Raw genomic sequence first — 57671 nt, forward strand, 5'->3', positions numbered from 1 at the left:
GCATGCTTCAAACAAGGCGATTCGGTGGTGACGCCGGTGCCCAGCTTCCTCCCTGTGCAGCCTGTCGAACCGAGGGTTACCACCTATCTGAGGGCGGGGGTTTTTGCATCGAAACCGAGATCACCCCATGCTGCACCCCGGCATGATCAGGGACATTTCTTCCCCGCCAAAACGGCAGGCCAGGTCATAGATCCGTACGCGCTGGCGCAGCAGCTCACCGAGCGCGCGCAGGATGACGTCGCCGGCATCGTGGCCGTGATGGTCATTGAAGTACTTGAAGTGGTCCACGTCGATCATGGCCAGTGCCAGGCGCTGGCCTTCACGTTCGCAACGTTTGATCTCCACCGGCAGGCGGTCGTTCATGAAGCGGCGGTTGTACAGGCCGGTGAGCGCATCGTGGGTGGCCTGTTCTCGCAGGCCGGCTCTCAGCCGCAGGTTGGACAGTGCCAGCTTGAGTGTTTCACCCAGCCGGTTGGCCCGCTGCGCCAGCGGCACCATCTGCTCCCGGCTCAGGTTCTTGGAGGCCATCAGATGCAGTGAGCCCACCGATTCGCCGTTGGCGGACATCGGAATGCACAGGTAAGGGCGTGGCTGCTCGCCCATCGCGGAGTGCACGTGGCGGCAGCGCAGGCTGACACGTTCATCGACGAAATGGTGCGCACGCCCACGGCGCAGCGCCCAGCAATCGCCGGATGAAAACTCGGTGTTGAACTCGGCTGCCTCACCCCAGCGCCCCACCAGTTTGAGGCGGTCATTCTCCTGGGCGCTGGCCAGTGCGCCGCTCCACGCAGGGAAGATGGCGTAGGCAGCACGGCTGATGATGTTGAAGGCCTCATCCAGTGATTCGGCGGTGTTCAGGAACTCGCTGCTTTCGCGCAGGATGACGGTTTCGTCCTTGGCCCGGCGCAACTCCTCGATCAGCTCTTCGAGCTGGCGGGCCTGCTCCTGCGAGCGTTGCTCCACGCGCTTGAAGGAGTCGATGTCCACGATGAAGCCGCTGATGCTGCCGCCATCGTCATCCGCCTCGATGCGGGCGAACAGCGAGTGCCACAACAGCCGCCCATCCTTGAGCTTGACGCGGAACTCGTGCGAGATTTCGGAGATCCCTGTGTTGAGCGCATCTTGCACCTTGCGGCCGATGTCCGAGATGTCGCTGTCTTCGATGATGCTCTGCCAGTTGGCGAAGTTGTGCATCTCTTCGAGGTCATAGCCCCAGAGCTTTTCGATGTTGGGCGAGATGAAGTCCAGCGCCTTGATCTGGATGGAGCGGGTATCGAAGCGCCAGCGGATCATCACGATGGGGCCTTCGGAGAACAGGCGGCTGTCGCGGTCCAGCGCGGCCTGCAGCTCCCCGTGCTCGGTCACGTCGATGTGTGTGCCGACGATGTAGGTGGGCTGGCCGGTGGCATCCCGGCGCACCACGCTGGCCCGGGCAATGACCCAGCGCCACGTGTCCTCGTCGGCTCGAGCGCGGATGCGGTGCAGACAGTCGAAGCCCCCCTTGGCAGCCAGTTGGGCGGTCACATCACGGTGGATGCCATCCGCTTCTTCAGGGGGCAGGTGTGCGGCGAACCACTCGTCGGTGTCGATCACCAGGTCGGTGTCTGACAGCGGTGCATTAAGCGATTGTTCGCCCCGGAACTGGAATTGCTTGTCGGCAACGTCGAAGCCCCAGAAGCGCACCGAGGAGTGTCGCAGCACGCGGTCGTACAGCGCATCTCGGCGCTTGCGGTCTTCCACCATGTCACGGGCCAGGGTTTCGGCCTGTGCTTCCACCTCGCTCACGCTGGGGGTCACGACGGGCAGGGGACGGGCTGCCAGACGCTCTTTGAAGCGCCTTAGCCAGGCGACTCCCAGCAGCGAGGTTGCGGCCACCAGGCCGGCATCTGCCAACGGCTGGGCCAGCCAGTTCAGCGTGAGCGCCTCGGGGCTGCCGATGTAGTAAACGGCCTTTGGCCAGGTCGTCAGTTGCAGGCACAGCACCATCACCAGCCCGTAGAAGAGACCGGAGGTGATGCCGCCGCGCCAGCGGTTCTCGATCTGCCGATAGCTTATGGCCGAGGCCGACAGCGTGAGGATGGTCAGCCCCACATAGCCCGTCGTGCTGAGATGGCCGCTTGGAGCCAGGTGCAGTTGGGCGATCATGTAGAGCATGCTGAACGCGGTGCCGCTGGTGGACAGCATGGCCAGCAGCACGGCCACGACTTGCCGCTTCTTGGTTTCTCGGGGCATGAACGGCGCCACGCCGAAGACGAGGGCGTGCAGGCCGACCACCAGCAGCAGGCTTTTGATCAGACTGCCCGGTGGGAGCACCAGCGGAACCCCGTGCATGTCGAAGCTGCCCAGCGTGGCCACCATGGCGGCCCACAGGCCGAAACCCAGCACGGGGGCGCAGGCCAGCATCCAGCCCCAGGACACTACTTCGCTGCGCTGGATGCGCAGGTAGATGTGCTGCCAGGTAGCGCGCAGGGTGACACCCCACAGCACGGACAGCAGCATGGCCGGCACCAGCAGCCAAGGGTCCATCGGTGTCAGAGAGCCCATCAGTGCATCTCCTCCGGCGGAGGGGTTATGTCGTCCTGCACCACCAGGCGGTTGCGGCCCTGGCGCTTGGCGCGGTAGAGCGCCTCATCGGCTTGGCGCAGCAGGGCCTCTGCGCTGCCGCCATGTGTTTCAGCCAGCCCGATCGAGATGGTCACGGGGGGCAGCATGTAGCCCTGGTAGCTGATCTGCAGCGAGGCCACGTCGATGCGGATGGCTTCGAGCTTGACGATCGCATCCTCGATCTGGCAGCCCGGCATCAGCAGGATGAGTTCTTCCCCGCCATAGCGGCAGGCCAGGTCATAGACGCGCACACGGTCCATCAGCAGTTCGCTGATCGACTTGAGCACCAGGTCGCCGGCATCGTGGCCGTAGTCGTCGTTGAAGCGCTTGAAGTGATCTACATCGATCATGGCCAGCGACACGGGCAGGCGATCACGGTGGCTGCGCTTGATCTCCACGGGCAGGCGTTCGTCCAGCAGGCGACGGTTGTACAGGCCGGTGAGCCCGTCGCGGGTGGCCTGGTCGCGCAGCCAGGCGCGCAGACGCAGGTTGGACATGGCCAGCTTGAGCGTTTCGGCAAAACGCTCGGCACGCACCTCGATTTCGCCAATCTGCTCGGACGTGACCATGCTGTTGGCGAACAGGTGCAGGGCCCCCACGGTTTCACCGTTGGCCGACATGGGCACGCACACATAGGGCAGCAGTTGGCCTTCCACATCAGGGTGGATGTGGTTGCAGCGCAGTTGGCGGTCTTCATTGAGGTAGCCGTGCGGCTTGCCGCGGCGCAGGCCCCAGCAATCCTTGAGCTGGAATTCCGCATCCTGCCAGGGCGGTGCGCCCCACTGGCCAACCAGGCTCAGCCCCCCGTGCTGCATGATGGCCGACAGCGATCCGCTCCAGCCCGGGAACACCGCATCGGCCGCGCGGCGCACGATCTCGAAGGCTTCGTCCACATCCTCGGCCGAGTTGAGCAGGTCCGAGGTCTCCTGCAGTACCACACTGTCGGCCTGGGCCATGTGCAACTGCTCCACCAGGGCTTCTAGCGCCTGGTTGTGGCTGGCGGCCAGCTCTTCCACCGTCTTGCGCTCCTGCACGTCGAGCATGTAGCCGCGGGCAAAGGGTTGGCCATGCTCCATCTCGAAGATCAGGCGCATGCTCTGCCAGTGGTAGGTGCCGTCGCCCCGCAGCAGCCGCAACTGCGCATCCACGGCGGGCTTGCTGGTGGCAAAGGCATCGTTGATGGCGGCCCGCACGGCGGGCAGGTCATCGGGGTGCACCAGTGCGCTGGTGGGTTTGCCGACGGCGGTCCAGTCCGGATCCGTGTAACGCCAGAGGCGCGGTGCATTGCGGCTGATGAAGTCGATGATGCGGTCACCCATCAGGGCGAACCGGAAGATCACCACGGGGCCCGCATTGAACAGGGCGCGTTCCTGGGCGTGGGCGATCTGAGCCAGCTTGCGCTGGTGGATGTCGGTGTGGGTGCCGGCCGCCACCAGGGTGCGGCCGCGTTCGTCTTCCTGGATCACCAGCCCGCGGGAGATGATCCAGCGCCAGCCGCCTCGGTCGTCCGGCACGCGGTATTCCATCTCGAAGGTATGGATGCGCCGCTTGATGAACTCCTTGAAGCGGTACTCCACCAACTCCGTGTCATGCGGGTGCAGGCGCAGGTACCACTCACGGCCATGGTAGATCCGCGTGTCAGGCAGGAAGTCTTTCAGCCCCGTGTGGATGCCTTCGAAAATGATCTGATTGCTGGGGATGTCGGCCACCCAGATGCTGATCTGCGCCGCCCGGATGGCCCGGGCGCGGTAATCCAGGCCCTGGTTCTTGCCTTCGACGATGGCCAGTGCACGCTCGTGCGCCTCCTTGCCCAGGGCGTCTTCCCGCTCCTGCCGGCGTTGGTGCACTACGGTGTTGCGTTCTGCGACCCAGGTGCGCAGGGTTTGCCACTCGTGCCAAAGCACATTGCTACCGATACCAATCGCCACGGCGGGAAGCGCATACCATATCAACTGCAAGTGGTGGTCATGGCCGGGGGCCGTTTCGTGCTCAATCGCAACAACTACCAGCACCAGGCCGACCATGAACAGGCCCAGGCTGATGGACTGCCTTGTGATGCCTGTGAAGGAGGTGCTGCCTGAGTTCATCGGGGATGCGCCCCTGGTGGAACGGTTGTCTGTTTATCGGGTGCCGCTGGCGGCAACTTGAGAAAGGGGACAACTGCCAGGCAAATGGCTTACCCGTCGGGGGGCTGGGGCGGTGGCGCGCTGGCGTGTCGCAGCAGCAACTCCAGCGGGATCACGTCCAGGGCCTGCTCGTGCGTGGCCTCGAGCACCACGGGCGGGGCGACGCCCGCATCGCAGGCGTCGAGCCAGCGCTGTGCGCACAGGCACCAGCGGTCCCCGGGGGCCAGCCCGGCGAAGCGCCACTCGGGCCGTGGGGTGAGCAGATCATTGCCGCGCGCCGTCGAGAAGGCCAGGAAATCGGGCGTCATGCGGGCGCAGACCACGTGCAGGCCAGGGTCGTCCTTGCGGGTGCGGCAGCAGCCATCCCGGAAAAAGCCGGTCAGCGGGGCGTAGGAGCAGGCCCGCAGGGGCCCACCCAGTACATTGCGCGCGCTGGTCAGCTCGATGGAGGACATGGCCGGCTTGAGGTGGCTGTGGTGTTGTGTTGTGGCCGTCAGGCGTTGGGCCGTGGCGGCTGTGCGTTCTTGATCAGGGCCATGGACGTGGCGATCAGCGAGGACACCTCGCTCATGTTGCCGGGCACGATCATGGTGTTGTTCTTCTGGGCCAGTTGGGCGTAGGCATCCACCGCCCGCTCGGCCACCTTCAGGTTCACGGCCTCCTGGCCTCCGGGCGACTGGATGGCCTCGGCGATCTTGCGGATGGCATCGGCCGTGGCGTCGGCCACCGAGGTGATGGCGATGGCCTCGCCCTGGGCCTTGTTGATTTCGGCCTGGCGCTCACCCTCGGATTTGGCGATGTAGGCCTCGCGCTCGCCGGTGGCCAGGTTGATCTGTTCCTGCTTGCGGCCCTCGGATTCGGCGATGCGGGCACGCTTGTCGCGCTCGGCGGTGATCTGCTGCTGCATGGCGCGCAGGATTTCGGCCGGCGGGGTGAGGTCCTTGATCTCGTAGCGCAGCACCTTGACGCCCCAGTTGGGCGCGGCCTCGTCCAGGGCGGCCACCACGGCGGCGTTGATCATGTCGCGCTCTTCGAAAGTGCGGTCCAGCTCCAGCTTGCCTACCACCGAGCGCAGGGTGGTCTGCGCCAACTGGCTGATGGCCAGGATGTAGTTGGAGGTGCCATAGCTGGCGCGCATGGCGTCCGTCACCTGGAAGTACAGGATGCCGTCGACCTGCAACTGGGTGTTGTCCTTGGTGATGCAGACCTGGCTGGGCACGTCCAGCGGCACTTCCTTGAGCGAATGCTTGTAAGACACCCGGTCGATGAAGGGCAGCACGATGTTCAGGCCGGCCGTCAGGGTGCCGTGGTACTTGCCCAGCCGTTCGAGCACCCAGGCGCTTTGCTGCGGCACGACCTTGACGGCCTGCATCGTGAATACAACGGCGACGACGAGGATGATCAGCGCGGTTTCAAGCATGCTCAGAGTTTCTCCAGGATGAGTTGGCTGCCCTGCACGCCGCTGATGCGGTGCGTTCCGGGCTGAGGAGGGGTGTCAGGGGTTGCCTGCGTGGCCAGTTTGGCGCGCCATTGGGCGCCGCGGTAATGCACCTGGGTGGAGCCATCGGGCTGCCAGACGGTCACCTGAACGGTCTGGCCGACGTCGAGCAGGGCGCCGGCGCTGTCATCGCTGGCAGGCGGGTTGCGCCGCCTGCGCAGGTGCAGCACGGCGGATCCCCCGCCACCCAGCAGGGCCGCGGCCAGGATCTGGGCCTCGGTGCCGAAACCGGCATGCGCCACGAGCGCCCCGGCAGCAGCCCCCAAGGCCAGCATCAGCAGGTAGAAGGTACCGGTGACCAGTTCGGCCGCGACGAGCAGGCCCGCCACCAGCCACCACAGGGTCGAATCTTCCATGGTTTCTTGTGCCCGCCCCATCGGCGGAAGGAGCTTTTCGACATCCTAGTGTACGCACATCGATGCGTACAAGCAGCAGCAGGGCTCAAATTGCTGCTGCGGATGTCATCCAAGAGCCCTACACTTCGCGCTTTCTGCTTTTTTGTGCCGCACCCTGGGGGCCCCATGCTGAGATTCCACTTCCCCATCGTCATCATCGACGAGGACTTCCGCTCCGAGAACACCTCGGGTCTGGGCATCCGCGCCCTGGCCGACGCCATCCAGAAGGAAGGCTTCGAAGTGCTGGGCGTGACCAGTTATGGCGATCTGTCGCAGTTCGCCCAGCAGCAGAGCCGGGCCAGCGCCTTCATCCTGTCGATCGACGACGAGGAGTTCGGCAGCGGCTCCAAGGCCGAGGTGGACGCGGCGCTCAAGGCCCTGCGCGCCTTCGTCAGCGAAATCCGCTTCAAGAACGCCGAAATCCCCATCTACCTGTATGGTGAGACGCGCACCTCCGAGCACATCCCCAACGAGATCCTGCGCGAACTGCACGGCTTCATCCACATGTTCGAGGACACGCCGGAGTTCGTGGCCCGCCACATCATCCGCGAGGCGCGTGCCTACGTGGATTCGCTGGCGCCCCCGTTCTTCAAGGCGCTGATGGACTACGCGCAGGATGGCTCCTACTCCTGGCACTGCCCTGGCCACTCTGGCGGTGTGGCTTTCCTGAAGAGCCCGGTGGGTCAGATGTTCCACCAGTTCTTCGGCGAGAACATGCTGCGCGCCGACGTGTGCAACGCGGTGGAAGAACTCGGCCAACTGCTGGACCACACCGGACCGGTCTACGAGAGCGAGAAGAACGCCGCGCGCATCTTCAATGCCGACCATTGCTTCTTCGTTACCAACGGCACGTCCACGTCCAACAAGATGGTGTGGCACCACACGGTGGCCCCAGGCGACGTGGTCGTGGTGGACCGCAACTGCCACAAGTCCATCCTGCACTCGATCATCATGACGGGCGCGGTGCCGGTGTTCCTCACGCCTACGCGCAACCACTACGGCATCATCGGCCCGATCCCGAAAAGCGAGTTCGACCCGGCCACGATCCGCAAGAAGATCGCCAAGAACCCCTTGCTGAAGGATGTCGACCCCAAGAAGGTCAAGCCGCGCATCCTGACGATCACGCAGAGCACCTACGACGGTGTGCTCTACAACACCGAGACCATCAAGGACACGCTGGACGGCTGGATCGACACGCTGCACTTCGACGAAGCCTGGCTGCCGCACGCTGCCTTCCACAAGTTCTACGGCACCTACCACGCCATGGGCAAGGGCCGCACGCGGCCGAAGGAGGCGCTGGTCTACGCCACGCAATCCACCCACAAGCTGCTGGCCGGCATCAGCCAGGCCTCGCAGGTGCTGGTGCAGGATTCGCAGACGCGCAAGCTGGACCGCAACCTCTTCAACGAGGCCTACCTGATGCACACCTCCACCAGCCCGCAGTACGCGATCATCGCGTCGTGCGACGTGGCGGCGGCCATGATGGAGCCGCCCGGCGGCACCGCCCTGGTCGAGGAAAGCATCAAGGAAGCGCTGGACTTCCGCCGCGCCATGCGCAAGGTGACCAAGGAGTACGGCAAGGACTGGTGGTTCAAGGTCTGGGGCCCGGACAAGCTGTCCAACGAGGACATCAAGCAGGAAGACTGGGTGCTCGAGGCCAACGAGAAGTGGCACGGCTTCGGCAACCTGGCCGAAGGCTTCAACATGCTGGACCCGATCAAGTCCACCATCATCAACCCGGGCCTGGATGTGTCCGGCAAGTTCGCCAAGACGGGCATCCCGGCGGCCATTGTCACCAAGTACCTGGCCGAGCACGGCGTGGTGGTCGAAAAGACCGGCCTCTACAGCTTCTTCATCATGTTCACCATCGGCATCACCAAGGGCCGCTGGAACACGATGCTGACCGCGCTGCAGCAGTTCAAGGACGACTACGACAAGAACGCCCCGATGTGGCGCGTGCTGCCGGACTTCTGCAAGAAGCACCCGAAGTACGAGCGCATGGGCCTGAAGGATCTGTGCCAGAGCATCCACGAGATGTACGCCAAGGGTGACATCGCGCGCCTGACGACGGAGATGTACCTGTCGGATCTGCAGCCAGCCATGACGCCGAGCGACGCCTATGCCCACATCGCGCGCCGCCAGACCGAGCGCGTGAGCATCGACCAGCTGGAAGGCCGCATCACGACTTCGCTGCTGACGCCGTACCCGCCGGGCATCCCGCTGCTGGTGCCGGGTGAGCGCTTCAACAAGAAGATCTGCGACTTCCTGAAGTTCACGCGCGAGTTCAACGACGCCTTCCCAGGCTTCGCGACCGACGTGCATGGCCTGGTCGGCGAAGAGTTGCCCGGCGGCGTGACGCGCTACTACGTGGACTGCGTGGCCCAACCGGCCGAGTAAGGCACGGATGCTGGGGCTGGATCGACCCAGTCCCCGGCGGGTTTACACGGCCAGCGGCTGCTCGAGGTTCAGGCGCACCAGCGCTTCGAACTGCTCGGGCGGCACGGCCTTGCTGAACAGAAAGCCCTGGAACACATCGCAGCCGATGTGCTGCAGGATGAGGTGCTGCTCGGGCGTCTCGATGCCTTCTGCCACCACGTCCATGCCCAGGCTGTGGCCCAGCGTGACCACGGTCTGCACGATGGCGCGGTCCTTGTCGTGCTTGGGCAGGTCGATGATGAAGGAGCGGTCCACCTTCAGCTCACTGGCCGGGAAACGTTTGAGGTAGCTCAGCGACGAATACCCAGTGCCGAAGTCGTCGATGGACAGCCCCACGCCCAACGCCCGCAGATCGTGCATCTGCTGCAGGGCCTTGGCGGCGTCCTGCACCAGCATGCTTTCCGTCAGCTCCATCATCAGCCAGGAGGGCGGCAAGCCGGTGCTCTGCAGCAGGTGCTGCAGGCGCGTGCAGAGCTGGCCGTCCTCGAACTGCGGGCGGGCCACGTTCACGGCGATCTTGAGCTGGTCCAGCCCCTGGGTGCGCCAGATGTTGGCCTGGCGGCAGGCTTCGTCGAGCACCCAGGCGCCGATGTCGCCGATCAGGCCGGATTCCTCGGCAACGGTGATGAACCTGCCCGGCAGCAGCAGGCCGTGCTCCGGGTGCTGCCAGCGCACCAGGGCCTCGGCGCCCTTGATGGCACCGGTACGCAGGCAGACCTTGGGCTGGTAGTGCAGGCGCAGTTCGTCGCGCTCCAGGGCGCGGCGCAACTGGTGTGTCAGCGTGAGCCGTTCCAGCGAGCGCGCCGTCATCTCCTCGGAGAAGAACTCATAGCGCGTCTTGCCGTTGGAGGCCTGGGCCTTGGAGCAGGCCATGTCGGCGCTTTTGAGCAGGCTGTCGGCGTGGCGGCCGTCGTTGGGGGCCAGGGCGATGCCGATGCTGGCGCTCAGGAAGATGGGGTGGCCTTCGATCTCGATGGGTTCGGCCAGCACCTGCAGGCATTGTTTGGCCAGGTCGGCGGCATTTTCTGCATGCGGCAGGTCGGGCATCAACAGGGCGAAGTCCTGGTCGCCCACTCGGGCGAGGTCCAGAGCGTCGGCGCTCAGGCGTTCCAGGCCGGGTTGAGCGGTGAGCAGGGCGCCCAGGCGCTGGGCGATCTGGCGCAGCAGGTTGTCGGTGGCGCGCGGGCCCAGGGTCTCGCGGGTCTGGCGGACCTGGTCGCAGCTCAGGTGCAGCAGGCCGATGGCGCCGTCCTTGCGGGCCAGCACGTGCGGCAGCAGGCCTTCCAGGCGCTTGGTGAAGCGGTCGCGGTTGGCCAGGCCGGTGACAGGGTCCACGTAGGCCAGGCGGTCCTGGTAGCGCTTGAAGGCCAGGGTGTTGCGCATGCGCAGAACCAACTCGCTGGCGTCCACCGGCTTGGCCAGGAATTCGGAGGCGCCCAATTCCAGCGCGCGCAGCTTGGTGGCCGGGTCGCTGGCGGCGGTCAGCACCACCACGGGCGTGTACTGCAGCTCGGCGTCGGCGCGCACGGCCTGCAGGATGTCGAAGCCGGAGATGCCAGGCATCATCAGGTCGAGCAGCAGCACGTCCGGGCGGCGCGCCTTGATCAGCGCGAGCGCTTCCAGAGGGGCGTTGCAGGCCGCGAAGCGCGTGTAGCCGGCGTCTTCGAGGTGGGTCTGGATGACGTCGGTGAGGAGTTCCTCGTCATCGACCATCATCACCAGCGCTTCATCCCAGGGGGCGCTGTCTTGCGAAAAATGAGGGCTCACGCGTGGATTCCGGTGGGATGGTCGGAGGGGTTGGGGGTGTCAGGCGGGGCGTCGAGCACCATGCGCGCGGCGATGGCACGGATGGCCTGCAGCCAGTGGGCCGCCTGGGCAGGGTTGCCCTCCTTGCAGGCCGTTTCCAGCTCGCGGGAGGGCTCGAAATAGTCGTCGAAGCCGACGCTGCCGCCAGCACCCTTGAGCCAGTGGGCGAGCTGTGACAGCTCTTCCAGATCTTGGCGCGCCAGGGCTGTGTCCATGGCGGCCTGCTTGATGGGGAACTGATCGATGAACTTGGCCACGACCTTGCGCAGCTTGGGATGCTGGGACAGGCGCGAGATAACAGGTGTGGTGTCGCTGCTGGCTGCCATCGCCAGGCTGGCTGCAGGGGCAGGGCCGGGCCTGGCCTCGACAGGGGCAGGGCCTTGCACGCGCTCGCCGCCCAGCCGGTCGGCCAGGTCCAGCAGCAGGCCGTCGATGTTCAGCGGCTTGATGTGGAAGCCCGAGAAGCCGGCCTCCTGGATGCGGATCTCGAAGCCCTTCATGGCGTTGGCGGTCAGTGCCAGCACGGGGATCTGCAGGCCGCGCTCCCGGATCAGGCGGGTGGCGGTGACGCCGTCCATCACGGGCATCTGCATGTCCATCAGGACCAGGTCGTAGGCCTCGGCCTGCAGGGCATCGAGCGCCAACTGGCCGTTCTCGGCCTCGCCGACGAGCAGGCCGGTTTCTTCCAGCACCAGCCGCACCAGTTCGCGGTTCTCCGAGCCGTCGTCGACGACCAGGATCCGTTTGGGCGGGAAGCGCCAGTGCGAGGCTTCCATGGCGGCGGGGCGGTCGGCATGACGCTGCAGTTCGGCCGGCGGCAGCAGGGGCACGCCCTTGAGCGGGCCGGGGTCGATCCAGAGGTGGAAGGTGCTGCCCTGGCCGGGCTCGCTCGTGGCGATGATGTCGCCGCCCATCGCGCGGGCGAAGCGCCGGCTGATGGTCAGGCCCAGGCCGGTGCCGCCGAAACGGCGGGTGGTGGAGGTCTCCGCCTGTGTGAAGGGCTCGAAGACGGCATCGAGCTTGTCGGCCGGTATGCCCACGCCGGTGTCTTTCACGTCGACGCACAGGCGCGAGGTGCCCTCGATGGTCAGCAGATGCAGGGAGACGGTGATCTGGCCCTGCTGTGTGAACTTGATGGCGTTGCCGACCAGGTTGGTGAGGATCTGGCGCAGGCGCGATGGGTCGTTGAGCACGGTGGCGGGCAGCGCCTCGGGCAGGTCCAGGTGCAGGCGGATGCCTTTCTCCTGGGCTTTGACTTCGAGCACCTGCACCACGTCGTGGGCGACAGTGTGCGGCGCGAAGCGCACCAGCTCCAGTTCCAGCCTGCCGGATTCGACCTTGGACAGGTCGAGGATGTCGTTGATCAGTTCGAGCAGGTGCTTGCCGCTGGAGTGGATGGTGTCCAGGTGGCGGCGCTGGTCGTCAGCCTGGCCCGCGCTGCCACGACGGCGCAGCAGCTCGGTGAAGCCCAGGATGGCGTTCATCGGGGTGCGGATCTCGTGGCTCATGTTGGCCAGGAAGTCGCTCTTGGCACGGTTGGCAGCGTCGGCTTCTTCCTTGGCGGCCTGCAGGGCGATTTCCTTTTCTTCCAGTTCGGTGACGTCCTGGAAGCTGATCAGCACGCCCTGGGGCTTGTCAGCCGCCAGGATGGGCGAGCAGTTGACGCGGAAGGTGTAGCGCTGGCCCCGGTCGTTCTTGAGGTACATCAGGACGTTGCGGCGTGTCTCGCGGCTCTGCAGGGCTTCGAGCCAGGGCAGGGCCTGTGCGTCCATCGGCGAGCCGGCGCGGTCGGTCCAGGGCAGGCTGGCGGCGGGGCGGCCGAGCAGGGCGTCGGGCTCGACGCCGATGATGTCCGCCAGCGACTGGTTGGCCAGCACGGTCTGGCACTTGCCATCGAGCACCATCAAGCCCTCGGTGAGGGTGTCCAGTGCGGAGCGCACGCGTGCCGGGATGGCCTGAGAGGGGTCGAGGTGGCGCAGCATGCGGCCCAGGTAGAGCGCGAACACGATGAAGCCGCACAAGCCCATGAAGGCGGTCAGGCGCAGGGTGGGGTCGTCGAGGTAGCCGAGCCAGCCTTCATGGCGCAGCGGGGTGAAACGCAGCTCGAGCTGGCCCCAGCGCTCGCCATCGTGCGAGAGCGGTACCTGGATCTGGGCGTCGTTGGAGGCATCGTCGTTGTCCAGGCGCCATGTGTCGTGCGGGCCGATGTGCACCAGCAGCGTACGGTCGCTGCGGCGCACGCCGATGGATTCGAGATCGGCTTCGCGGTCGGCGGCCATCTGCAGGGTCTGCTGCAGCAGGGACGGGTCGTCCTCGTTGAGCAGCAGCGAGCCGACCACGGCAAGGTTCTCGGCCAGCGAGGCGCGCTGGTCGCGCTTGAGCGCTTCCTGGTCGGGCACCAGGCCCAGGTAGGAGGCGGCCAGCACCAGGGTGACCATCAGCGAGGACAGGCCCATCGCCAGGTAGAAGCGGGTGGACAGGCGCTTGATCATGCGCGGGCCTCCACGGGCTGCGGGGGCAAGGGGGGCGGCGCGGGTGGCGGGGGCGGCGGCGCGGGCGGGGCATCGCCGTCGAAGAGTTGTTCGACCGAGGCGTCTCCCTCACCCATGTCGATCGAGTTTCCACGGCCACCGCCGCGGTGCAGCACGGGCAGCGGGTCGATCATCTGCCAGGCCGGCATGGCCGAGAGCATCGAGCCCACGAGGGCGCCGCCACGGATCAGCCAGATCACATAGCCGACCGACATGCCGGTGCTCAGTGCGATGGACGACGCCACCACATGGCGTCGCTCGATGCCGTTGCCCTGCAGTTGCTCGTGCAGGGCATCGAGGTTGCGGCGCAGTTCCTCGGCCACGCCTGGCGCGCTGAGCGAGGCGTTCCAGCTGTACTGGAAGCCTTCGGCCTCGGCGGTGGCTGGGCCCTGTGAGGCGAGGTTGGGGCGCTCGGTGGCCTCGATGCCGACCTTGACGACGGGAGCGTCGACCTGGATCTCGATGCCCGGGGCCATGGCGTTGGGCTCCGCAAGCGTGGACGCAATGGCCATGGGCACCCCGGGCGTGGCTGCGGCGGCGGCCATTGGCGCGCCTACAGCTTCACCGGAAGCCGTTTGCGTGCTTGAAGAGGCGTTCGATGAACTGTCGGTGCCGGCGGGTGTGGTCGAGGGGCCGGACGTCAGCGGGGCGGGCGGCGTGGGCGTGACGCTCACGGTGGCGGCTCCGCTCGCGCTGGCCTGGCCGTCGGAGACCACCAGCACGTAGGAGGGTGTCTGAGCGCTGCCATCCTGCACGAAGACGATGAGCCCTGCCTGGGCATCGGTCAGGCTGAACTGGGTCACGGTGGCGCCGGTGCTGGCCACGATGAAGCGGCCGCCAAGCAGGCTCTGCACGCTCAGCGTGAGTGCGCTGGCCGGGCTGTCGACATCGCTGACCTGCACGAGCGGCACCGCGCGCCCGCCCTGGTCGATGGTCAGCGTGTTGATGGTGATCACGGGCGCGTCGTTGACGGCGCCGACGGTGATCGTGGCCTGGTCGCTGTCGGTCAACGGGGCGCTGGGCGATGTGCCGCCGATGCCCAGGCCGCTGTGGCCCTGGTCGTTGCTGAGCATGGTGAGGATGTCGGCACCGTGGTAGTCAGCATCGGCCAGGTAGACCACGCCCTGGTTGGCCGAGAGCGTGGCATTGATCTGCGCGACCGTGCCCGAGAGCGTGACCTGCCGCTGGCCGCTGTCGTACTGGATCTGGTTGCCTTGAACGCCGCCGGTGACGTCGTGGCGCACGCTCAGTGCGCCATGCTGGGTTTGCAGGCTGACGGTGATGGTGCCGTTGCCCGCGTCGATGTCGGTCACGGCCAGGCCGGTGAGGGCCAGGGCGGTGTCCTCCTGCGCGGTGATGCTGCCCGGCAAGGTGTTGACCGGTGCGCGGTTGAAGGTATCCAGGCGAATGGTCAGTGTCTGCCGGGCCTGCGTGCTGCCGTCGCTGGCGGCCACGACCACGGTGTAGCTCAGGGCGTGGGTGTCGTAAGGCGCCGTGGTGATGTCTGGCGCCGTGTTGAAGCGCAGTGCACCGGTGGTGGCATCGATGCTGAACAGGGCCTGGTCGGCGCCGCCCACGATGGCGTAGGTGAGCGTGGTGCTGTCCATGTCCTGGGCCTGCACCGTGGTGATCTGCGTGACGAACTCGGGGACGGTGATCGTGGCGGTCGCGCCGCCGCCATCGCTGACCATCACGGGCGAGGCATTGAAGGCGACCTGCGCCGTGGAGGCGGTGGAGTCGCCGCTGGCATCGTAGGCCACCAGGGTGTAGGTGGGCGCTGCCGTGCCTCCATCGTGCACGAAGACGATGCGTCCGGCCTGCAGGTCGCCGAGCGAGAACTGTGTGACGACGCTGTTCGTGGCCGTGTTCAGGAAGTGCCCGCCCGTCACGCTCTGGACGCGTACCCCAAGAACGCTGTCCGCGCTGTCGATATCGCTGAGCTGGATGCCGGGCGTGGCCGTGCCGCCCTGGCTGATGGTCAGCGTGTTGCCGCTGATGACGGGTGCGTCGTCGACGGCATCGATGGTGATGGTGGCTTGGTCGGTGTCCGTCAGTGCGCCACTGGGCTGGGTGCCGCTGGTGTCCAGGCCACTGTTGCCCTGGTCGTTGCTGACCATGGTCAGGGTGTCTGTGCCGTGGTAGTTGCCGTTGGCCTCGTAGAGCACGGCGTCCGTGGCGGCCAGCGTGGCGTTGATCTCCGACACGGTGCCTGTCAGCAGCGCCTTGCCTCCACCAAGGCTGTATTGGATCTGGCTGGCCTGCAGGCCGCCGCCAACGTCGTCCCGCACGGTCAGCGTGCCACGTTGGGCCTGCAGGCTGACGGTGACCACGCCGCTGCCTGCGTCGATGTCGTGCACGGACAAGCCGGTGAGGGCCAGAGTGGTGTCTTCCTGCGCGGTGTACTGCGCGGGCAGCGTGTTGACGGGCGCGCGGTTGCGGGCGAGCACCTGGATGCTCAGTACCTGGCTGTCGCTGGTGTTGCCGTCGGAGGCGCCCACGATCAGTTCGTAGACGTTGTCCTGGTCGGCATCGGCCGGTGCGGTGGCGTCGGGGGCGTTCCTGAACGTCACGACGCCGGTCGTGGCATCGATGTCGAACAAGCCCTGGTCCGCGCCGCCGATGAGGCTGTAGGTGAGGGTGCTCGAATCCGTGTCTGTGGCGTGGACGGTGGTGACGGCGGTCTGACCTTCGACCACGGTCAATGAGGCATTGTTGCCGCCGCCGTTGCTGTCGATCACGGGAGACTGGTTGACCGGTGTGGGATCGACGATCTGGATGAAGACCAATTGCAGATCATAGGAGCCACCCTGGTCCTTTGCATAGGCCAACACGCGGTAGACGTTGTTGCCGGCCGAGCTCTGGTCGTTGCCGATGTCGACAGGGTTCCTGAAGCTCAGCGCACCCGTGGTGGGGTCGATGGTCACCAGGGCACCGTCCACTGAACTGTCGATGACGTAGGTGATCGGATCGCCTTCTGGGTCGACAGCCTGCACCTGGGTGATGGCGGTGGTGCCGGTGGCAACCTGCAGGATCGTGTAGCCGCCGCCGCCATCACTGATGATCACCGGCGCTTCGTTGAGGTCCTGCACGTTGACGGTCAGCGCCTGGGTCGTGGTGTAGAGCGAATTGCTTACAGCCACGGTGACCTGATAGGCGTTGTCGCCATTGGCGTCGGTCGGTGACTCGTAGTTGGGCTCATTGCGAAAGCGCAGTTCGCCCGTGCTGGCATCGATGCGGAACCTGGCGGCATCGGCGCCGCCATTGATGCTGTAGGTCAGTGTTTCGGTCGAGCTGTCCAGGGCCGTGGCCGTCACGGTGGTCACGTACGTGTTGTTCTCGTTGACCGAGGTGGTGGCCGTGCTGCCCCCGCCGTTGCTGGTGATGGAGGGCGGTAGCAGTACCAGCGCCAGGGTGTGGGCCCATCCGGCCTGGGCCTGGGTGCTGAGCGCAGAGCCGTGTTCGATGCGGCCGGTCGCGACTTCCAGTGCCCAGTCGCCGCCCAGGGCCTGCTGGCCGGTGCTGTCGTTGCTGGCGGCCACGTCGGCGCCGGTGAGGGCCGCCAGGTCCTGCACGAGGGCCTGGCCATTGGCGGAAGCCGCCACGTTGCAACCGTAGATCAGCAGATCGCCCTCAGTCGCAAACGCGCTGCCCCACAGGGCGATTTCGCTGGCGCGTTGCAGCAGCGTCTGGGCGTCCAGTACTGTCTGGCCCAGTTGGACCTTGCCGTCGTCGCCGTGGCTGATCAGGTGGACGGCGGCCACGTCCTGACGCCCGGCCAGCGTGTCGGTGATGCGGGCCAGCCCGTCCTCGTCGGCACGGATGACGATGACCTCGACGTCACGGCCTGCTTCGGCCTGCTCGGCGAGGTCCCGTTTCAGCGTTTCCAGTTCGGGCACCGAGGCATCGATGAAGACGATCTCGCGCGTGGCGGTGCTGGTCTGCTGCGCGATGTCCTGTGCGGCCACGGTCGAGGCGTCGGCGGCCATGACCAGAGGGGGCAGGTCGGCCGAATACAGGAGCTTGGGCTCCAGGGGTTCGACGACAGGGCGGGCGCGCATGGGGACGTCGGCGCGGTGGTGCCGTCAGCGCGTGGCGGACAGGGTGAAGCTGTAGGCCAGCGGAGCCTGGGCCAGCATGGTGACACCTGGCGATGCGGAGGCGGTTGCAGGCGCGGGCTGGCGCTTCTGGTGCCGCGCGCGGCTCAGGTTCAGCGAGGGGCGCAGCACCAAGAGGCTCTCGCCGCCAAGATGGCTGCTGGCCGGGTTCCAGCGCACGGTCTGCGGCCGGGCAGGCTTGTCGCTCCGCAGGGCTTCAGCCGGTGCGGGCCGTGAGATGGCTGGTCGCACTGCACTGGGCGTCGCTTGCAGCGGCGGCGGCTGGATGCCGGCCTGGCGGCTGTTCCAGTCGGCCTTGCAGCGCAGCCCTCCGGGCAGGCGATGGCCCGGATTGGGCAGGGCCAGGCGCACACGGAAGGTATTGCTGGCCGCATCCACGACCTTGTCCACATACTGTACGGTGGCGCGCACGGCATCCAGGCCTGGCAGTTCAGGGCGGATGCTCATGGTGTCGCCCACCGTGACCTGCCCGTATTGGGCGATGGGCACCATCAGCGAGACACGCAAGGGATCGATGGAGGCCACCCGCACGACGGGACGATCTTCCACGCGCTCGCCGACGTTGTTGTAGCGCTCCACGACCACGCCCCGGATGGGGCTGCGCAGGGTGCGCAGACCGAGCTGGGCCTGGGCCACGGCCTGTTCCTGGCCATAGATGCGCTGCTGGTTCTGCGCCATCTTGAGCTTCTGTGAAGCCACCTCGGCTTCGGCCACGGCCTGCTCTACTGCCTGGGCGGAGACGAAATCCTGGGCGAGCAACTGGCGTGCGCGGTCCACCTTCTGGTGGGCCAGCACCACGTTGGCCTGGGCGGCCCTCACTTCCGCATCGACCTGGGAACGCAAGGCGGCCACACCGGCGGTGGCGCGTTCCACATCGGCGCGCAGCATGGCCAAGGGTTGGCCAGCATCCACCGCGTCGCCAAGGGCCACGGGCAGGCGTTCAATCACACCCGTGACGGGCGACCCGACATCGGCCACCTGCTCGGGTTCGATCAGGCAGCCTGAAGGTTTCGTGGCCTGGGGCGCAGCCACCGCAGAGGCCATCATCCAGGCCCCCAGCATCCCCCAACCAGCCCTCACCGCCGGGCTTGTTGTGCTCTTACTTCCCATTGACGGTCCTGCTTCAGAAGGTGTCGGCGCATGGCCGACTGTCGCTGCTCCTCGATCCATTGGTGCAGTTGAACGGTGACTCGCCGCCACCATGACGCCGTTCGAGTAACGGACTCCGTGACGGATGTACTGCACGACGTCAGCATAGAGGCACCTACGGTGTGGGAGTCCTGGAAATTGGCGGAACAAATCCACGTTTCTGTGCTTCCTGGCTGGCCTTGCCGGGCCGCGCGGCCCAGCAATTGCCGATCCATGCGCCGGGACTCATTGCGTTGGCAGTGGATGACGTGCAGTCCGCCGGCGGTCAAGGCCGCCTGGTCGAGCGCGATGTCGGTGCCGCGGCCAGCCATCCGGGTGGCGACGGTGACCTGCCCGGCGCGGCCGGCCTGCGAGATGATGTCGGCCTCCTGGCGGTCGTGACGGGCGTTGAGCACGGTGTGCGGCACACCTTGCTGACCGAGGTGCCACGACAGGCGCTCGGAGTCCGGGACGGTGTCGGTGCCGATCAGCACCGGCCGGCCTCGGGCCCGGAGGTGCGAGGCCATCATGGCCACGGCCTGCCAACGTGCCTCGGCGGACGGGAAGCTGCGTGTGGGGCCATCCTGGCGCAGCGAGGGGCGGCGCAGCGGCATGCGTCGCACAGCCAGGCCATAGACCTCGCGAAGCTCGACGCGGGCCTCCCGCAGGGTGCCGCTCAGGCCGGCCAGGTGCCAGTAGCGCTGGAAGAAGCGCTGGAAGGTGATCTGGGCCAGGGTGTCGGTCGGGGCGCTGGGTGGGCAGCCCTCCTTCAGTTCCACCAGGGCTTGCAGGCCCTGCGTCCAGGCCCGGCCGACGGCGACGCGGCCGGTGAGCTGGTCCAGCAGTTCGATGCGCCGTTCCCGCACCAGGTAGTGCCTGTCCCGGTGCAGGGCGTGTTGGGCGGTGAGCGCCAGCCGCAGCAGTTCGTGGCGGATGCCGGGGCGCAGCCATGGGCCGTCCAGGGCCTGCGCCAGGCGCGCGGCCTCAGCCCGGCCAGCCTCGGTCAGGCGTGCATCCGGTGGGCCGGACTGAAGCTCGAAGTGCGTTCCCTTGCGCAAGGCCTGGGCCAACTGGCGCGCCTGCCACCACAGGGCTCGCCGGGCGGCCTGTTGCGCGGGCTTTTCGGGCAGGCTGCCGGAAATCACCAGTGGCACGACGGCCTCGTCCAGCAGGATGCTGTCGGCCTCGTCCAGCAAGGCCATGCACAGGCCGCGCAGCACGGGGCGCTCGTGACCGCTCCCTGGCAGGGCCAGGCCATCGCGCAGGTGATCGAAGGCCAGTTCGCGCGCGGTGGCGAAGACGATCTCCAGGCCGTAGGCCTCGCGGCGGGCATCCGGCGCCATGCCCGGTGCGACATGCCCCACGCGCAGCCCCAGGGCACCCGCCAGGGCCTGCAGTGCCTGGGCATCGCGTTCGGCCAGGTAGTCATTGGCGGTGACCACATGCACCGGCACGCCGGCCATCGCGGCGATGCAGGCCGCGGCGGCCATGGCCAGCGTCTTGCCTTCTCCGGTTGCCATCTCCACGAGGTGCTGGTCCAGGAGGTGGCTGGCGGTGAGCATCTGCAGGGGGTGCAACTGCCAGCGCGAGGTACGTTGCAGGGCCACCTGCACGCAGGCCATGGCCGGGGCGCAGGTGGCAGGGGCGAGGCCCTGCCTGCGCAGGCCCAGGCGGGCTGACTTCAGCGCGTCCTCCCATGATGGCGATGCCGTGGACAAGGCACTGTCGGCGAGTTGCCTTGTCAAGATCTCCACCTCGGCCAACCAGGCTACTTGCCGGCGCCCCAGGCCCCACCAGGGGGTGCTCCACAGTTGCCCTGCGCGCTCGGTCGCGAGGGGCTGAGGCCGGGTGGGATAGTGCCCCCATCGCGGTCCAGGTCGGGCCAGTGATGCCGGAGAACTCATGGCGTGCTCACCGCGCGGGGTTGAATCGTTCGGCGACCCGCTGGCGCATCCAGCGCCAGGCCTGTGCGATCGGGGGCGACCAGCCCTGGTCGAAGCGTACCCAGGCGCGTCCGCCCAGCGGCATCGGCTCGTGGGTGGCAGGCATGTCGAGCCGGACATCCATCAGCACCACGGGCCTCAAGGTGCGCAGATGCGCCTTGTCAGCCGGGTCGGTGGGCAGATCACCGCCCATCTCGCGGCTCAGGGCGGCGCTGGGCAACTGCGTGCCGGCGCCGCCGCCATCGCGCAGCAAGGCCGCGCGGATCAGGGGCGCGCTGCGATCTGCGGGCTGCACCGACACGTCCTTGACGGGCAGATGCAGATCCCGCATGTCCTGTTCGCTCATTGCCACCCGCAAGATGGGGTGCTCGCCCGGTGGCATCACATGGCCCACCAGGGTGCCACGCTTCAGGTAGCGTCCAGGCAGATCCTGTGATTGGGGCAGCACGAGCTGCCCATCCCGCTGGGCGCGCACGTCGAGCCGGCCAAGCTGTGCCTCAAGGTAGGCCAGGTGCTCGTGAAGGCGTTGGACCTCGTCGCTCGCCTGGCCGGCCTTGCCGCTGTCCAGCCCCATCTGGCTGAACTGTCCCTGTTCGGCCTGGGCGAGCTTGGCCTGGGTACGTTGGTGTTCGGCTCGCAGGCCCGGGTTGTCCAGGGTGAGCAGCAGATCACCTGCGCGCACCGTGCTGCCCTCCTGGCCATGGACCTGCTGCACGAAGCCATCGACCTCGGGCCTGACCAAGGCCTGCTCCGGCGCCCAGACGATGCCTTGCGCCAGACGGGCATTCGGCCACGGCAGCAGCAACACGAGCAGGGCAAGCATGGGCAGCATGACGGTTCTGCGCCAGAGTGGCGGGCGAGGCGCACCGGCGGCCGCACCTTGCCACAACAGGCTTTGCCAGAGCAGGCGTGTCCAGTGCGCGCAGGGTTTGAGCAGCAACTGCCAAACCACCAGCATGCCCGCCAGGATGCCCAGCACCGAGGAGATACCGCCCAGCCACCACGCCATGCCGCTCCACAGCACCAGTTGGCAGAGCCATGCCAGCGGCGCGTAGGCGATCAGCCAGGGCGTTTCGCCCGGGGCCTGCACTGGAGCGCCAGGCACGTTCGGGTCGTGCAGTGAACGGCCCATCAACCAGCAGGGCAGGGCATGCATCCACCACTGGCGGCTTCGAGGCGCGAGGTTGGGCAGGGCCATCACATCGGTCAACAGGTGATAGCCGTCCAGCCGCTGCAGTGGGTTGGCGTTGAACAGCAGTGTCGATACACCAGCGATGAACCACACCACGAAGCCCAGATCGTGCACGAGCCCGGGCATGCTCAGCCGCCACACCCACAGCCCGACGGCGGCGAGGGCCAGCTCGGCCAGAATGCCTGCCGCGCTGACCATGGCGCGCTGCCAGGCTCGCTCGAAGCCGTGCGCCGCGGAGGCATCCACATAAGGGATGGGCATCAGCATCATCAGGGTGATACCTGCCTCGTGGACGGGGCCGCCCCAGCGCCGCACGGCCAGGCCGTGGGCCAGTTCGTGCACGGCCTTGATCAATGGGTAGGCCAGGGCAGCCAGCAGAAGATAGCGCGGGGTGCCCAGCCAGGTCTGCGCATGCGAGAGCAGGGCGGGTGCATGCAAGATCAGCCCGATGAGCAACGAGGCGAACAGCAGGGCCCACACCACGGCGCCCAGGGGTGAGAACAGCCAGGCGCCCAGCGGTGCAAGCCTGTCGAGCAGGCGCGTGGGGTTCAGCAGAGGCAGTCGCCAAGCCAGCAGGCTGTTGGGGCGGCGCTGCGGGGTGTCGGGCTCCGAGTCCTCCGTCATGAGCGTAGCCCTGGAGCTGAGAAAGGGCGTGGGCGTTCCGGCGTGAGGTGCATCGCCATCGAATGCGATCAGCCCGTGCTGCTGCAGGGTGGTGACGACGCTGATGACATCGTCCTGCGTCGGTGGGGCCGGGGCATCGCCGTGCGCGGTGTGGCGTGACAGCGTGGCGCAGAGATCCCGCAGGCTGCGGCGCCCGTCCAGCCGGCCCGCGATCTCGTAGGCGGGCGGGTCCAGCCGGCACCCTGGGCCGCCCTGCGCGTCACGCAGCACATGCCAGCGCTGGCCGCGCTGCCACAGGCGGCTGACCGTCACGCCTTCGCGCAAGCGGGGCCGCCAATCAGCCACGCGGTGCCACTCCGGGCTGGCAAGCGGATCGAACGCCGTGTCCGTCATCACCAGGCCCACCACAGGAAGCGCAGGCGGTTGACCAGGGGGCGCGTCCAGGACCACAGCAAGGGGCGCCAGCCGACCACGACCTTGGCCTGGCCCGTCAGCCCCGGACGGATGTCCGCCGGGGGGGGCTGGGTGAAGTCCGCCTGCACCTCGAAGACGTTGCGTCCGTCGCGGGCCACGCCCAGCGGGGTGATGCGCGCCACCTTCAGGTCCAGCGCATCCCATGGCAGGGCGGACAGGGCAATGCGCCCCGACTGCCCGTCGCGCACGCGCGCGACGTCGGCCTCATCGATGTCGATCACCACGCGAAAGCGCTGGGTACTCGCCACCGTCATCAGGGTGTCGCCCTGCTTGACCGGCGCGCCGATGGATTGGCTCAGGTCGCCCTGGATCACGATACCGTCGAACGGGGCCTTGAGTTGCGATCGCTTGAGTTGCTCGTCGATCAAGGCCAGCTGGGCCTGGGCTTCCTCCAGCCGCGACAGGGCAAGCGCGGCTTCGGCCCGGTCGGCCCGGGTCATCGCGGCGGCATAGCTGTTGTCCTGCTGTGCGACCTGGCTGGCCCAGCGGTCGCGTTCGAGCTTGAGGTCCTGTTCCGCCAGGTCGGCCAGCACCTGGCCGGCCTTGACCCGGTCGCCCGGGTGCACATGCGTGGCCTTGATGAAGCCGTCGGTGGGGGCCGCCAGCACGCGCTGCTGCGCGCCTTCGATGCGGGCCGAGCCGCCGATGCGTTCGGGCATCGGCACCAAGGCCAGGAGCAGCAGGCCTGCGCCCGCGGCGAACCACAGGCGGCGTTGCAGGCGAGGGGTATCGTGTCGCCAGCGTTGGCGCCTTTGGCGCCATGCCTGGCGCGCATGCCAGTGCCATGGGCGCTCGGCGCGGCGCTGGGCCGCCAACAAGGGTGCCACGCTGGTCATCCAGTGGCTGAGCGCAGAGGTGTCCGGTGCCTGGCGTCGGCTGGGAACGCCCGGCCAGAACAACAGCACGGCCCCCATGGGGTCGTTGGCGCCGGGCAGGGGCAAGGTCAGCACGGCACGGTCTTCGTGTGTGGCCAGGGCCTGTTGCGCGCGGTTGAGCCAGTCGCCAGGCTGGGCGCCTTCGTCTGAGCTGATGGCCATGCCCTGGTCGATGGCCTCCTCGGCGGCATCCTTGAGCCGTGTATCGGGCTGGTCAACGGTCAGTGTGCTGGCCGGCTGACGGCCGTCGCCACTGGCGGCTCGCGCATCGATGGCCTGCCCCGCATGACCGTCCTCGTACCACAGCAGCACGGCGCGCACGGCGCCGGTACGGGCCAGCAGGCCATGCAGCAGCGTCCTCAGGCTGTCCTGAAGACTGGGCTGGGCGGCCATGGTGGCCGGCAGTTCAGCGAAGTCGCCGCCGGTGGGAACAACGACCCCCTCCGCTGCCTGCCGTGCCGTGGAAGGTGGTGTCGCGGGCGGCAAGGTGCGATCCGGGCAGAGCAAGATGAGGCATCTTCACGGCATGCGCTGCCGCTTGATCGATGGAAATGCGCGGGCGCCGCTGGTGTGATCGCGGCTCAGGGCAACCAGAGCTCGAAGCGCACGCCGCCCTCGGGGCGGTTCTGCATGGTGGCGCGGCCGACACGATCAGCGCTGCGGTGCGCCTTGGCCACGGCCTGGCACAGCATGGTGCCCAGGCCTGTGGAGTGGTCGTTGGGATCCACCGCGCCCAGGCCGGGGCCGTCGTCCTCCACCACCAGCACCAGGTAGCCGTCGTCCTCACGGGCGCGCAGGGTCACGTCCCTGCGGGCGAAGCGGCTGGCGTTGTGCAGGGCGGCTTCCATGGCCATGGACACCAGACGGCGGTCCAGGTACCAGAAGGGCGGCACGGGTACATCCTGCAGCAGCTTGACCCGTGGGTTGGTGGGCAAGGCCATGGCCTTGATCTGCGCCATGCGCGTGAGCGACTGCAGCACCTCTATGGGGGATTCGTCCTCGCAGTGGGCCGCCAGCCCGTCTGACGAGCCATAGACGGCCAGGAACTGCACGAACTGCCGACGCAGCTCGGTGCAATGGATGTAGGCGGTGTGCGCCAGCACCGGATCGGGCTGGTCGATCAGCGCTTCGAGCTGGCCTTCCAGCGAGCCCAGCGCGTTCTTGAGATCGTGGGCGATCAGGGTGAGGGTGGTCGATTCCATCAGGCCCTCTGTCAGTGGGCGGCCGACGACGCTTCGAGCGCCGCCAGCGTTTCACGGAAGTAGCGCCGCATCATGGTGACGCGGTCATTGCCGGGCATCAGGGTTTCCAGGCGCGTGAGGTACTGGCGCACGCGCTCAACCATGTCGGCGTTGAGCGCCTTCTTCAGGCGCAGGGCCATGCAGTTGATCTGCGCGGCCTGGAGCAGGGCGCCAGTGTTCTCGGGGTAGTCTTTCAGCACGGTCTCGATGGCCTGCACGGCTTCGTCGATCTGGCTGTTGCCCAGCAGCTTGCGCGCATCCTGCACACGCGTGGTCAGCACCGCCGCGGCGGCGTTGACGATGGCGTCCATCTTGTCTTCATGGCCGGTGTCGCGCAGGGCGTTGCCGATCATCTGCTTGATGCGCGGGTTCTCGTGGTCGGCGCTGATGGCGGTTTCCATCAGCTTGAGGCCTTCTTCTTCATGGCCGGCCATCAGCTCGGCCTTGGCCAGGGCGATGGTGGCGAAATCGGCCTTGCCCTTGCGCATCGTCTCGCGGGCGCGCTTGAGGGCCTTGTCGGACTCATCGGATGCGCCCGCCTTGGCGTGCGCCTGGGCCTGCAAGGCCTGCGACACGTTCTCGAAGGTGGGGGTGTTCTTGTAGGCCGCAGCGTTGTCGGCCAGGGCCTTCAAGGCCTCGGCGGTGTCGCCCCGGTCCACCAGGGCCTGGGCCAGCAGCAGGGTGTCCTGCGGCTGGGCGATCACGGAGCCCTTGGTGGCCTTGGCCACCTTCTGCAGATATTCCTTGGCCGAATCGAGATCACCATTGCGGTAGGCGCTCTCGCCGGCCAGGCGGTGGCGGCGGGCAGAAGGGACCACGGCGGCGGCATCGCGCAGCACCCACATGGCGGCCTGGGCATCGCCCTGGGCCTCCAGGGCCTCGGCCATCACGTCGTAGGCGGCCACGTTCTTTTCGCCTTCGCGCGAGCCCATGATCTGCTGGGCCAGGTGCTTGGCTTCTTCGAACTGGCCGGCGGCCTTGTGGGCGCGCGCCAGGCCCAACTGTGCCCAGACCAACTGCGGCCGCTTCTCGATGGCCAAGCGGTAGACCTCCTTGGCATCCTGGTGGCGCCCCAACTGCAGCAGGGCCTGGCCCTTGATCTGCAGCACGGCCATGAACCAGCGGTTCTGGGCGGCCAGCACCTTGTCGCACTCCAGCACGGCACCGGCCAGATCTTCGCGGGCCAGCTTCTGGTTGATGGGCAGCAGGGCCTCGCGCTTGTCCAGCAGCGCTTTCAGGCGATCTTCGATGTCGCTGGCGGTGATGGGCTTGAGCAGGTAGGCGTCTGGGTGGTGTTCGGTGGCGGAGGCGACGGAGGCGTAGGAGCTTTCGGCCGTCACCATGAAGAACAGGCAATCGGCGCCCAGGGTGCCGGTGTCACGCAGGTGTTCGAAGAGCTGCTGGCCGTCGGTCTTGGCGTTGAGGTTGTAGTCGCACAGGATCAGGCCATAGCGGCGGGATTTGATCAGGCGGGCAGCATCCTCGGCGTTCGAGGCGACGTCGATCTTGGCGATGCCCAACTGCGACAACTGCCCCCTGAGGGTTGTCTGCTGCACGGCCATGTCGTCGATGACGAGGGCCTGAATGTTGGAGAACCGAGTCTGTATGGGCATGGCATGTCACTCGTGTTTTCGGTGATGTGCTTTACACACGCACCACGCGTCGGGCTCAACGGAAGCCGGCCCTTACCGGCTGCTTTCGGCATCCGAAAGCGCAACTTGAGTTCGGCTCTGATGCAGATTCCCAGTTTGTCAAGGGGATTTTGTCTCGGTCCATGGAAAAAGGCACCCGAAGGTGCCTTTGTCAGTGGGGAGAAACAGCTTGCGTCCCGTCACTTGAACAGGTTCTTGACCCGATCAGTCCAGCTCTTGGAGTTGGGCGAGTGCTTTTCGCCACCCTTCTTGATGGATTCGTCCAACTCCTTGAGCAGCTTGCGCTGGTGCTCGGTGAGCTTGACGGGGGTCTCGACCGCGATGTGGCAATACAGATCACCCGGGTAGCTGGAGCGGATGCCCTTGATGCCCTTGCCGCGCAGGCGGAAGGTCTTGCCGTGCTGGGTGCCCTCGGGGATCTCGATCTCGGCCTTGCCACCCAGGGTGGGTACCTCGATCGTGCCGCCCAGGGCGGCGCTGGTCAGGGGCACGGGCACGTTGCAGTGAAGATCGTCACCGTCGCGCTCGAAGATGTCGTGCGGCTTGATGCGGATCTCGATGTACAGGTCACCAGCGGGGCCGCCATTGGTGCCCGGCTCGCCGTTGCCGGCCGAGCGGATGCGCATGCCCTCGTTGATGCCGGCCGGGATCTTGACTTCCAGCGTCTTGGTCTTCTTGACGCGGCCCTGGCCCGAGCAGGTGGTGCAGGGCTCGGGGATGATCTTGCCGGTGCCCTGGCAGTGCGGGCAGGTCTGCTGCACGCTGAAGAAGCCCTGGCGCATGTGCACCGTGCCCGAGCCATTGCAGGTGGTGCAGGTCTTGGGCTGGGTGCCGGGCTTGGCGCCGCTGCCGTGGCAGGTGACGCATTCTTCCCAGGCAGGGATGCGGATCTGCGTGTCCTTGCCGAGGGCGGCTTCTTCCAGCGAGATTTCCATCGCGTAGGAGAGGTCGTTGCCGCGGTAGACCTGGGGGCCACCGCCGCCACGGCGGCCGCCACCCTGCTGGCCGAAGATATCGCCAAAGATGTCGCCGAAGGCCTCGGCAAACCCGCCGAAGCCCTCGCCGCCAGGGCCGCCGCGGCCACCCATGTTCGGGTCCACGCCGGCATGGCCGTACTGGTCGTAGGCAGCCTTTTTCTTGGGGTCCGAGAGCATCTCGTAGGCCTCCTTGGCCTCCTTGAACTTCTCTTCGGCTTCCTTGGCCTTGTCACCCTGGTTGCGGTCAGGGTGGTACTTCATGGCCAGCTTGCGGTAGGCCTTCTTGATCTCGTCGTCAGAGGCTCCCTTGGTGAGCCCCAGCACTTCGTAAAAGTCGCGTTTTGCCATGCGATTGTTCCTCAGGGGGCAGCCTTGAACGGCTCACCCCAGGTCATTTCCTTGCGGACATCCCACCCCAGCCAGTCCATGCACTGGCGTTGTTCGCAGGGGCGTGTGTGCGTGACGTTCAGTGTCGTGGCCTCGATACCATCGCTCGATCCGCTCACGCCGAGGTCGGCGGCCCGCTTGCGCCCGTCGATATGGCCGATCACCACGGCGGTGTCGAGCTTGCCGAAGGTGTCGGAGCTCACGCCTTTGAGCAGCATCGGTGTGTAGCCGCCGTAGCCGTAGTAGCCGCCCCGGTCAGCATCGGTCACCCAGGCCACGGTGGGGCTGAGCATGCGCTCGAGCTTCACCGTCAGGGCCACGGTCTTGCCTTGCCACTTGAACGGGTCTTTCTCGGCCTGCGAGGTGGTCAGCCAGGCCTGGACCTGCTGATCAGCGCTCAGGCGGTGGAAGGCCTGTCGGACTTGCTCGCGCTTGGCCGTTCGTTCGGCATCGGCCTGCTTCTGGCGTACGGCCGCCGAGGCATCGTTGCGGTAGGCACGCACCTCGGCGGGTTTGCCGTTGTCCAGCACGACAGCGCCTTTGGCCAGGGCTTGAGGCTCCTGTCCTTTGGCGTCCGGCGTGAGCGGGGCGCGCCACAGTTCGACGTTCACCGCTCGGAACGGTGCGTTGCTCGGGCAGGCGGCGACCACGGTCTGCTGGGCTGCCAGCATGCGGGCATGGACCAACTGGTCGTCTTCCACCTTGAAACCATCGGGGACGACCAAGGCCACATGCTCAAGTTCGCACAGGTTCACCGCGCCCTTGGACGGCCCTCGGTGAACCCACCAGGCCTGGGCTTCCCCGACCTTGCCGCGCTCACTGAGCACCAGGTTGCTGCGCCAGCCATCCAACCTGCCCTTGAAGGGCTGGTCGCCGATGAACACGCCCTGGCGGAAGTTGCCTTCCCAGGTGTCGTCGGCCTCTTCCTTGCCTTCCTTGAAGCGGTAGGGGTTCAGCCAGACGGCCTTGCCCTTGCCGTCGGCCTTGCCCTTCACGCAGGGGCCCTGGTAGCGCACGGGCTGTTTGTCGTCGCCCAGGGACCAGGGGCCCCAAACGGCGCATTGGCTGTCCAGGCTGGTGACGAACTCGGCCGCCTGCACGGGCACCTGGGCCAGGCAGACCAGAGCCAGCGCGGGCAGGCCGCGCCATGCAGTGCGAAGGGTTTGTGCAGCAAAAGGTGAGCGCATGGGCATGGAGGAAGGCATGAACATGATTCCTGACCGAAAAACGCACTCGGCACGAAGGGCGCCAGGGCCAGGGCCCTGGGCACCGATCGTGCCGATCGAGCACTGCTGGAAATCAGTCCTTCTTGACTTCCTTGAACTCGGCGTCCACCACGTTGTCGTCGGCAGGGCGGGCCTGCTCGGCACCACCGGCTGAAGCGGCATCGGCACCGGCCGCACCCGCTGCGCCAGCGGCACCCTGGCCCGCCTGCATGTCGGCATACATCTTCTCACCCAGCTTCTGGCTGGCCGTCATCAGGGCGTTGGTCTTGGCCTCGATGTCGTCCTTGTCCTCGCCCTTGAGCGATTCCTCGACATCCTTGATCGCGGCTTCGATCTTGTCCTTCTCGTCGGCTTCCAGCTTGTCACCGTACTCGGTCAGCGACTTGCGCACGCTGTGGACCAGGCCTTCGCCCTGGTTCTTGGCCTGCACCAGTTCGAGCTTCTTCTTGTCCTCGGCGGCGTTGAGCTCGGCGTCCTTCACCATCTTCTGGATCTCGTCTTCGGACAGGCCCGAGTTCGCCTTGATGGTGATCTTGTTTTCCTTGCCCGTGCCCTTGTCCTTGGCGCTCACGTGCAGGATGCCGTTGGCGTCGATGTCGAAGGCCACTTCGATCTGGGGCACGCCGCGCGGTGCGGGCGGGATGCCTTCGAGGTTGAACTCGCCCAGCATCTTGTTGCCGGTGGCCATCTCACGCTCGCCCTGGAACACCTTGATCGTCACGGCCGGCTGGTTGTCGTCGGCGGTGGAGAAGGTTTGCGCGAACTTGGTCGGGATGGTCGTGTTCTTGGTGATCATCTTGGTCATGACACCACCCAGGGTCTCGATGCCCAGGGACAGCGGGGTCACGTCCAGCAGCAGCACATCGGTGCGCTCGCCGCCCAGCACCTGGCCTTGAACAGCGGCGCCCACGGCCACGGCTTCGTCAGGGTTGACGTCCTTGCGCGGCTCCTTGCCGAAGAACTCCTTGACCTTGTCCTGCACCTTGGGCATGCGGGTCATGCCGCCGACCAGGATCACGTCCTGGATGTCGGCCACGTTCACGCCAGCGTCCTTGATGGCGGTGCGGCAGGGGGCGATGGTGCGCTCGATCAGCTCTTCGACCAGGCTTTCCAGCTTGGCGCGGGTCAGCTTGATGTTCAGGTGCTTCGGGCCGGTGGCGTCAGCGGTGATGTAGGGCAGGTTGACGTCGGTCTGCGTGCTGTTGGACAGCTCGATCTTGGCCTTTTCGGCGGCTTCCTTCAGGCGCTGCAGGGCCAGCACGTCCTTGGACAGGTCGACGCCCTGTTCCTTCTTGAACTCGCTGATGATGTAATCGATGATGCGCTGGTCGAAGTCTTCGCCGCCCAGGAAGGTGTCGCCGTTGGTGGACAGCACTTCGAACTGCTTTTCGCCATCGACGTCGGCGATTTCGATGATGGACACGTCGAACGTGCCACCACCCAGGTCATACACGGCGATCTTGCGGTCGCCGGCGCCGTGCTTGTCCAGGCCAAAGGCCAGGGCCGCAGCGGTGGGCTCGTTGATGATGCGCTTGACATCCAGGCCGGCGATGCGGCCAGCGTCCTTGGTGGCCTGACGCTGTGCGTCGTTGAAGTAGGCGGGCACCGTGATCACGGCTTCCGTCACTTCCTCACCGAGGTAGTCCTCGGCGGTCTTCTTCATCTTGCGCAGGATTTCGGCCGACACCTGCGGGGGGGCCAGCTTCTTGTCGCGCACCTGCACCCAGGCGTCGCCGTTGTCGGCAGCCGTGATGGTGTAGGGCATCAGGTCGATGTCCTTCTGGACTTCCTTCTCGGTGAACTTGCGACCGATCAGGCGCTTCACCGCGTACAGCGTGTTGCGGGGGTTGGTGACGGCCTGGCGCTTGGCCGAAGCGCCGACCAGCACTTCACCGTCTTCTTGATACGCAATGATGGACGGCGTGGTGCGCGCGCCTTCGCTGTTCTCGATGACGCGGGTGGTGTTGCCTTCCATGACCGCCACGCACGAGTTCGTGGTGCCCAGGTCGATGCCAATGATCTTGCCCATGTTCGGTAATCTCCTAAAAGCGGGGTGGCTGCGCTGAGGCTGCCGGTTGTCGTTGTACTTGTGAGTGTTTTGGGTGTTTTCAAGCCCTTTGCAGGCCTGAAAACGCGGTTTTTCTGCTTATTTCGGCGCAGCCACGGTGACGAGGGCGGGGCGCAGCACGCGGTCGGCGATGAGGTAGCCCTTCTGCAGCACGCCCACCACGGTGTTGGGCTCTTGATCGGCCGGAATCATGCTGATGGCCTGGTGCTGGTGCGGATCGAACCGGGTGCCGGCGGCGGGGTTGATCTCGAGCACCTTGTTGCGTTCGAGCGCGGCGGACAGCTGGCGTAGGGTGGCGTGCACGCCTTCGAGCACGGTGGCGGCGGGCGCATCGGGCTGGGCCACGTGGGTGGCGATGGCGGCTTCCAGGCTGTCCTTCACGGGCAGCAGGCTGTCGGCGAAGGACTCGACCGCGAACTTGCGGGCCTTGCTGACCTCTTCGTCGGCGCGGCGGCGGGCGTTTTCGGTCTCGGCCTTGGCGCGCAGGTAGGCGTCGGACACTTCGGCGTGCCTGGCCTGCAGCTCGGCGAGTTGCTGTTCCAGGGGCAGGCCCGCGTCGTTGGACGGGGTGCCGGGCACATCAGCCGGATCCGGGTAGACGGGTGTGTCGCTCATCTCGGTGTCTTTGGAAAATTGGAAAACCCTGCGCATATCAGGGCGGTTCAAACCCCTTCAAGGGGGTGTCTGGAAGAAAAAACGGCCATTTTGTAACAAAAATGGCCGATGGGTCAGGGCAATTTGACCAGTTCTACCCGGCGATTCTTGGCCCGGCCTTCCTCGGTCCGGTTGTCGGCGACGGGGCGCTCCTGCCCGTAGCCGGCGCTCTTGAGGCGGGCGCGCTCGATGCCTTGCCCACCACCGCCTCCAGCACCGAACGGGCCCGCTGTTCCGACAGTGTCTTGTTGGCGGCTGGCGCCCCGACATTGTCGGTATGGCCCTCGATGGACACTTTGAGCGCTGGTCGGGCACGCAGCAGGCCGACGATCTCCTGCACGGTGCCGTGCGAATCCGGCTTGATGTCAGCCTTGTTGATGTCGAAATTGATGTACAGGGTCAGGAAACCGGCCTTGTCCAGTTCGTCCAGCATCTTCTGGGCGCTGACCACCTGCGCGCCGGCATCCTGCTGCACCACCACCAGCTTGTAGCTCAACCAGTTGCCGTCCACCACGGCGCTGTCGCTGGTCAGGTGCCTCCATACATCCTTGCCGTCGATCGACAACTGGGCGGTAACACGGTCGCCCAGCGTGGTCTTGGCGGGATCCTGCAGCAGCTTGCCGCCGATCTTGGTCACAGCGTTGGCGTAGTTGGCGGCGATGTACTTGGGTGAGGCGCCCTGGGCCGCTGCCGGCACCTTGTAGACCACCACGTTGACGAGGCCCATCACCTGTTGCTGGCCACCCGGCCAGCGCATCACCACGGCATCGTTGCTCTTCTTGCAACTGACGATGCTGTAGCCCGGGATGCGGTTGGTGAACAGGGCCGGGTCGGTGCAGCCGGCGGCATCCTTGGCGTGGACCGATGGCAGCAGGCTGAAAGCCAGGGGCAGGGCCAGTGCGATGCTGGCGGCCAGTCGTTGAAGCGTCATGGGTGCTCCGGTCAAGAGGATCGGGGGCGCCCAGGACTTCAGGCGAGTAAAAAGAGGTGCGGGCAGTTTAGCAACCGCCGCCGTAGGACCAGAGGGTCAGCCTTGGCCCTTGTCCACGCTGGCGGACCAGCGCTGCCAGTCGACCAGATCACGGCGGTCGCGCTTGGTAGGGCGGCCTTGCTGGATGGTGTCGGCAGGCTCTACACCCTGGCGGCGCTGCTCGGCGTACTGCTGGCGACGCTGGATGCTGTCGGGCGTCTCTGTGTAGAGCAGTTGGGCTTGCGGGGCAGGCCCGCGAATGGCGCTCAGGGCTTGCACGACCACGGTGCGCACGAGCCCGCCGGCCTGGCGCATGTCCACCCGATCCCCGGGGCGCAGTTCGCGCGAGGCCTTGGCCACCTGTTCGTTGACCTGGATGCGCCCTTTGTCGATGTCTTCGGCGGCCAGGCTGCGGGTCTTGTAGAAGCGGGCGGCCCACAGCCATTTGTCCAACCGGACACGCTGGGGCGCGGTGACGCCGACTTTGTCGTTCATGCGCGACTCATGGCTTGTGGTTGCCTTGATGCCTGGCCCACCAGCGGCCCAGGCCCGATGTCATACGCGCCTTGGTCAGGCGCTGGTGCTGCTCATTCTCAAAACGTCTTCCGGAGTGCCGTTCGATCTGGTGCAGCCGCCATCCCTGGCCGAGCGCACGCCCCAGCGGCCCCGCGCACAGCCAGGCCGTTCCTGCAAAAACGCCCAGGGAGGCTGCCAGCACCAGGGTTTGCTGGGGCAGTAGTTCGCGCAGCCATTGGTAGAGCAGTACCGACAATCCGCCGATCAACGCCGGGGCAATGGCCCAGCGCCCGTCATGCGGGGCCGTCTCGCCCCGCCGGATCAGGTGCCGGCGCAGGTCGATGCGGGTACCTGGCCAATCGAGCGCCCTGGCTGTGGGATCGATGACGGCGCGCCGTGCATGGATGAGTGCGCCGAGCACCAGAATGACCGTGAGCGCAGCAGCGATCAGCACACTGCGCCACATGGGTGCCATCGCATTGGTCTGGACCAGCGGCGGGAGCATCAGCGCCCAGGGCAGCACCATCGCGATGAAGGCGGACAGGCTGGCCACCTGCTGGAAGCGGCTGCCCCACGGGGACACCCAGATGGCCTGCTGCGCCAACAAGAACAGCAAGGCCATGACCAGGCCTGTGATGGCCAGCACCAGTTCGCCCGAGCGCAGGCCGTGCGACCACAGGGCGAAACCCCAGCCGAACAGGGCCATGCCGGGGGCTGACCATGCCAGTCCCCGGAGCTTGCTGAAATCGTCGGGCGGGTGAAGCATGTCAGCGAAGCAGTTCGCGCGCCTTGGATTCGGCCATCTCGTCCATGCCTGTGGCGCCCCAGGCGATCTGGGCCACCAGGCCGGCCGCGAGCCCGAGCCCGATCACGATCACCGGCCAGCCGACGGTGGACACCACACCCACGGCCACCGCACCGGCAACGAACCCAACGAGGTTGCCGCTCTGGCTCTTGGCCGAACGGACGGCAAAACCCTTCCAGTCGACTTCGACTGAGTTGTCGGCCCAACGGGCACTGGCACCGAAGTCCAGGACAGCGCTGGGGCCGAAAGCCAGAACGCCTCCGCCGACCTTGCCGGAGGCCGCACGCAGCAACCGGTTGGACTGTACCCGGGTATCGGCCAGCGCGGCTGTGGCTTGTCCCATGCGCTGCATGTCGCGAGCACCTACCCGCATGGCGCTGAACTGTCCACCAGTCTTCGAAATAAAGAGCGAAGGTAGTGATGCAACACGGTCATGGGCAAGCTCCTGACTCTCGCGATCATGCGGGCCCCTTTTCGCAACTGGCCGCCCTTGCCGATATTGCGGGGTTCAATGGTGATGCGGGGGCTGAGGCGGATGGTGCCCGTCTTCGCCCCGGAAATCAGCGCCTGAAAGCCGTTGCGGGCTTGTCGCTGCCACGCGGCGCGCAGGGCGGCCTCGTTCAGGGCAGAGGCATTGCCGAGGATGTCGCCTCTCCCATAGAGACTGTCGCCCGTGGCTGACAGCAGTCGATTGATGGCTTGGTCATCTTTGGCGGCCGCTGGCAGCTGCTCCACAGGGATGCGCGATGCCAGCAACAGGGCTGCCTGATCCGGGTTGGTCTGTGCCAACTGCATGGCCAAAGCCCGCGTGACGAGGCCATCCAGTTCGAAATCGCCATTGAGCACACTGGGAAAGGCGTCGATGGTGCTGACCTGGCAGGCCATGCTCATGGGCATGTACCCCTGTGACATGGGTGATGCGAGGAGCCGGTCGAGCGCACTGCATTGACTGTAGGCAAGGCGTTCGGCCGCTGTGGTTGGCGTGCAGGATGGCTTGTGGGGCATGGCGGAATTTATCTGACAAGCGCCATGGTGCCAGAGCCTGCGGTTCAGGAGGCCGGCGGTGCCTGGGTGGCAGCCTTGCGCACCGCCCAGCGCGCCGGATCCATGGCATCTCGAAGCGCCAGGTCCACTGGACAAGGGGCGCCAGTGATCCAGTGCGCCAGCAGGCGTCCGGCCAGAGCCGCCCAGGTGATGCCTCGCGAGCCCAGGCCGCCGATCACATGGAGGCCGCCGTGCTCGTCACGCAGGCGCGGCACCTTGCGAACCTGGTCCGGCCAGGGTCGCCCGCCCAGGGTGCTCAGCTCAGGCATGACGGCGAGCGTCCCCACCAGCGGCAGGCGGTCCGGCGTGCTGGCCCGCCAGCCGACGCGGCCGTGCACCGTGGCCGGAGCGATGGCGAGATGGTCCGGCAAGGCACCCAGCCTGGCCGCCTGCTGCAGGTTGTGCTGATGATCCGCCCAGCGCACGGCTGCATGAGCATCGTGGTGGTGGCTGGTCGCACCGCACAACAGGCGCCCATCAGGCAGTGACAGGACGTAGCCAGCGCCTGCCACGGGCAGGGCGGGGAGCTGTACGTGCGCGCTGGACAGCCAGCTGACCTGGCCGCGGATGGCTGTCACAGGCAGCGGCGCGGCTTTGACGTCGGGCCCGAGCTGCTTCAGCAGATGGGGCAGGGCGGTGGCACTGGCCAGCACCGCGTGAGCCGCCTCGGCCAGCCATTGTCCTTGCCGACCTACCGCCTGCCAACGGCCTTGCGGGGTGCGCAGCAGTTGAGTCACTTCATGGCCCATCTGTCGGCGCAGCAGGCCTGTGGCTTCGGCCTCTTCCAGCAGCACGCGCACATAAGCGACCGGGTCCAGCCACCCGCCCTGTCGGAACAGCCAGCCGCCGCTGGGCACGGTCAAGCCTGCGAGCTGGCTGGCCTGGTCCTGTGGCAACCAGGTCACATGATCGTCAGGCAGCCCGAGGTGTGCCAGCCGGGCCATGGCCTGGGACGTGTCCAGGCGGGTCTCAAGCCGCAGCAGGCCATTGCATTGCCCGGAAAGCCGGCCCTCATGGAGCCACGGCGCCACCAGCGCGGACGTGGCCATTGCAGCGGCACGGTGAGCGCGTGCGTGCAGGCTGTCCTGGGCGTGCACGATGCTGTGGAAAAGCCCGCCGGGGTTGCCCGAGGCTTCCTGCGCCGGGGCCGCGTGTTGCTCCAGCAAGGTCACGTGCCATCCCTCTCGCGTCAATGCCCAGGCGGCGGCGGCGCCTGCCAAGCCTGCACCGACCACGAACGCTTCGCGCAGCGCTTCAGAGGGGACGGCCCAGTGCCCTCCCGGCAGTGGCGCAGGGATATGGCGCGGCGTGAATCGGGCGTGGAGCATGTCCCGTTTGCCACCAAAGCCGGGCACTTTCTCGACCGTGAACCCGCCCTGGGCAAGTGCGTCGCGCACACCGCGTGCCACGCTCCAGGTCGCCGCCGTGGCGTGGGGCGCGGCAAGGCGGCCGAGCCTGCCAAGCAGTTCCTCATTCCACATGTTCGGGTTCTTGGCCGGTGCGAAGCCATCCAGGTAAAAGGCGTCAACCGAGGCCACCAGCGATGGCAGGATGTCTGCGATATCACCCAGAGCCAGCAGCAGGGTAACGCCGTGCCGGGACGAGGTGCCAGGCAAGGCCTGTTCGTCGAATTCCAGTGTGTGCAGCCCCGGCGTCAGCGGCGGCCAGGCGCGGCACAGTCGTTCGGCCAGATGTTGATGCTCTTGCTGGTGCTCATGCGCATCGCATCCTGGCTGGCCGGCTTGGGCATGGATTTGGGCGAGGTCCTCGGGACGAAGCGGATGCTTTTCGATGGAGATGACCACGAGCCGAGTACACCGTGCCGGATCGGCGCGCCAGGCGGCCCAGGTGGCCAGGAAGTTGTTGCCCAGGCCGAAGCCGGTCTCCAGGATCACGAAGCGATCACGCCCCTGCCAGCGCGCGGGCAGGCCATTGCCGCCCATGAAGACATGCCTCGCTTGCGCCCAGGCCCCGGCGGCCGTGTGATAGACGTCGTCGTACTGCGGAGAGTAAGGCACCCCGGCGACCTGAGCCGAGGGGCTGTCACCCAGCTGGGCCGGGGAGATATTGCGGGAGGGCATCCGCCATTATCGAGGGCACGGCGGTGCCCCAGGCTGCTCTGTCGGGCCTTACTGCGCCACCCAGCCGCCGTCCACGTTCCAGGCCACGCCCCGCACATTGCTCGCGCCAGGCGAGCACAGGAACACCGCCAGATCACCCAGTTGCTCAGGCGTGACGAACTGCAGCGAGGGCTGCTTCTCGCCCAGCAATTCCTTCTGGGCTTGCTCCACACTGATGCCTTCCTTCTCGGCGCGGGCCTCGATCTGCTTTTGCACCAAGGGGGTGAGCACCCAACCGGGGCAGATGGCGTTGCAGGTGACGCCGGTGGTGGCGGTTTCCAGCGCCACCGACTTGGTCAAGCCGACCAGGCCATGCTTGGCCGCCACATAGGCCGACTTGCCCGCGGAGGCCACCAGCCCGTGCGCCGAGGCCAGGTTGATGACGCGGCCCCAGTTCTTGGCGCGCATGCCCGGCACGGCCAGACGGGTGGTGTGGAAAGCTGAACTGAGGTTGATGGCGATGATGGCGTCCCACTTCTCGACCGGGAAATCCTCGACGTTGGCCACGTGCTGGATGCCGGCGTTGTTGACAAGGATGTCCACGCCCCCATATTCCGAATCGGCGAACTTGAACAGGTCGGCGATCTCGCTGGGCTTGGACATGTCGGCGCCGTGGTAGCCCACGCGGATGCCATGGGCGCTGCCGGCCTGCAACACTTCGGCCCGGGGCGCATCGGCATCGCCAAAGCCGTTGAGAATGATGTTGGCACCCTGTGCCGCCAACTGCCGCGCGATGCCCAGCCCGATACCGCTGGTCGAGCCAGTGACGAGGGCGGTTTTTCCTTTCAACATGCAGGCCTCCTACAGGTCATAACAGACAATCAAGACTTCGGGCCATTATGGGCCGACGACACGGACCTCAGCATGAATCAAGCCATCAACACTGTTGCCGGTACGGAACCACGACTTGAGTTCGTTGACTGCCCCGGCGCGAGCCTGCGTTCTCCGGACAGCCACCGCATGGCCTACTGGTCCTGGGGCGATGCAGCCAACCCGCGCGTGCTGGTCTGCGTGCACGGGCTGAGCCGCCAGGGGCGTGATTTCGACGTGCTGGCACGTGCCTTGAGCCAGCACTACCACGTGGTCTGCCCCGACGTGGTCGGACGCGGCCAATCCGACTGGCTGGCCGATGCCAAGGGCTACCAGGTCTTCACCTACGCCAGCGACATGGTCGCGATGCTGCGCCAGGTGCGCGAGGCCAAGGGCCTGGCATCGCCCATCACGGTCGACTGGGTGGGCACCTCCATGGGCGGCCTGATCGGATTGGGCCTGTCGACGCTGCCGTCGGAGGCCTCGGGCGTGCAACTGCGCCGCTTCGTGCTCAACGATGTGGGGCCGCGCCTGCGCATCGAGGCACTGCAGCGCATCGGCAGCTATCTGGGCCTGCCCAAGCGCTTCGCCACCGAGCAAGAGGCGGCCGACTACCTGTGGAGCATCTCCGCCGGTTTCGGCCCGCACACGCCCGAGCAGTGGCTGAGCCTGTCACGCCCCTTGCTGCGCGTGGACACCGCCAGCCACGACAGCAGCCTGATCCTGCACTACGACCCGGCCATCGCCGAGCCCTTCAAGACCATGACGGCCGACAGCGCCAGCTCCGGCGAAGCCATGCTCTGGCAGGTGTATGACGCCCTGCGCTGCGAGGTGCTGCTGCTGCGTGGCCAGAACTCAGACCTGCTGGATGCGGACACCGCCCGCCAGATGACCGAACGCGGCCCGCGTGCCCGCCTGATCGAATTCGCCGGCGTGGGCCATGCGCCCACCCTGATCGCGCCTGACCAGGTGGCGGCCGTGGAGGGGTTCCTGCTCGCATGAAGACCGGTTTCCTTCAACCCACCGTGCCCGGGCCCGAGCCCGCGCCGGGCGGGGACGCCCCGGCGGCCATCGTGGAGTGGGCCGATCTGGCCCCCACGCCCGGCGCCGCGGGCCATGCCGATGGCGAGCAGTTGCTGGCCCGCGCACGCGCCTTTGCCGAGCCGCTGCTGAGCCATCAGCGTTTCGACACGGGTGAGCACGCGCTGCACCATGCCGATGGCGTGGCCGTAATCCTGCGCGGCATCGGCGCGCCGCCCGCGCTGCAGGCCGTGGCCTACCTGATCTACGCCAGCGAATACCTGACGCCGGCTGAAGAAGTAGTGGCCCGCGCCTTCGGGCAGGACGTGGCCGATCTGGTCGGCGCCACGCGCAAGCTGGTGCAGGTGCAGCGCAGCGCGCGCGATGCGCTGGGTGACCAGGCTGACGGCCCGTTGCCGGCCGAACAGGTCGAGCGCATCCGCAAGATGCTGCTGGCCTTCTCGCGCGACCTGCGCGTGGTGCTGCTGCGCCTGGCCTCGCGCCTGCAGACCCTGCGCCACTACGCTGAGACGAAGCAGCCATGCCCCAGGGCCCTGGCGCGCGAATCCATGCAGGTGTTCGCCCCGCTGGCCAACCGCCTGGGCATCTGGCAGATCAAGTGGGAGCTGGAGGATCTGTCCTTCCGTTTCCTGCAGCCGGACACCTACAAGAGCATCGCCCGCATGCTGGACGAGACCCGCGTGGCGCGCGAGCGCAGCGTGGAGGCCGCGCGCCAGCGCCTGCAGGACACCCTGCGCGCCGCCGGCATCGACGCCCAGGTGCAGGGCCGCCCCAAGCACCTCTACAGCATCTGGAAGAAGATGCAGGGCAAAGACCTGCCCATCGAGCGCGTGTTCGACGTACAGGCCCTGCGCGTGATCGTGCCCGACGTGCATGCCTGCTATGAGGCGCTCAGCCGCGTGCATGAGCTCTGGCGCCCGCTGCCCGATGAGTTCTCCGACTACATCGCACGCCCCAAGGCCAACGGCTACCAGTCGCTGCACACCGTGGTGCTGGACGACGCGGGCCGCCCGATCGAGATCCAGCTGCGCACCCAGTCCATGCACGAGCATGCCGAAAGCGGCGTGGCCGCGCACTGGGCCTACAAGGAGGCCGGTGCCAAGGGCTATGCCGGCGTGCAGGCCGCGGGTGACTTCGAAAGCCGCGTGGCCGAGGCCCGCAAGACCGTGCTGCGCCAGTTGCTGGCCTGGGAGCGCGACCTGGCCGAGGCCGATGCCAGCCAGGGGCAGGGCGGCACGGGCCTGTTCGAAGACCGCATCTACGTGTTCACGCCGGACGGCACCATCATCGACCTGCCCGTGGGCGCCACGCCGGTGGACTTTGCCTACACCGTACACACCAATCTGGGTCACCGCTGCCGTGGCGCGCGTGTGGACGGCGTGATGGTGACGCTCAACACCCCGCTGCACAGCGGCCAGACCGTCGAGGTGATCGCCGCCAAGGAAGGCGGCCCGTCGATGGACTGGCTCAACCCCGAGCTGGGTTACGTACGCAGCCCACGTGCGCGTGCCAAGGTGCGGGCCTGGTTCAATGCGCTGGCGCAACAGGCCACCATCGCCAAGGGACGTGAAGCGGTCGAAAAACTGCTGCAACGTGCGGGCAAGACGGCGGTGAAGCTGGATGATCTGGCCACGCAGCTGGGTTTCCGCAGTGCCGATGCGCTTTTCGAGGTGGTGGGCAAGGACGAATACTCCCTGCGCAACATCGAGGCCGTGCTCAAGCCGGCGGAGCCCGCGCCCGATGCCGATCAGTTGATTGCGCAAAGGCTGCTCAGCCGCAACGATGCAGCCGCCGCGCCGGCATCCGGCAAGGGCGTGCTGGTGGTGGGCATGGATTCGCTGCTCACGCAGCTGGCGCGCTGCTGCAAGCCGGCCCCAGGCGATGCCATCGGCGGTTATGTGACGCGGGGCAAAGGCGTGGCCGTGCACCGGGCCGACTGCAGCAACCTGCGTCAGATGGCCGGGCGGCATCCGGAGCGGGTGATCCCCGTGGCCTGGGGCGCGCAGCCTACCGACAAGAGTGGCCAGTACGCGGTGGATGTGCAGGTGGAGGCGCATGACCGCCCGGGCCTGCTGCGCGATGTGTGCGATGCCTTCGCGCAAGGCAAGGCGCACGTGTCGGCCATGCAGAGCCAGAGCCACCGGGATCACGTCACCATCACGCTGACGGTGCAGACGTCCGACACGGCCCGCCTGGCACCGGTGCTGAGCAGGGTCGGGCAGGTCAATGGCGTGATCCGTGCACGGCGCAAATGACACATCAGCGCGAAATTTGCGAAGGCGCACGAAATCGTGCTATAGTCATGGTCTTCCAGGCGCGTAGCTCAGCTGGTTAGAGCACCACCTTGACATGGTGGGGGTCGTTGGTTCGAGTCCAATCGCGCCTACCAAATACAAGCCCAGAAAGTTCATGTGAGCTTTCTGGGCTTTTGGTTTTCTGGGGCCCGGTTTGCCCTCTCAGTCCTTGGCCCTCAAAGAGCCTCGCGCCTCAGCCTCGCGACCGTTTCAGCGTCTGCGAGGGCAGCTCTCCAAAACGCGCACGGTAATCGGCCGCGAACTGGCCCAGGTGGCCAAAGCCCCAGCGCAAGGCCACTTCCGTGACGGTGGTATCCGCCTTTGACGGGGACAGCAACGCCGCACGCACATGCTCCATCCGCAAACGGCGAAGGTGTTCCATGGGCGAGCGCCCCCGGTAGCGCTGAAAGCCCGCGTACAGGCTGCGCACACTCACACCCGTGTGGCCGGCAATCGCTGCCACCGTCAAGGGTTCCGCCGCGTGGCTGGCCATGTAGTCCTCGGCGCGGCGCACGAAACCCGGGGCGATCTCCGCCGGGCCGTCGATGACGTGGCGCTGGTTGTGCGGCAACAACTGCAGCATGGCCAGCAGCAAGGCCTCTTCAACACGGGCGGCCAGCAGAGGCTGCTCAAGCAGGTTGCCTTGGGTGGCCTCGTCGAACAGCCAGCCCAGCATGGTCTTGAGCGAGGCAAGCGCAGGCGAGGTCAGCGGCACCGCCGGTTCGAAAGCCAGTTCAGTGCGCGGGGCATCCGGCCCCCACTGGTGCAGCAGGCGTTCCAGCGCTTCCCGCTCGATCCGCACGAAGAGCTTTTCGGCGCCGGCCTCGTGGCGCATGTAGAAGCGCTGGGTCGGGTTGATCAGCGTACCGACGTCGGGCGTGGAATCCACCTGCGAGCGGCTGGCATGGATGGTCTCGCTGCCCTTCAAGGGCCACTGCATCAGGTAGAACCTGTCGAGGGCACCGGGGTCGATGTCGACAGTAGCCCCATAGCTCAGCCGCCCCAGGCCGATGTGGCGGAGCTGGCGGTAGTACAGGCGCGTGTCCAGGGCCTGCCGTGGGCCCACCACCCTCAGGTCGTGGTCGCAGAAGACGCGCCCGCCCTCGTGCCGCACTTCGTCCAGATCCTGTGAGACGAGGTGCGGGTGGCGTGCCAGAGGGGCCAGGGCGATGGCGTTCATGCGCGGCCTCCCAGGAAGGCCGGCGGGGCTGTCAGCGCGTGGCCAGCTCCACGTAGCGGCCGTCCGAATGGAGCAGGGGCAGGCAGGGGCCTTCGGCCAGGCGCAGCGCGCTGATGCGCCCGATGACCAAGGCGTGCGTGCGTCGCCAGACGATCTCGGCCACCTCGCAGTTCATGGCCACGGCCGCATCGCTCAGCAGCCACACGCCATTGGGTGTGCAGTGCCAGTCCGCCTGCGCATAGCGCGCCTCGCCCTGGCAGCCGTCGCGTCCGGCAAAGCGGTCCGCGATGGCCTGCTGTGTCCTTGTCAGCAGGTTGACGCCAAAGCGCCCCGAGGCCTGCAGCAGCGGGAAGGTGGACGAGCCCGGCTGCACCGACACCATCAGTTCCGCAGGGGCGGCCGACAGCGACACCACGGAGGTGGCCGTCAGCCCGGTGCGTTGTGCGCCATGGGCGGCCGTGATCACCCAGATGCTGGCCGCCGTTCGACGGAAGGCCTGCCGATAGGCCCCCGCATCGGGCGCCAGCAAGGGCGCCTGTGCGTTCAGGACAGGTGAAGACATGTCCATGACTCAGCGCAGCCCTCGTTCGGCCAGCTTGGGCAGCACTTGGTCCCGGAAGTACGGGAACTCCTGCACGTAGTCCAGGAAGGACAGCGTGGTGCCCCGGAAGCCCGCTGCATGCAGCGCGGCGATGCCATCGGCCACCTGTTCGGGCGTGCCCACCAGCGGGAAGCCGCCGTGCCCTGTGGCCATGCGCTCGCGGATCAGGGCCAACAAGTCGTGCGGGAAGCTCTGCGCATGAGCAAACTGCAGGTTCACCAGGTTGTCCACGGCGCCCCAGTCGGCGTTGTCCAACTGGCGCTTGAGCTCCGCCCGGGCTTCGGCCTCGGTCGGGCGGCACACCACGTGCGAGAAGGTCAACACGTCCACCGGTCGGCCCATGGTCTGGCTTTGCGCCTTCAGGTCGGTGATCTCGCCCTTGGAACGGTCCAGATCGATGGCCGGTGTGAACAGGAAGTTGGCGTTGCGCAGCGCGAACTCGCGCCCCAGGCCAGAGCCTGCCGCGTTGAAGATCGGCGGGGGCAGCACCGGATGCGGCAAGCCGTAGCTCTTGCGCGTCTTGAAGTACTGGCCGTTGAAGTCGAAGGGCTGGTCTTCCGCCCACAGCCGGCGCACGAAGTCGAACCACTCCTGGGCGTAGCCGTAGCGTGTCTCGTGGTCTTCCGGCAGCGTGAGGCCCAGCGCCTCGTACTCCGGCTTGTTCCAGCCCGCGACGATGTTCAGCCCGATACGGCCTTGACTCACCTGCGACAGCGTGGCGATCTGCTTGGCCACGGCCAGCGGGTGGTTGGCGGTGGTGTGCACCGTGGCGAACACGGAGATGCGTTGGGTGCGGGCGAGCAGGGCGGCTGCCCAGGTGATGGTCTCCAGCACGTTGCCGTGGAAGTCCGTCTCGCCGCCGTAGCCCACCCAGCGCGCGATGGGCAGCATGAAGTCGATGCCCGCGTCGTCGAGCAGTTCGGCCAGACGCAGGTTGTTCTCCCAGGTGGCCTGCCAGCGCTCCGGCAGCTTGGAGACGGTCATGCCGCCGGAGCAGTTGGATGCGAAGGTGCCCAGCAGGAAGCGCTGATGGTCCAGAAAGGGGTGTGCTTGCGCCATCGTCGATGTCTTTCGCCGTGTTGACCCGGTGCTGCACCATGCGGCACCGCTTGGGTTCACGATAGGCAAGGGCCTGATAGGGCGCTATCGGCGAAGTGCAGACAGTGTCGTTACAGTGCAGAAAGATGAGATGGGAGGCCATGACCATGGCCGAGATCTTGCAAAAGATCCCAAGGGCGGACTATCCGAATCCCGCAATCCATCCCTTTTTGTCGGGGTGGTGCTTCTCAACGCGCCGGGGCGGTCGGGCGTGTCTTGTAGAACTGCACCGGCGACGCCGGCACGTGGTTCAGCACGGATTTCTTCATCTTGCCGACCACGTGCATCTCGCAGGGCTTGCAGTCAAAGCGCAGGGTGAGCTTTTCCTTGCCGTTGACGAGCACCAGCGGTTCGGCCTTCACGGTGCCCTGCACGCCTTGCACGCCCTTGGCCTGCTTGGGGCACAGGCTCAGCGAGAAGCGCACGCAGTGCTTGGTGATCATCAGGCTGACGTCGCCCAGCTCCTCGTGGCTCTCGTAGGCGGCTTCGATCACCTTCACGCCATGGCGCGCATAGAAATCTCGGGCCTTGTGGTTGAACACATTGGCCAGGTAGCTCAGGGTGTCTTCCGGGTAGGCCACGGGGGGCTCGACCGGGGCGGCGCGCTTCAGCCGTTGCCAGGCGTCCAGGCGGGTTGCTTCCAGGCTGATCAGGGCATCGCGGCGCAGCTGGTTGATGCCGGAAGCCGGCACGAACCAGGGCTGGGCTGTGCCGAGCTTGATCTCGTGCGCTTCGAAGATCGTGTTGCCCAGCTTGCCCAGGTTGTCGCGCAGGCTGCTCAGGGCCTTGTCCGCGTTCTGCGGCGCCTGCTTGTCCAAAGCCGCCTGCGCCTGGCCGACATGGCCATCGTCGTCGTTGATGCTCAAGTGCAGGCCATCAGCCGTGTCGCTCAGCGTCATCCACACGCCGATGCGGCGTTCGGACGACTTCTTGGTCAGCGTGTGCTCCCAGGAGCGGTCACGGTTGCGGTTGATGGCCACGCCGGGCTTGAGGTCGGGCAGGGCCTCCATGTCTTCGTTGGGGTGCACACGCCACAGCCGGCCGGACTGGCCGATGGGCTCGGCCGTGTTTGCCTGCACGCCGATCAGGTCGCGCGTGAGCGTCACGTAGTTCAGCCCATCGCCGTTGTGGATGGCGCCGGCCTGCATCGGGTCGATGGCCACGTCGAACCAGGTGGGCCCCACCTTGGCCACTTCACCAATGGGCAGGCCCAGGTGCTTGGGTGAATCGAAGGCGCCGATGTCGTCCTTGCGGCCGTTGACGAAGTAATCCGTGCTGCCACGGTTGAAGTTGCGCTCGGGCTCCGGCTCGAACAGGAAGGTGGTGCGCCCGGACGATGTGGCGCGCAGGGCGGGGCGCTCTTCCAGGATCTCGTCGAGCAGGCGGCGGTAGTGGGCGGTGATGTTCTTCACGTAGCCCATGTCCTTGTAGCGGCCTTCGATCTTGAAGGACGTGATACCGGCGTCGATCAGCGCGCGCAGGTTGTCGCTCTGGTTGTTGTCCTTCATGGACAGCACGTGCTGCTCGTAGGCCACCACCTGGCCCTTGTCATCCAGCACGTTGTAAGGCAGGCGGCAGGCCTGCGAGCAATCGCCCCGGTTGGCGCTGCGCCCGGTGTGCGCATGGCTGATGAAGCACTGGCCGCTGTAGGCCACGCACAGCGCGCCGTGGATGAAGAACTCCAGCGCGCAATCGGTGCTGGCCGCCACGGCCTGGATCTGCTTGAGCGTGAGTTCGCGCGCCAGCACGATCTGGCTGAAGCCCACATCCTGCAGGAAGCGGGCTTTTTCAGGCGTGCGGATGTCGGTCTGCGTGCTGGCGTGCAACTGGATAGGGGGCAGGTCCAGCTCCAGCAGGCCCATGTCCTGCACGATCAGTGCGTCGACGCCAGCCTCGTACATCTGCCAGATCTGGCGGCGGGCAGGCTCCAGCTCGTCGTCGCGCATGATGGTGTTCATCGTCGCGAAGATGCGCGCGTTGTAGCGGTGGGCGTGCTGCACCAGGCGCTCGATGTCGGCGATTTCGTTGCTGGCGTTGCTGCGCGCCCCGAAGGACGGGCCGCCGATGTAGATCGCATCGGCCCCGTGGTTCACTGCCTCGATGCCGATGTCGGCCGTGCGCGCGGGCGCAAGCAGTTCAATATCTCGGTGGCGGACAAGGGACATGGCAGGACAGTGAGAAAATCCAGGCGCGAAAGTTTAACGAGTTGCCCTCGCGGCGTCCAATCCGCGCATCCGATCGGTGCGCCCAGCCTGTGCGTTCATCCAAGCGTTCCCCCTCGTCCATACCCCGCCCGCCCGCGGCATCGGGCCAGCGTTTCGACCGTCTGGACGCCTTGCGCGGCACCGCCCTGGTGTGGATGGCCATCTTCCATTTCTGCTTCGATCTGAGCCATTACGGCGTGATCAACGCCGACTTTTACCGTGATGCGGTGTGGACCACCCAACGCACGCTGATCCTGTCCACCTTCCTGCTGTGCGCTGGTGCAGGGCAGGCCATTGCCTCGGCCCAGGGGCAGAGCTGGGCGCGCTTCTGGAAGCGCTGGGCCCAGGTGGCGAGCTGCGCCCTGGCCGTGAGCATCGGCAGCGCCTTCATGTTCCCGGACAGCTTTATCTATTTCGGCGTGCTGCACGGCATGGCCGTGATGCTGATCATTGCCCGGCTCAGTGCACCGCTGGGGCGCTGGCTGTGGGCTTTGGGCGCTGTCGCGGTGGCCCTGCCGCATTTCGTGCAGCATCCCTTCTTCGACACACGCTGGACCAACTGGGTGGGCCTGGTCACCGCTAAGCCCATCACCGAGGATTACGTGCCCGTGCTGCCCTGGCTAGGGGTGATGTGGTGGGGCCTGGCCGCCACGCAGTGGCTGCTGGCCCGCCACCCCGGCTGGCTGGCGGGTGCCACGGCGCCACCAGCGCGGGGCCTGGCCCTGCTGGGGCGCTGGAGCCTGACGTTCTACATGGTGCACCAGCCCCTGCTGCTTGGCGGGCTGATGCTGTGGCTGGATTTCTGGAGAACCCCTTCATGACGACGATGACGCAAGACGAGCTGAAAACCCTGGTGGGCCGCGCGGCCCTGGACTATGTGCCCCACGGCGCGATCGTGGGCGTGGGCACCGGCTCGACGGTCGACAAGTTCATCGATGCGCTGGGCGAGGCGCTCAAGGCAGATCCCGCACGCGTGGCCGGCGCCGTGTCCAGCTCGGTGCGCAGCACGGAACGCCTGACAGCCCTGGGCATCAAGGTGCAGCCCTCGGAGTCGGTGACGTCGCTGGGTGTGTACGTCGATGGCGCTGACGAGATCGACCACGCCGGCTTCATGGTCAAGGGCGGTGGCGCCGCGCTCACCCGCGAGAAGATCGTGGCCGACCTGGCCGAGAAGTTCGTCTGCATCGCGGACGAATCCAAGCTGGTCCTGGTGCTGGGCAAGTTCCCCCTGCCGGTCGAAGTGATCCCGATGGCCGCAGCCCAGGTGATCCGTGGCTTCGAGAAGCTGGGTGGCCAGGCGAAGGTGCGCGCGGGCGTCACCACGGACAACGGCAACGTGATCGTGGACGTGAGCGGTTTGAGCATCGATTCGCCGGCGCGTTTCGAGGCGGACATCAACCAGTGGCCCGGCGTGGTCACGGTGGGCGTGTTCGCGCGCAACAAGGCCTCGGTGTGCCTGCTGGGTACGCCCGAGGGCGTGAAGACGCTGACGTTCTGAGTGCGGCCAGGTCGGCCGCCAGGCGCCTTCAGGCGCCGCGGGTGGCCCACCGGTCCAGCACACCACGGGCGGCTTGACGGCCTGTGGCAAAGCAGGCGGTGAGCAGGTAGCCCCCGGTCGGGGCTTCCCAATCCAGCATTTCGCCGGCGCAGAACACGCCCGGTGCGCTCTTGAGCATCAAGCCAGGCGTCAAGCCTTCAAAACGCACGCCACCGGCAGTGCTGATGGCCTCGTCCATCGGGCGGGGGCGGATCAGTGTGATGGGCAAAGCCTTCAAGACCTGCGCCAGGGTGGCGGGATCCTGCAACTGCTCTGGCGTCAGCACCTCGTGCAGCAGCGCCATCTTCAGCCCCTGGATGCCCAGGCGGCTTTTCAGGTGGGTGGACAGGCTGCGTGGCCCGCGGGGGCGGCGTGTTTCGGCCAGCACCTGCTCGGGCGTGTGCGCGGGCAGCAGATCAAGGTGCAGTGTGGCCTGCCCTTGTGCCTGGATGGCATCGCGGATCGCGGCCGAGAAGGCGTAGATCAGGCTGCCTTCCACCCCGGTGCTGGTCAGCACGAACTCGCCCTGCTGGCGTCGGGACTGGCCATCTGGCTGGGCTGTGAAGCTCAGGGCCACGGGTTTGATTGGTTGGCCCGCAAAACGCGAACTAAGGTGCTCGCTCCAGCCAGGGCGCCCGGCGGCCGTGGGCGCGACATCGAAACCACAGTTGGCCGCCTGCAGCGGTGCTACATCGGCGCCCCGTGCCTGCAGCCAGGGCACCCAGGCGCCGTCCGAGCCCAGGCGGGCCCAACTGGCGCCCCCCAGGGCTAGCAAAACGGCATCTGTCTGGGCTGTGATGTCTCCGGTGGGGCAGCTGAACAGCAAGTTCGTGCCGTCATCCGTCCAGCCTTGCCAGCGATGGCGCATGTGAAAGCGCACGCCCAGCCCCCGCAGTCGTTGCAGCCAGGCACGCAGCATCGGCGCGGCCTTCATGTCGGTGGGGAACACACGCCCGGAAGTGCCCACAAAGGTGCCGATGCCCAGGGCTTCGGTCCAGTCGCGCAGATCCTGCGGGGCGAAGGCGCGCACCAGGGGCTCCAGATCCGCGCACCGTTCGGCATAGCGGTCCAGAAAGGGCTCCAGTGCTTCGGAATGCGTGAGGTTCAGCCCGCCGCGTCCGGCCAGCAGGAATTTGCGGCCGACAGAGGGCATGGCGTCGTAGAGATCGACCTGTGCGCCAGCCTGCGCAAGGACTTCGGCGGCCATGAGCCCTGCCGGGCCGCCCCCGACGATGGCGACCCGTGGGTTTGATGTCATGAGGGTCAGAAGCGGAAGCCGGAGGGCGCTGTTGAGGCGGGCGAGCCGCTGCTGGCCGTGGCGGCTGGTGCCTGGCTGCCTGCTGGGCCCTGCTTGGCCGGAGCAGAGGCGGCCGGCGGTGCCAGAGGCGTGGCATCAACCCACTGGTAACCAGTCAGGCTGGACTGCTTCGGATAACCCGCCGCATCCAGATAGCTTTGCCACTCCGCTTCGGAATAGCCCTTGACCTGCTGCGCGCCGATGCGCAGCACTGGTACTTGCTGGGTGTTCTCAAGGCGCTGCAGGGCCTGCACGTCGGCACTGGTCGCGACGCTCTTTTCCGTGAAGGGGATGCCGCGCTGGCGCAGGCTCTGACGACCGCTGTCGCAAGGGGTGCAATCCTTGCTGGTGTAGAGCGTGACCGGGTACTTGCTGGCCACCTGCCGCAACTCGAACGGCAAGCTGGCGTTGGAGCTGACAGAGCCGTTGGTGCGCAAGGCCTGCGCTGGTTTGTCGACAGGGGGGCGGTCGGTGTAGGTGACCTTGCCATCAGGGCCGACCACCTTGTAGAGCGCCCACGCTGGTGTAGCTGCCACCAGGGCCAGCATGAGCAGCGAAGCTGCCGCTGCGGCCTTGCCTTGTGATTGAGGATGAAGTGCGGTGAGCGCAGGGCGCTGGCGCAGAGACGTCTGGGAACGGGTCATGGTGAAATTCTCGGCAGCCAGTGATCGCATGGGCTCAATGTACCTTGCACAACGGCGCGCCCGCCCCCTGGGTTGACCCTCAGGGGCGGGATTTACATTGTCAGGCCATGCCTTGATGGCGCAGCAGGGCGTCGATGCTGGGTTCGCGGCCCCGGAAGGCCTTGAAGTTGTCCATGGCGCTGCGGCTGCCGCCGGCTTCCAGGATGGCCTGGCGGTAGCGACGGCCCACCTCGGCGTTGAGCACGCCGTTTTCGGGCGTGGCGGCCTCTTCGAAGGCCGCATACGCGTCGGCTGACAGCACCTCGGCCCATTTGTAGCTGTAGTAGCCGGCCGAGTAGCCGCCCGAGAAGATGTGCGAGAAGCTGTGCTGAAAGCGATTGAAGGCTGGCGGGATGTTCACGGCCACTTCCAGGCGCACCTCGTCGACCACCTGTTGCACGCGCTGGTCGTTGCCGGGCTCGGCATGCAGGCGCATGTCGAACAGCGAGAACTCGATCTGGCGCAGGGTCATCATGCCGCTCTGGAAGTTCTTGGCGGCGATCATCTTGGTGAACAGCTCCAGCGGCAGCGATTCACCGCTGTCCACGTGGTGGGTGAGCTTCTGCACCACGGCCCATTCCCAGCAGAAGTTCTCCATGAACTGGCTGGGCAGCTCCACGGCGTCCCATTCGACGCCGCTGATGCCCGCCACACCGATGTCTTCGACCTTGGTCAGCATGTGGTGCAGGCCGTGGCCGAACTCGTGGAACAGCGTGGTAACGTCGTCGTGGGTGAGCAGGGCGGGCTTGCCGCCGACGCCGGCCGCATAGTTGCACACCAGGTGCGCGATGGGGGTTTGCGTCTGGCCGTTGTCGGGGCGCTTCCAGCGGCCGCGCACGTCGTCCATCCAGGCGCCGGGGCGCTTGCCCGGGCGGGCGTACGGATCCAGGTAGAACTGGCCGACCAGTTCGCCCGCGCGTTCGATGCGGAAGAAGCGCACCATCTCGTGCCACACGGGGGCACTATCGGGCTTGATCTGCACCTCGAACAGGGTCTCGATCAGGCCGAACAGGCCCTTGAGCACGGTGGGCTCGGTGAAGTACTGCTTCACCTCCTGGTCGCTGAAGGCGTAGCGGGCTTCCTTGAGCTTTTCGCTGGCGAAGGCCACATCCCAGGCCTGCAGGTCGGGCAGGTTCAGATAATCTTTGGCGTAGGTGCGCAGCTCGTCCATGTCCTTCTGCGCGAAGGGGCGCGCGCGCTTGGCCAGGTCACGCAAAAACTCCATCACCTGGTGCGGCGTCTGGGCCATCTTGGGCACCAGGGACACGTCGGCGAAGTTGGCGTAGCCCAGCAACTGGGCTTCTTCCTGGCGCAGGGCCAGCAGCTTCTGCATCAACGGCGTGTTGTCTCGCTCGGCCGGGCCGAACTCGCTGGCGCGGGTGGCGTAGGCGCGGTAGAGCGTTTCACGCAGCGGGCGGTGCGTGGCGTACTGCATGACCGGCAGGTAGCAGGGCATGTGCAGCGTCAGCTTGTGGCCGTCCTTGCCTTCGGCCTGGGCGGCGGCGCGGGTGGCATCGATCACGTCCTGCGGCACGCCTGCCATCTCGTCGAGGCTGGCGTAGTGGCTGAAGGCATCAGTGGCGTCCATCACGTGCTCGGAGAAGGCCTGCGATGAGGCCGCCTGCTCTTCCTGGATGGCGGCGTAGCGGGCCTTGGCCTCGCCCTGCAGTTCGGCACCGCCCAGCACGAAGCCGCGCAGGGCGTTGTCCAGTGCGCGGGCACGCGGCGGGCTCAGGCGCTGGCCTTCGGGCGACACGACCAGGGCCTTGTACTTGGCGTACAGGCGCTCGTCGGAACCCAGGCGCGTGTAGAACTCGGTCAGGCGCGGCAGGTTCTCGTTGTAGGCGGCGCGCAACTCGGGAGTGTCGGCTACAGAATTGAGGTGCCCTACGGCACCCCAGGCGCGGCCGAGCTTTTCGGTCGTCACGTCCAGCAGCAGGGACAGCGCGTCGTAGTCAGGGGGCACATCCGGCCCGGTGACCTTTTCGAGCGCGGCCTCGGCCTCTTTCAGCAGCACGTCCACGGCGGGCGTGACGTGCTCTGGCTTGATCTGGTCGAAAAGCGGCAGGCCGGCGGTGTCAAGCAGGGGGTTTGAACTCATGGTGCCTAGCTGAAGGTAAGTAGCTGGATTTCAACGGCGGCAGCATGAAAACTGGCGCCAGGGTTGACGCCAGATTAACCCAAGGCGCGAGTCAACGTGCCGCGAGGGCCCGTTCGGCCGATTCCATGGTGTTGACCAGCAACATCGTGATGGTCATGGGGCCCACGCCGCCCGGCACGGGGGTGATCCAGCCAGCCACCTCCTTGACGCCGTTGAAGTCGACATCGCCGCAGAGCTTGCCTTCGTCGTCGCGGTTCATGCCCACGTCGATCACCACGGCGCCGGGCTTGACCATGTCGGCGGTAAGCACATTGCGCTTGCCCACCGCGGCCACCACCACGTCGGCCTGGCGCGTGTGATACGCCAGGTCGGCCGTGCCGCTGTGGCACACGGTGACGGTGGCGTTGGCCTGCAGCAGCATCAGCGCCATCGGCTTGCCGACGATGTTGCTGCGCCCGATCACCACGGCGTGCTTGCCCTTGAGGTTGCCCAGGCCGATGGATTCGAGCATCTTCATGCAGCCATAGGGCGTGCAGGCCTTGAAGCCGGGCTGGCCCACGACCAGGGCACCGGCGCTGGCCACGTGGAAACCGTCCACATCCTTGAGCGGCGAGATGGCTTCGATCACCTTGTGGTCGTCGATGTGGTCGGGCAGGGGCAACTGCACCAGGATGCCGTGGATGCTCGGGTCGTTGTTGAGCACCTCGACACGGGCCAGCAGTTCGGCCTCGGTCATGGTGGCGGGGTACTTTTCGAGCACGGAGTGCAGGCCGGCGTCCTCGCAGGCCTTGACCTTGTTGCGCACGTAGACCTGGCTGGCCGGGTTGTCGCCCACCAGCACCACGGCCAGGCCGGGCTTGAGGCCCTGGGCCGTCAGCGCGGCGGCACGGGTGGCCACCTCGCCGCGCAGTTGCTTGGACAGGGCGTTGCCGTCGATCAGTTGGGCGGTCATGACAAGGTCTTTCGGGAAGGAAACGGAGGGCGGAAATGTAAAAAGGCCGCGGTCAGGCGGCCTTGTGGTGGGCTGGAAAGCCTCAGGGCTTGGCGGCAGGTGCGCCGGCACCCGGTTGCGCATTGGCCCCCAGGGCGATCTTCAGCAGATCGGCCACGGTGTTGGCATTGAGCTTTTCCATCACGTTGGCGCGGTGGGCCTCAACCGTCTTGATGCTGATGCCCAGGTCGTCGGCGATCTGCTTGTTCAGGCGGCCGGCGACGATGCGCTCGAGCACCTGCGCTTCACGGGTGGTCAGGCGCGACAGCAGGGCGTCGCGGCTGGCGGCCTCTTGCGATTGCGAGAAGGCCACGCGGGCTTCGTCCAGCATGCGTTCGACCAGGGACACCAGGGCGTCTTCCTTGAAGGGCTTCTCGATGAAGTCCATCGCACCCTTCTTCATGGTGTTCACGGCCATGGGCACGTCGCCGTGACCGGTGATGAACACGATGGGCAGAGGCGACTTGCGGTCGAGCAGCTTGTCCTGGAGTTCCAGGCCGCTCATGCCGTCCATGCGGATGTCGGTGATCAGGCAGGCGACCTCGCGGGGGTCGAAACGGGCCAGGAAAGATTCGGCCGAATCGAAGCAGCGCACGCGGTAGTCCTTGCCCTCCAGAAGCCATTGCAGCGAATCGCGCACGGCTTCATCGTCATCGACCACGTAGACGGTGCCTTTCTTGGGGATCAGACTCATGGGGTTGTGCAGATCGTTCGTTGAAGGTGGGAGGGCCATGACAGGCCGTCGTCAAGCCACGCCGCCGCCCGGTACGGTTGCCTCGACCGGGAGGGTGAACGTGAAACGGCAACCCGTCACCAAGGAGCCATTGTAGATGTTCTCAGCCTTGATCCGGCCATGATGAGACTCAATGATGGATCGGCACAAACTCAGGCCGATGCCCAGGCCATCCGCCTTGGTGGAGCTGAAGGCCTCGAACAGCTTGCCCAGCATCTCTTCTTTCATGCCCGGGCCACCGTCGCTGACCGTGAATTCGATCACGGAACCCTGGTCATCCGTGAGCTTCTGCGTGACACGCAGATCGACGATGCGCCTGGATTGGGGCGTGTCGGCGTTGTCGATGGCCTCGGCGGCGTTCTTCAGGAGATTGAGCAGCACCTGCTCGATGAGGATAGGGTCCACACTGATGTTGGGCAGACGCTGGCCGATCACGGCGTTGAGCGTGACGCGGCGCCGTTTCATCTCGAAACTCGCCAGGTCGAGCACGGCATCAGTGATTTCCCTGATGCGGGTCATCTGGCGCTGCGGTTCGCTGCGCTTGACGAACTGGCGGATGCGATGGATGACCTGGCCGGCGCGCTGGGCCTGGCGGGATGTCTTTTCCAGCGCTTCGATCAGGCCGTCGTTGTCGATGGCGCCGTTGCGGATGCGGCTGATCATGCCGCTGCAGTAGTTGGAGATGGCGGCCAGCGGCTGGTTCAGCTCGTGCGCGACGGTAGAGGCCATTTCGCCCATGGTGATCAGGCGGCTGGTGAACTGGGCCTTCTCGGCTTGCCTTGCCGCAGCCTCTTCGCCTTCGCGGCGCTCGGTGATGTCGGTGGCGATCAGCATCTGGGCCAGGCGGCCGTCCGTCCACTGGATGTAGCGGGCGCGCACATCGAACCACTTCTGCACCGAATCGACGAAGGCTTCGCGGGCGTCGCCGCCGGCATCCGTGAGGTGCTGGGTAGGCAGGCCGCCGAAGCTGTCGACCGAGTCATCCGAATCGGCCGCGGCGATGTCGGCGGACACATCCCCGCCGGTGAGCTGCATGTGGGCCTCGGGCGAGCCGCCGAACCACAGGCGGTAGGAGCGGTTGGCGAACAGAAGCTCATTCTGTTGCACGGACACCACCGACACGGCGGCGTCCAGGCCCTCCAGCACGGTGGTGAAGCGCTCATGGGCGGCGCTGAGCTGGTCGCGCACGCGCTTGGCCTCGGTGATGTTGGTCACCGATGTCATCCAGCCGGTCTGGTCGCCTTGCGCGTCGATCAGGGGGGAAACGTACATGCGGGCGTCGAAGGTGCTGCCGTCACGGCGCTGCACCACCACCTCAAGGCCTCCGGTGGGGCTGCGGCCCAGCAGTTCCTGCTGGAACATGCGGTTGAATTCGTCCAGGCGGTCCTTGGGCCAGTAGGGGTAGGGCGGGGTGCAGCCCAGCAGTTCCTGCTCGGAGAAGCCCGTCATCGCGCAGAAGGCGGGGTTCACGTAGGTGATGCGGCCTTCCAGGTCGATGGTGCGCATGCCGGTCAGCATGGAGTTCTCCATGGCTCGGCGGAAGTTGGTTTCCTGCACCAGGGTCTTCTGGATGTCGGTGCGGCGGCGCATGTGCTGCAGGGTGCCCAGCAGCGTCCACACGGTGAAGCCGGACAGGGCCACGACCATCCAGAACAGGGTGTTGCCGATCAGGCTGGAGGAGGTCTTGAACCCCTCGCCGCGCAGCAGCAGGCCGTTGCCCACCGGGGTGACGATCACCTCGTGCACGAAGGTCGGCCGTGCGGCCCGGCCCTCGGGCTGGGGCGTGACGGCGCTGGTCAGGCGCTGCCCGTTGATCTGGATCAGGCTCATGGCATGCCGGGCGGCGATCTCCCGGGGCACCAGGAAGCGCATGAGCGAATCGAGCGAGTACTCGGCCACCAGCGTGCCGACGAAACCACTGCGGTCGATCAGGGGCACGTGCACCTGCACCACGCGCAGCCCGTTGGTGTTCTGGTAGGCCTGGGAATAGACCGGCTGGCTGCGCTCACGGGCCAGGCGGAAGGCGCTGCGGGCCTCGTCACGCGGGGGCAGGGTCGGCTGGACGAAGCTGTCCATCGGCGGCGTGAAGAAGTCGGTCTCCAAGGCGCGGCTAGCGTCCAGCGGGGCGCTCATGCCGCTCTGGCTGGCCTTGATGCGCTCGTTGGCCTGCACCCAGCTCACGCTGAGCACCTCCGGGCGGGCCCGCACGAAGTCGGCCGCCTGGTTCATGAACTGCTCGGGGTTGACAGCCCGGATGCTGATCTCGCGGGCCAGCCGCAGCAGTTGCTCCTGGTTCTCGATCAGGCGCAGACGGATCTGCTGCTGAACGATTTCAGTGTCCCGTTTGACGGATTCCTGCTCGCGCTCGAGCTCTTCATTACGCAGGTACCAGAAGGCCACGATGATGGCCGCCAGGAACAGCATGACGGAGACCAGGGGGCCCAGGGTGGCGTAGCGGTCCTGGGCATTGGGGGATTGTTGACGCCACCAGCGCCAGAAGAGACGCCGGGCCTCACCCACGGGGCGGGGAGGCTGGGGCGGCGGCAGGTGGGGGGTCGTTGAGTGGAAAACCATCCTCAAATTATCAATGTGGTTTGCCGCGCACGCCAATGGCGAAATTACGGCTACATTCGCCGTGGTTTGCGCCCGCTTATCCAGTGGACGTGAACGCTGTTCCTGTGTCCATACTCGGAGACAGGTTTCATACTCTAGGAGACTCACCCATGTCTGCTCTTGATCCGATCCCGTCCGCATCCATGGACATGGATCCCCAGGAAACCCGTGAATGGCTCGACGCGCTCTCCGGCGTGATCGAGACCGAAGGCCGCGCCCGCGCCCACGACCTCCTGGAAAACCTGCTCGACCACGCCCGCCAGGCTGGCATCGACATGCCGTTCTCGGCCAACACGGCTTACGTCAACACGATCGCGGTGGAAGACGAGGCCCACCACCCTGGCAACCTCGACATCGAAGAACGCCTGCGCAGCTACATGCGCTGGAATGCCATGGCCATGGTGGTGCGCGCCAACCGCCATCACCCCGAAGATGGCGGCGACCTGGGCGGGCACATCTCGTCCTTCGCCTCGCTGGCCACGATGCTGGGCATTGGCTTCAACCACTTCTGGCATGGCGACACGCCCGACCACGGTGGCGACCTGCTCTATATACAAGGGCACTCGGCCCCCGGCATCTATGCCCGCGCCTTCATGGAAGGCCGCATCAGCGAAGAACAGCTCATCAACTTCCGCCAGGAAGTCGGTGGCAAGGGCCTGTCGAGCTACCCGCATCCCAAGCTGATGCCGGAGTTCTGGCAGTTCCCGACCGTGTCCATGGGCCTGGGCCCCATCACGGCCATCTACCAGGCCCGTTTCCTGAAATACCTGCACGCCCGCGGCATTGCTGACACCTCCAAGCGCAAGGTCTGGGTGTTCTGCGGCGACGGCGAGATGGACGAACCCGAATCGCTGGGCGCCATCGGCCTGGCTGCGCGCGAGAAGCTCGACAACCTGATCTTCGTCGTCAACTGCAATCTGCAGCGCCTGGACGGCCCGGTGCGCGGCAACGGCAAGATCGTGCAGGAGCTCGAAGGCGAGTTCCGTGGCTCCGGCTGGAACGTGATCAAGCTGCTGTGGGGCAGCTACTGGGATCCGCTGCTGGCCCGCGACAAGGACGGCATCCTGCGCAAGATCATGAT

General features: G+C 66.6%; 41 protein-coding genes and 1 tRNA gene (1 of these 42 running past the window's edge). 7 read left to right on the forward strand and 35 right to left on the reverse strand.

Annotated elements, in window-relative coordinates:
- Positions 1–120: 120 nt before the first annotated feature.
- The 5 genes from WAQ08_RS05555 to WAQ08_RS05575 form a co-directional block, all read right to left on the reverse strand.
- On the reverse strand, positions 121–2544 hold the full coding sequence (locus WAQ08_RS05555) for a diguanylate cyclase (protein WP_422189801.1): 2424 nt from the start codon (positions 2542–2544) through the stop codon (positions 121–123).
- A complete protein-coding gene (locus tag WAQ08_RS05560) occupies positions 2544–4691 on the reverse strand; it encodes a sensor domain-containing diguanylate cyclase (protein ID WP_422189803.1) in 2148 nt (715 codons plus the stop codon). Before WAQ08_RS05560 ends, WAQ08_RS05555 begins: the two co-directional genes overlap by 1 nt.
- An 89-nt stretch (positions 4692–4780) precedes the next feature.
- Positions 4781–5185 carry a DUF2237 family protein gene (locus tag WAQ08_RS05565; RefSeq protein ID WP_422189805.1) on the reverse strand — a complete coding sequence of 135 codons (405 nt, stop codon included), beginning with the start codon at positions 5183–5185 and terminating at the stop codon, positions 4781–4783.
- A gap of 38 nt (positions 5186–5223) precedes the next feature.
- Entirely contained in the window at positions 5224–6150 is a 927-nt protein-coding gene (locus tag WAQ08_RS05570; RefSeq protein ID WP_422189807.1) for an SPFH domain-containing protein, read from the reverse strand.
- Between the two features lie 2 nt (positions 6151–6152).
- Entirely contained in the window at positions 6153–6584 is a 432-nt protein-coding gene (locus tag WAQ08_RS05575) for an NfeD family protein (RefSeq protein WP_422189809.1), read from the reverse strand.
- Between the two features lie 165 nt (positions 6585–6749).
- Between WAQ08_RS05575 and WAQ08_RS05580 the strand changes: the two genes are divergently transcribed.
- Positions 6750–9020: an Orn/Lys/Arg decarboxylase N-terminal domain-containing protein gene (locus tag WAQ08_RS05580; protein ID WP_422189811.1), complete on the forward strand. Its 2271-nt coding sequence runs from the start codon at positions 6750–6752 to the stop codon at positions 9018–9020.
- A 42-nt stretch (positions 9021–9062) separates the two neighbouring features.
- Here WAQ08_RS05580 and WAQ08_RS05585 read toward each other — a convergent pair whose 3' ends face one another.
- The 20 genes from WAQ08_RS05585 to WAQ08_RS05680 form a co-directional block, all read right to left on the reverse strand.
- Positions 9063–10826, reverse strand: coding sequence for a putative bifunctional diguanylate cyclase/phosphodiesterase (locus WAQ08_RS05585; RefSeq protein WP_422189813.1), 1764 nt, complete (start codon positions 10824–10826; stop codon positions 9063–9065).
- Positions 10823–13357 (reverse strand): ATP-binding protein, encoded by a 2535-nt coding sequence (locus WAQ08_RS05590; protein WP_422189816.1) that lies wholly within the window; start codon positions 13355–13357, stop codon positions 10823–10825. Before WAQ08_RS05590 ends, WAQ08_RS05585 begins: the two co-directional genes overlap by 4 nt.
- A complete protein-coding gene (locus tag WAQ08_RS05595) occupies positions 13354–17454 on the reverse strand; it encodes a DUF4347 domain-containing protein (protein WP_422189818.1) in 4101 nt (1366 codons plus the stop codon). Before WAQ08_RS05595 ends, WAQ08_RS05590 begins: the two co-directional genes overlap by 4 nt.
- Before the next feature lie 24 nt (positions 17455–17478).
- Positions 17479–18558 carry an efflux RND transporter periplasmic adaptor subunit gene (locus tag WAQ08_RS05600; protein WP_422189820.1) on the reverse strand — a complete coding sequence of 360 codons (1080 nt, stop codon included), beginning with the start codon at positions 18556–18558 and terminating at the stop codon, positions 17479–17481.
- A 29-nt stretch (positions 18559–18587) separates the two neighbouring features.
- Positions 18588–20384 (reverse strand): DEAD/DEAH box helicase, encoded by a 1797-nt coding sequence (locus tag WAQ08_RS05605; protein ID WP_422189822.1) that lies wholly within the window; start codon positions 20382–20384, stop codon positions 18588–18590.
- A gap of 166 nt (positions 20385–20550) precedes the next feature.
- Positions 20551–22791, reverse strand: coding sequence for a biotin/lipoyl-binding protein (locus WAQ08_RS05610; protein WP_422189824.1), 2241 nt, complete (start codon positions 22789–22791; stop codon positions 20551–20553).
- On the reverse strand, positions 22791–24140 hold the full coding sequence (locus tag WAQ08_RS05615; RefSeq protein ID WP_422189826.1) for an efflux RND transporter periplasmic adaptor subunit: 1350 nt from the start codon (positions 24138–24140) through the stop codon (positions 22791–22793). Before WAQ08_RS05615 ends, WAQ08_RS05610 begins: the two co-directional genes overlap by 1 nt.
- 188 nt (positions 24141–24328) lie before the next feature.
- On the reverse strand, positions 24329–24949 hold the full coding sequence (locus WAQ08_RS05620; protein ID WP_422189828.1) for a sensor histidine kinase: 621 nt from the start codon (positions 24947–24949) through the stop codon (positions 24329–24331).
- An 11-nt stretch (positions 24950–24960) separates the two neighbouring features.
- The gene (locus WAQ08_RS05625) at positions 24961–26601 is read right to left on the reverse strand and encodes a response regulator (protein ID WP_422189830.1); all 1641 of its coding nucleotides are present in this window, start codon (positions 26599–26601) and stop codon (positions 24961–24963) included.
- Between the two features lie 218 nt (positions 26602–26819).
- Positions 26820–27965 (reverse strand): molecular chaperone DnaJ, encoded by a 1146-nt coding sequence (gene dnaJ / locus WAQ08_RS05630; protein ID WP_422189832.1) that lies wholly within the window; start codon positions 27963–27965, stop codon positions 26820–26822.
- Between the two features lie 11 nt (positions 27966–27976).
- Positions 27977–29209, reverse strand: a complete 1233-nt coding sequence (locus WAQ08_RS05635) for a hypothetical protein (protein ID WP_422189834.1) — start codon at positions 29207–29209, stop codon at positions 27977–27979.
- Positions 29210–29303: 94 nt separating this feature from the next.
- Positions 29304–31259 (reverse strand): molecular chaperone DnaK, encoded by a 1956-nt coding sequence (gene dnaK / locus WAQ08_RS05640; protein ID WP_422189836.1) that lies wholly within the window; start codon positions 31257–31259, stop codon positions 29304–29306.
- A gap of 117 nt (positions 31260–31376) precedes the next feature.
- Positions 31377–31913, reverse strand: coding sequence for a nucleotide exchange factor GrpE (gene grpE / locus WAQ08_RS05645; protein ID WP_422189838.1), 537 nt, complete (start codon positions 31911–31913; stop codon positions 31377–31379).
- A 133-nt stretch (positions 31914–32046) separates the two neighbouring features.
- Complete coding sequence (locus WAQ08_RS05650) at positions 32047–32883, reverse strand: OmpA family protein (protein WP_422189840.1); 837 nt, start codon at positions 32881–32883, stop codon at positions 32047–32049.
- A gap of 96 nt (positions 32884–32979) precedes the next feature.
- On the reverse strand, positions 32980–33417 hold the full coding sequence (locus WAQ08_RS05655) for an RNA-binding S4 domain-containing protein (protein ID WP_422189842.1): 438 nt from the start codon (positions 33415–33417) through the stop codon (positions 32980–32982).
- 7 nt (positions 33418–33424) lie between these two features.
- On the reverse strand, positions 33425–34204 hold the full coding sequence (locus tag WAQ08_RS05660; RefSeq protein WP_422189844.1) for a hypothetical protein: 780 nt from the start codon (positions 34202–34204) through the stop codon (positions 33425–33427).
- 1 nt (position 34205) lies between these two features.
- Entirely contained in the window at positions 34206–34595 is a 390-nt protein-coding gene (locus WAQ08_RS05665) for a hypothetical protein (RefSeq protein WP_422189846.1), read from the reverse strand.
- Positions 34596–34606: 11 nt separating this feature from the next.
- The gene (locus tag WAQ08_RS05670) at positions 34607–35248 is read right to left on the reverse strand and encodes a hypothetical protein (RefSeq protein WP_422189848.1); all 642 of its coding nucleotides are present in this window, start codon (positions 35246–35248) and stop codon (positions 34607–34609) included.
- Positions 35249–35292: 44 nt separating this feature from the next.
- Entirely contained in the window at positions 35293–37368 is a 2076-nt protein-coding gene (mnmC, locus tag WAQ08_RS05675) for an FAD-dependent 5-carboxymethylaminomethyl-2-thiouridine(34) oxidoreductase MnmC (RefSeq protein ID WP_422189850.1), read from the reverse strand.
- A 48-nt stretch (positions 37369–37416) separates the two neighbouring features.
- Positions 37417–38199: a 3-hydroxybutyrate dehydrogenase gene (locus tag WAQ08_RS05680; RefSeq protein ID WP_422189852.1), complete on the reverse strand. Its 783-nt coding sequence runs from the start codon at positions 38197–38199 to the stop codon at positions 37417–37419.
- Between the two features lie 72 nt (positions 38200–38271).
- Here WAQ08_RS05680 and WAQ08_RS05685 point away from each other — a divergent pair, with 72 nt between their 5' ends.
- From WAQ08_RS05685 to WAQ08_RS05695, 3 genes are all read left to right on the forward strand, one after another.
- Positions 38272–39219, forward strand: coding sequence for an alpha/beta fold hydrolase (locus tag WAQ08_RS05685; protein ID WP_422189853.1), 948 nt, complete (start codon positions 38272–38274; stop codon positions 39217–39219).
- Positions 39216–41513, forward strand: coding sequence for a RelA/SpoT family protein (locus WAQ08_RS05690; protein ID WP_422189855.1), 2298 nt, complete (start codon positions 39216–39218; stop codon positions 41511–41513). Before WAQ08_RS05685 ends, WAQ08_RS05690 begins: the two co-directional genes overlap by 4 nt.
- Before the next feature lie 57 nt (positions 41514–41570).
- A tRNA-Val gene (locus WAQ08_RS05695) sits at positions 41571–41647 on the forward strand.
- Positions 41648–41745: 98 nt separating this feature from the next.
- Here WAQ08_RS05695 and WAQ08_RS05700 read toward each other — a convergent pair.
- From WAQ08_RS05700 to WAQ08_RS05715, 4 genes are all read right to left on the reverse strand, one after another.
- The gene (locus WAQ08_RS05700; protein ID WP_422189857.1) at positions 41746–42732 is read right to left on the reverse strand and encodes an AraC family transcriptional regulator; all 987 of its coding nucleotides are present in this window, start codon (positions 42730–42732) and stop codon (positions 41746–41748) included.
- 31 nt (positions 42733–42763) lie between these two features.
- Complete coding sequence (locus tag WAQ08_RS05705) at positions 42764–43294, reverse strand: flavin reductase family protein (protein ID WP_422189859.1); 531 nt, start codon at positions 43292–43294, stop codon at positions 42764–42766.
- A gap of 9 nt (positions 43295–43303) precedes the next feature.
- Complete coding sequence (locus WAQ08_RS05710; RefSeq protein ID WP_422189862.1) at positions 43304–44392, reverse strand: LLM class flavin-dependent oxidoreductase; 1089 nt, start codon at positions 44390–44392, stop codon at positions 43304–43306.
- A gap of 227 nt (positions 44393–44619) precedes the next feature.
- Positions 44620–46596 carry a peptidase U32 family protein gene (locus tag WAQ08_RS05715; RefSeq protein ID WP_422189864.1) on the reverse strand — a complete coding sequence of 659 codons (1977 nt, stop codon included), beginning with the start codon at positions 46594–46596 and terminating at the stop codon, positions 44620–44622.
- 89 nt (positions 46597–46685) lie between these two features.
- Here WAQ08_RS05715 and WAQ08_RS05720 point away from each other — a divergent pair, with 89 nt between their 5' ends.
- Together WAQ08_RS05720 and rpiA are read left to right on the forward strand one after the other, a co-directional pair.
- On the forward strand, positions 46686–47456 hold the full coding sequence (locus WAQ08_RS05720) for a heparan-alpha-glucosaminide N-acetyltransferase (RefSeq protein WP_422189866.1): 771 nt from the start codon (positions 46686–46688) through the stop codon (positions 47454–47456).
- Positions 47457–47461: 5 nt separating this feature from the next.
- On the forward strand, positions 47462–48133 hold the full coding sequence (rpiA, locus tag WAQ08_RS05725) for a ribose-5-phosphate isomerase RpiA (protein WP_422189955.1): 672 nt from the start codon (positions 47462–47464) through the stop codon (positions 48131–48133).
- A gap of 28 nt (positions 48134–48161) precedes the next feature.
- Here the strand turns inward: rpiA and WAQ08_RS05730 are convergent, their stop codons facing one another.
- The 6 genes from WAQ08_RS05730 to WAQ08_RS05755 form a co-directional block, all read right to left on the reverse strand.
- Entirely contained in the window at positions 48162–49430 is a 1269-nt protein-coding gene (locus tag WAQ08_RS05730; protein ID WP_422189868.1) for a TIGR03862 family flavoprotein, read from the reverse strand.
- Between the two features lie 5 nt (positions 49431–49435).
- Entirely contained in the window at positions 49436–50113 is a 678-nt protein-coding gene (locus WAQ08_RS05735) for a glutaredoxin family protein (RefSeq protein WP_422189870.1), read from the reverse strand.
- A 100-nt stretch (positions 50114–50213) separates the two neighbouring features.
- Positions 50214–52253, reverse strand: a complete 2040-nt coding sequence (locus WAQ08_RS05740; protein WP_422189872.1) for a M3 family metallopeptidase — start codon at positions 52251–52253, stop codon at positions 50214–50216.
- Between the two features lie 91 nt (positions 52254–52344).
- A complete protein-coding gene (gene folD, locus WAQ08_RS05745; RefSeq protein ID WP_422189874.1) occupies positions 52345–53205 on the reverse strand; it encodes a bifunctional methylenetetrahydrofolate dehydrogenase/methenyltetrahydrofolate cyclohydrolase FolD in 861 nt (286 codons plus the stop codon).
- A gap of 82 nt (positions 53206–53287) precedes the next feature.
- A complete protein-coding gene (locus WAQ08_RS05750) occupies positions 53288–53938 on the reverse strand; it encodes a response regulator transcription factor (protein WP_422189876.1) in 651 nt (216 codons plus the stop codon).
- 51 nt (positions 53939–53989) lie between these two features.
- Entirely contained in the window at positions 53990–56551 is a 2562-nt protein-coding gene (locus tag WAQ08_RS05755) for a PAS domain S-box protein (protein WP_422189878.1), read from the reverse strand.
- 149 nt (positions 56552–56700) lie between these two features.
- On the opposite strand from WAQ08_RS05755, the gene aceE reads away from it, so the two are divergent.
- Positions 56701–57671, forward strand: the beginning of a protein-coding gene (gene aceE / locus WAQ08_RS05760; protein ID WP_422189880.1) for a pyruvate dehydrogenase (acetyl-transferring), homodimeric type. It continues 1732 nt past the right edge of the window; the window shows 971 of its 2703 coding nt (coding positions 1–971); its start codon is at positions 56701–56703; its stop codon lies beyond the right edge, outside the window.

The organism is Aquabacterium sp. (assembly GCF_049274795.1).
Taxonomy (GTDB): Bacteria; Pseudomonadota; Gammaproteobacteria; order Burkholderiales; family Burkholderiaceae_C; genus Aquabacterium.

Excerpts from the sequence above, each read along its gene's own strand:
- WAQ08_RS05690 (WP_422189855.1), top strand. The coding sequence starts at position 39,216 with ATGAAGACCGGTTTCCTTCAACCCACCGTGCCCGGGCCCGAGCCCGCG.
- WAQ08_RS05565 (WP_422189805.1), bottom strand. The coding sequence starts at position 5,185 with ATGTCCTCCATCGAGCTGACCAGCGCGCGCAATGTACTGGGTGGGCCC.
- WAQ08_RS05595 (WP_422189818.1), bottom strand. The coding sequence starts at position 17,454 with ATGCGCGCCCGCCCTGTCGTCGAACCCCTGGAGCCCAAGCTCCTGTAT.
- WAQ08_RS05560 (WP_422189803.1), bottom strand. The coding sequence starts at position 4,691 with ATGAACTCAGGCAGCACCTCCTTCACAGGCATCACAAGGCAGTCCATC.
- WAQ08_RS05700 (WP_422189857.1), bottom strand. The coding sequence starts at position 42,732 with ATGAACGCCATCGCCCTGGCCCCTCTGGCACGCCACCCGCACCTCGTC.
- rpiA (WP_422189955.1), top strand. The coding sequence starts at position 47,462 with ATGACGCAAGACGAGCTGAAAACCCTGGTGGGCCGCGCGGCCCTGGAC.
- WAQ08_RS05615 (WP_422189826.1), bottom strand. The coding sequence starts at position 24,140 with ATGGCCGCCCAGCCCAGTCTTCAGGACAGCCTGAGGACGCTGCTGCAT.
- WAQ08_RS05755 (WP_422189878.1), bottom strand. The coding sequence starts at position 56,551 with ATGGTTTTCCACTCAACGACCCCCCACCTGCCGCCGCCCCAGCCTCCC.
- WAQ08_RS05685 (WP_422189853.1), top strand. The coding sequence starts at position 38,272 with ATGAATCAAGCCATCAACACTGTTGCCGGTACGGAACCACGACTTGAG.
- WAQ08_RS05730 (WP_422189868.1), bottom strand. The coding sequence starts at position 49,430 with ATGACATCAAACCCACGGGTCGCCATCGTCGGGGGCGGCCCGGCAGGG.
- WAQ08_RS05600 (WP_422189820.1), bottom strand. The coding sequence starts at position 18,558 with ATGATGGCCTCTGCGGTGGCTGCGCCCCAGGCCACGAAACCTTCAGGC.
- WAQ08_RS05735 (WP_422189870.1), bottom strand. The coding sequence starts at position 50,113 with ATGACCCGTTCCCAGACGTCTCTGCGCCAGCGCCCTGCGCTCACCGCA.
- WAQ08_RS05580 (WP_422189811.1), top strand. The coding sequence starts at position 6,750 with ATGCTGAGATTCCACTTCCCCATCGTCATCATCGACGAGGACTTCCGC.
- WAQ08_RS05715 (WP_422189864.1), bottom strand. The coding sequence starts at position 46,596 with ATGTCCCTTGTCCGCCACCGAGATATTGAACTGCTTGCGCCCGCGCGC.
- WAQ08_RS05710 (WP_422189862.1), bottom strand. The coding sequence starts at position 44,392 with ATGGCGCAAGCACACCCCTTTCTGGACCATCAGCGCTTCCTGCTGGGC.
- dnaK (WP_422189836.1), bottom strand. The coding sequence starts at position 31,259 with ATGGGCAAGATCATTGGCATCGACCTGGGCACCACGAACTCGTGCGTG.
- WAQ08_RS05570 (WP_422189807.1), bottom strand. The coding sequence starts at position 6,150 with ATGCTTGAAACCGCGCTGATCATCCTCGTCGTCGCCGTTGTATTCACG.
- WAQ08_RS05740 (WP_422189872.1), bottom strand. The coding sequence starts at position 52,253 with ATGAGTTCAAACCCCCTGCTTGACACCGCCGGCCTGCCGCTTTTCGAC.
- WAQ08_RS05635 (WP_422189834.1), bottom strand. The coding sequence starts at position 29,209 with ATGCCTTCCTCCATGCCCATGCGCTCACCTTTTGCTGCACAAACCCTT.
- WAQ08_RS05555 (WP_422189801.1), bottom strand. The coding sequence starts at position 2,544 with ATGGGCTCTCTGACACCGATGGACCCTTGGCTGCTGGTGCCGGCCATG.
- WAQ08_RS05620 (WP_422189828.1), bottom strand. The coding sequence starts at position 24,949 with ATGGAATCGACCACCCTCACCCTGATCGCCCACGATCTCAAGAACGCG.
- WAQ08_RS05590 (WP_422189816.1), bottom strand. The coding sequence starts at position 13,357 with ATGATCAAGCGCCTGTCCACCCGCTTCTACCTGGCGATGGGCCTGTCC.
- WAQ08_RS05610 (WP_422189824.1), bottom strand. The coding sequence starts at position 22,791 with ATGACGGACACGGCGTTCGATCCGCTTGCCAGCCCGGAGTGGCACCGC.
- WAQ08_RS05660 (WP_422189844.1), bottom strand. The coding sequence starts at position 34,204 with ATGCTTCACCCGCCCGACGATTTCAGCAAGCTCCGGGGACTGGCATGG.
- WAQ08_RS05625 (WP_422189830.1), bottom strand. The coding sequence starts at position 26,601 with ATGCCCATACAGACTCGGTTCTCCAACATTCAGGCCCTCGTCATCGAC.
- WAQ08_RS05670 (WP_422189848.1), bottom strand. The coding sequence starts at position 35,248 with ATGCCCCACAAGCCATCCTGCACGCCAACCACAGCGGCCGAACGCCTT.
- grpE (WP_422189838.1), bottom strand. The coding sequence starts at position 31,913 with ATGAGCGACACACCCGTCTACCCGGATCCGGCTGATGTGCCCGGCACC.
- WAQ08_RS05655 (WP_422189842.1), bottom strand. The coding sequence starts at position 33,417 with ATGAACGACAAAGTCGGCGTCACCGCGCCCCAGCGTGTCCGGTTGGAC.
- WAQ08_RS05705 (WP_422189859.1), bottom strand. The coding sequence starts at position 43,294 with ATGTCTTCACCTGTCCTGAACGCACAGGCGCCCTTGCTGGCGCCCGAT.
- WAQ08_RS05750 (WP_422189876.1), bottom strand. The coding sequence starts at position 53,938 with ATGAGTCTGATCCCCAAGAAAGGCACCGTCTACGTGGTCGATGACGAT.
- WAQ08_RS05575 (WP_422189809.1), bottom strand. The coding sequence starts at position 6,584 with ATGGAAGATTCGACCCTGTGGTGGCTGGTGGCGGGCCTGCTCGTCGCG.
- folD (WP_422189874.1), bottom strand. The coding sequence starts at position 53,205 with ATGACCGCCCAACTGATCGACGGCAACGCCCTGTCCAAGCAACTGCGC.
- WAQ08_RS05680 (WP_422189852.1), bottom strand. The coding sequence starts at position 38,199 with ATGTTGAAAGGAAAAACCGCCCTCGTCACTGGCTCGACCAGCGGTATC.
- dnaJ (WP_422189832.1), bottom strand. The coding sequence starts at position 27,965 with ATGGCAAAACGCGACTTTTACGAAGTGCTGGGGCTCACCAAGGGAGCC.
- WAQ08_RS05665 (WP_422189846.1), bottom strand. The coding sequence starts at position 34,595 with ATGCAGCGCATGGGACAAGCCACAGCCGCGCTGGCCGATACCCGGGTA.
- mnmC (WP_422189850.1), bottom strand. The coding sequence starts at position 37,368 with ATGCCCTCCCGCAATATCTCCCCGGCCCAGCTGGGTGACAGCCCCTCG.
- WAQ08_RS05650 (WP_422189840.1), bottom strand. The coding sequence starts at position 32,883 with ATGACGCTTCAACGACTGGCCGCCAGCATCGCACTGGCCCTGCCCCTG.